Raw genomic sequence first — 57,671 nt, 5'->3', positions numbered from 1 at the left:
TCCGAAGCTGGTGACGCTGAGCCAGGTAACGCCTGATAGGAGTCTCCTTTGTTCTTTGAGCGCCACGGTGGTGGTGAGCGAGTAATCCTCGTTCACTTGGATGGACAGGACCCTGAGGCGCGCGAAGATCCGCAGGAGTTTCAGGAACTGGCTAATTCGGCGGGTGCCGAGACCGTCGCGTTTTTTAACGTGCCACGTCATCGGCCCACCGCCAAGACACTGATTGGCAGTGGCAAGGTCGAGGAACTGCGCGACCTGGTCAAAGCCGAACAGGCCGATCTGGTGATTTTCAATCACATTCTCACACCCAGTCAGGAGCGTAACCTCGAACGTGTTTTCGAGTGTCGCGTGATCGACCGTACCGGCCTGATTCTCGATATTTTCGCCCAGCGCGCCCGTACCCATGAAGGCAAGCTCCAGGTCGAACTGGCCCAGCTTGACCACATGAGCACCCGGCTGGTTCGTGGATGGACTCACCTTGAGCGCCAAGGTGGCGGTATCGGTATGCGTGGCCCAGGTGAAACCCAGCTGGAAACCGACCGCCGTTTGCTGCGGGTTCGCCTGCGGCAGATCAAGGGTCGGCTGGAGAAAGTACGCAGCCAGCGAGAACAGTCGCGCCGTGGCCGATCGCGTGCGGATATTCCTACCGTGTCCCTGGTGGGGTACACCAACGCCGGTAAATCCACGCTCTTCAATAACGTGACGAAATCCGACGTCTACGCAGCTGACCAATTGTTTGCCACGCTGGACCCGACCCTGCGCCGTCTGGATATAGACGATCTGGGGCCGATTGTCCTGGCGGACACTGTGGGTTTCATTCGCCACTTGCCCCACAAGCTGGTCGAAGCATTTCGGTCTACCCTCGAAGAGTCGAGTAACTCCGATCTGTTGTTGCACGTGATCGATGCGGCCGAACCGGATCGCATGTTGCAGATCGAGCAGGTAATGGTGGTGCTGGGCGAGATTGGTGCTCAGGACTTGCCGATCCTCGAGGTCTATAACAAACTCGATTTGCTTGAAGGCGTTGAGCCACAAATCCAGCGCGACGAAAACGGCAAGCCCCAACGGGTCTGGCTGTCGGCGCGTGATGGCAGTGGTCTGGAATTGCTTGAGCAAGCCATTGCCGAGTTACTGGGCAGTGATTTGTTTGTCGGTACCTTGCGCTTGCCGCAACGATTCGCTCGACTGCGTGCACAGTTCTTCGAGCTCGGTGCGGTGCAGAAAGAAGAACACGACGAAGAAGGCATCAGTTTGCTGGCCGTTCGTTTGCCCCGGGTCGAGTTGAATCGACTGGTAAGCCGCGAGGGATTGCAGCCGATGGAATTCATCGAGCAACACACTTTGCAATAAAAGCCTGAGAAAGCGGTTGTGCCGCGGTGACAGGCATTCTGTAGCATTGGTCGGCGCGCCGTGGGTGCGTCTTTGCTTTATCAGATGGAGAGCGCTATGGCTTGGAATGAGCCGGGTGGCAACTCGAATAATCAGGATCCTTGGGGTGGCAAGCGTCGTAACAACGGCGACCGCAAGGGACCACCGGATCTCGACGAGGCCTTCCGAAAGCTGCAGGAAAGCCTGAACGGTTTGTTCGGTGGCGGTAAGAAACGTGGTAGCGACGACGGCGGTGGTCCGGGCAAGAGTGGCGGCTTTGGCGGCCTGCTCGGCATCGGTCTGGTCGTGCTGGCCGCCGTTTGGCTGTACAGCGCGGTTTATGTCGTCGACGAGCAGGAGCAGGCCGTAGTGCTGCGCTTCGGCAAGTACTACGAAACCGTAGGTCCGGGCCTGAATATCTACTTCCCGCCGATCGACAGGAAGTACCTGGAAAACGTCACGCGTGAGCGTGCCTATACCAAGCAGGGCCAGATGCTGACTGAAGACGAGAACATCGTCGAAGTGCCGCTGACCGTGCAGTACAAGATCAGCAACCTGCAGGACTTCGTGCTGAGCGTCGATCAGCCGGAAATCAGCCTGCAGCACGCGACCGACAGCGCCTTGCGTCATGTGGTGGGTTCTACTGCGATGGACCAGGTGCTGACCGAAGGTCGTGAATTGATGGCCAGCGAAATCAAGGAGCGTCTGCAACGCTTCATGGATACCTACCGCACCGGTATCACCGTTACCCAGGTCAACGTACAGAGCGCAGCAGCACCGCGTGAAGTGCAGGAAGCCTTCGATGACGTGATCCGTGCCCGTGAAGACGAGCAGCGTTCGCGCAACCAGGCTGAAACCTATGCCAACGGCGTCGTGCCGGAGGCCCGTGGTCAGGCCCAGCGCATCCTTGAAGATGCCAATGGCTACCGTGACGAAACCGTCTCGCGCGCCAAGGGTGAGGCCGATCGCTTCACCAAGCTGGTCGCCGAGTACCGCAAGGCCCCTGAAGTCACCCGCCAGCGTCTGTACCTGGACACCATGCAGGAAGTCTTCAGCAACACCAGCAAGGTTCTCGTGACCGGCAACAAGAACGGCCAGAACAACCTGCTGTACCTGCCGCTGGACAAGATGGTCGAAAGTGGACGCAACACCAGCACTCCGATGAGCGGTGCGGCAGCCACCAGCAATGAAGCGAATACGCGTGCGGCAGCTGATCTGCAGCAACAGCAAGCTCGTACCAGGGAGAGTCGCTGATGAGCAATAAATCGCTGATCGCCCTTATTGTCGGCGTCGTCGTGGCGATCGCTGCCTGGAACTGCTTCTACATCGTGGCTCAGACCGAGCGTGCGGTGTTGCTGCAGTTCGGTCGCGTGGTCCAGACCGATGTTCAGCCAGGCCTGCATGTGAAAGTGCCTTACGTCAACCAGGTGCGTAAATTCGACGCACGCCTGATGACGCTGGACGCACCGACACAACGCTTCCTGACGCTGGAAAAGAAAGCCGTGATGGTCGATGCCTTCGCCAAGTGGCGCGTGAAGGACGCAGAGCGTTACTACACCGCGACTTCCGGCCTCAAGCAGATCGCCGACGAGCGTCTGTCTCGCCGTCTGGAATCGGGCCTGCGTGACCAGTTCGGTAAGCGCACCTTGCACGAGGTGGTGTCGGGTGAACGTGATGCGCTGATGGCGGATATCACGGCTTCGCTGAACAAGATGGCTGAAAAGGAACTGGGCATCGAAGTTGTCGATGTTCGGGTCAAGACCATCGACCTGCCGAAAGAAGTGAACCGCAGCGTGTTCGAGCGTATGAGCACCGAGCGTGAGCGTGAAGCTCGTGAGCATCGTGCCAAGGGTAACGAGCTGGCCGAAGGCATTCGAGCCGACGCCGATCGTCAGCGCCGCGTGCTGCTGGCTGAGGCCTATCGTGAATCCGAGGAGGTTCGCGGTGACGGTGATGCCCAGGCCGCTGCGATCTATTCCAAGGCCTACGGTCAGGATCAGGAGTTCTACGCGTTCTATCGTAGCCTGCGCGCCTACCGTGAAAGCTTCGCGAACAAATCCGACGTCATGGTCCTCGACCCAAGCAGCGACTTCTTCCACTACCTGGAAAAAGCCAAGCCTTGATACGACGTTGACCTGAATCCTCCCGCCGGGCGGCTAAAACCTCTGGCGGGGTGATCCTTTGGGAAAACGTGTGTATGATGCGGCAGCCGGGAAATTCCCGGCTTTTTTGCGTCTGCATGTTTGATTGCTGTTTTTAAGCAGATGCCGGGCCGATGGGCTCGACAGTTTTTCGAGGAAAGTGGTCAGCGAAGCCGGTAGAAGGGCTTTTCGCTCCGTCGCTCATGCGCGTGGTTTGCGCACAAGCTGATCATTTTCTGCTTCACTCAAGGATCGCCGACAGGTTGGTCGCCCGGATATAGGGGAAGGCGTAATGGCAACGGTAGACCGCTGGCTTCTGCCAGATGGCATCGAAGAAGTACTGCCACCGGAAGCTGCGCGCATTGAAGTCGCGCGTCGTCAGGTGTTGGATCTGTTCCAGGGCTGGGGTTACGAGTTTGTCGTGACTCCCCATATCGAGTACCTGGAATCCCTGCTGACCGGCGCGGGCCAGGACCTGGATCTGCGCACTTTCAAGGTCATCGACCCGCAATCGGGCCGTCAGATGGGTTTCCGTGCCGACATCACGCCGCAAGTGGCGCGCATCGATGCGCATACCCTGCGTCGTGAAGGCCCAAGCCGCCTGTGCTATGCCGGTAGTGTCCTGCACGCCCAGCCTCGCGCCTTGTCGTCCTCGCGCAGCCCGATTCAACTGGGTGCCGAGTTGTACGGCGACGGCAGTCCGAGCAGCGACGTCGAAGTCATCAGCCTGATGCTGGCCATGCTGCAACTGGCCGATGTGTCGGATGTGCACATGGACCTCGGCCATGTCGGTATCTACCGTGGCCTGGCCCGCGCTGCCGGTTTGTCCGGTGAAGTCGAGCAACAGTTGTTCGATGCTTTGCAACGCAAGGCCATCGATGAGGTCATTACCTTGACCGAGGGCTTGCCTGCCGATCTGTCGGGCATGCTGCGCGCGTTGGTCGATCTGTGTGGCGGCCGTGAAGTGCTGGCTGCGGCCCGCGAGCGTCTGGCCAAGGCGCCTGCACCTGTTCTGACCGCGCTGGACGACTTGCTGGCGATTGCCGAGCGGCTGTCCGTGCGTTTCCCTGAGCTGCCGCTGTATTTCGACCTGGGCGAGCTGCGTGGCTACCACTACCACACCGGTGTAGTGTTCGCCGTGTTCGTGCCGGGTGTTGGCCAGTCCATTGCCCAGGGCGGTCGCTACGACGACATCGGCGCCGACTTCGGTCGCGCGCGTCCGGCAACCGGTTTCTCTACTGATTTGAAAACCCTGGTGACCCTGGGGCGTGCTGAGATCGAGCTACCGTCTGGCGGTATCTGGATGCCTGACAGTACGGATGCAGCACTCTGGCAGCAGGTTTGCCAGTTGCGCAGTGAGGGTCAGCGTGTCGTTCAGGCTTTGCCTGGACAACCTTTGGCCGCCGCCCGTGAAGCGGACTGCGACCGGCAATTGATTCAGCAGAACGGGCTTTGGCAAGTTTCGCCACTGGCTTCTTGAGTTTTCCTGCCGGCCGCCGCCGGCACCAAGTTTGCGCGAATGAGGACAAGTGTTATGGGTAAGAATGTCGTAGTCCTGGGCACCCAATGGGGTGATGAGGGCAAAGGCAAGATCGTTGATCTGCTGACCGAACATGCTGCCGCCGTAGTGCGTTACCAAGGTGGCCACAACGCTGGCCACACTCTGGTGATCGACGGCGAGAAGACCGTCTTGCACCTGATCCCGTCGGGCGTGCTGCGCGAAGGCGTGCAGTGCCTGATCGGCAACGGCGTGGTGGTTGCACCTGACGCCCTGCTGCGCGAGATCACCAAGCTGGAAGAAAAAGGTGTGCCGGTGCGCGAGCGCCTGCGTATCAGCCCGTCCTGCCCGCTGATCCTGTCCTTCCACGTAGCGCTGGATCAGGCTCGTGAAAAGGCCCGTGGCGAGCTGAAGATCGGTACCACCGGTCGCGGCATCGGCCCGGCCTATGAAGACAAGGTTGCACGTCGTGGCCTGCGTGTGGGCGACCTGCTCAACATGCCGCGCTTTGAAGACAAGCTGCGTGAACTGGTGGATTACCACAACTTCATGCTGGTGGGTTACTACAAAGAGCCAGCCATCGAATTCGACAAGACCCTGGCCGAATGCAAAGAATACGCTGAGCTGCTCAAGCCGCTGATGCTGGACGTGACTGCCGAGTTGCACGACCTGCGTCGCGCTGGCAAGGACATCATGTTCGAAGGCGCCCAGGGTTCGTTGCTGGACATCGACCACGGCACCTACCCGTACGTGACCAGCTCTAACACCACCGCTGGCGGCGTTGCTACCGGTTCGGGTGTTGGCCCCATGTTCCTGGACTACATCCTGGGCATCACCAAGGCTTACACCACGCGTGTAGGTTCGGGTCCATTCCCGACGGAGCTGTTCGACGAAGTCGGCGCGCACCTGGCTAAACAAGGTCACGAGTTCGGCGCGACTACCGGCCGTGCTCGTCGTTGTGGCTGGTTCGACGCTGTTATCCTGCGTCGCGCTATCGATGTGAACAGCATCTCGGGCATCTGCCTGACCAAGCTGGACGTGCTCGACGGTCTGGAAACCATCAACATCTGCGTCGGCTACAAAGATGCAGAAGGCAAGGCCGTTGCCCCGACTGATGCTGACAGCTACGTGGGCCTGCAGCCTGTGTACGAAGAAGTGCCGGGCTGGACCGAATCGACCGTGGGCGCCAAAACCCTGGAAGAGCTGCCAGCTAACGCCCGTGCTTACATCAAGCGCGTCGAAGAGCTGATCGGCGCGCCGATCGACATTATTTCGACGGGCCCGGACCGCAACGAAACCATCGTCCTGCGCCATCCGTTTGCTTGATAAGTTGTTGATGTAAAACACAAAGGCCCCTTAATTGGGGCCTTTGTCGTTTATGTCTGTTGGACGGCATGACCTTTGCTATTAGCTTTGCCTAAAACGTCACTTTTGGCGTGCCATCAATTTAATGGCGCTTTTGCAGAGGGATATCAAGTGTCGGCCGTTCTCTCATTGTTACAAAGCCGTTTGTTGCGGCCCGTGTTCGTTACCCTTGGTATCGCCCTTTTGGTGCAGGTGCTGGTAGCTGTCGCTCTGACCCGGAGCACGGTGACCGCGCTGGAGGCCGATCTGGGCATGCGCCTGGGTGCAGACAGCCAAAAGCTTTCCGCTGAGCTTGAGCAGGCGGGGCGCGAAGTCACGTCGAGCCTCGACAGTCTCTCCACCAGTACCCGCCAGCGCCTGACAGCCGGTTTGTCCTCGCGACTGAAGGATGAGCAGGCGCAGTTGCGCGCAACGCTGGAAAAAGACCTGAAGGACTCCGCTAGCGACATGGCGCAGCTTCTGGCTTCCGTCGCGCCCCGCGCCATGTGGGACAACGACGTCCCGACGCTTTCCGAATTCGCCCGCCGGGCCCAGCGCAATCCCAATGTGCTGTTCGTGGTGTATGACGACGCTACCGGCCAGCACCTGACACGCTACCTCAACCGGGAAAACCCGATCAACAAGGCGCTGCTGGAAAAAGGCCAGGGCGAGCGGGCGCTCGACAAGGTGCTGGATGCGGCGAAGAACGATCCTTCGGTCTTCTACACCGAGGCTTCGATCAATCCCAATGGCGTGGAAATCGGCAAGGTCCTGATGGGAGTCTCGACCGCTTCGGTGGAGACCGATCTCACGGCCCTGGACAAGCGTTTCTCGGCCTTGATCGCCGGCAGCGATCAACTGGTGGGTGACAGTCTGAAAGGCGCGGCGGCTGACAGCGCAACGGCCATGCGCTCGCGCCTGCAGTCGGCGCAGTCCACGGCGGCTGAAATGAAGGCCAACACTACCGGCACCGTGCAGGAAGCTGCTGCGACATTGCGCTGGCGCATTGGCGTATGCCTGGCGGTGGTGGGTTTTGGTGTCCTGCTGTTGTTGGCGGTGGTCCTCGGTCGCCGAGTGGTCAATCGCCTGAAAATGCTGATCGTAGCCATGGATGACCTGGCGGCGGGTGAGGGCGATCTGACCAAGCGCGTGCAGATCAACAGCAAGGATGAAATCGGCGACATGGCCTCGGCGGTCAATCGCTTTGTGGACAAGTTACAGCCGATCGTGCGCGAGGCGGGCGATGTAGCCCAGCGTACCGGTGTGGAAATCGGTGCCATGACCTTGCGCAATGCCGGTGCGGATGCGGCGGCTGGCATGCAGCGCGACGAGGTGGCGGAGAGTTTGCGCGCACTGTCGCAAATGGCTGATGAGGCGCAGTCGGAAAGCCACGCCATGCAGGCGGCGCTCAAGCAAGTCGTGGACATTCGCCAGGCCACCGATGAAAACACCCGCACCTCGGCGAAAGTCGGCAGCCTGATCGAGGAGCTGGCGGGTCAGGTCAATACCGGGGCTCAAGTCATCGAGCGCCTGGCGCAGCAAAGTGAGCAGATTGAGGTGGTGCTGACGGTGATCCACGGCATCGCCGAGCAGACCAACCTGCTGGCGCTGAACGCGGCCATCGAAGCGGCGCGTGCCGGCGAGACCGGGCGCGGGTTTGCGGTGGTGGCTGACGAGGTGCGGGCGCTGGCGAGCAAGACGCAGAGCTCCACCGGCGATATTCAGGCGCACATCGTGGCGTTGCAGCAAGGTGCGCGTGAGGCGGTGGCGGCGATCGGTCAGGCCGGGCGCCAGGCCAGTGAGGGTTTGCTGGTGTTGCGTGACAGTGCTCGGTTGCAGCAGTCGGTGCAGGCGTCCGTCGAGCAGGTTCATGCGGCGATCGGTTTGGCCACCCAGGCCGCGGCGCATCAGGCTCAGGGCGCACAGGCGGTGCGGGGGAGGGTCCAGACTATTCACGCCCAGGCCGAGAAGGCGGCGCAAGCTGTCGTGGAGACCACGGCGAGCGGTAAGGTGCTGGATGGCCTGGCGGCGCAATTGAAGGCGAGCCTGGGGCAGTTCAGGGCTTAATGCTTTGTCAGGGATGGCCTCATCGCGAGCAAGCTCGCACAATGATGGTTGGCGGGCACGAAAATTGTGGGCGCCTCAGATCAAATGAGGGAGCGAGCTTGCTCCGGGCGGCGATCCGACGATGGCGGTCTCAACGGCTCAGATACATTCGGGTCGTCAGCAGATAGACCGGCAACCCCGACACCAGAATCAACAACGCCGCATAAGGCGCCGCCGCCGCAAATTCCACATTCGCCGTATGCGCCCAGACTTCCGTCGCCAACGTGTTCAGCCCGGTCGGGCTCAGCAGCAGGGTCGCCGTCAGCTCTTTCATTGCATCCAGGAATACCAGCGCAAATGCCGCACCCAAGGCCGGGAAAATAATCGGCAACGTCACCCGGCAAAACGCGCTGAGCGATGACGCGCCCAGTGTGCGTGCCGCCTCCTCAAGTTGCGGCGCCGCCTTGTTCAAGGCGGTGCGGATCGGTGCCTGGGCCAGCGGTAGAAACAGCAGGGCATAGGCGATCAGCAGCAATGCCGAAGTCTGGTAAAGCATCGGCACGTAGTGCAGGGCGAAATACACCAGGGCCAGGGCAATGACCAGCCCCGGCAGGGCGTGCAGCAGATATGGCAGGCGCTCGGCCCAGATCGCCAGTTGGCCTTTGTAGCGCACGACCAGCAGACCGACCGGCACCGCCAGCACCAGGCACAGTGCAGCGCCACCCAGCGACAGTGCGAGGGATGACATCAATGCCTCGCCGATTGCCGCCACGGGAAAGGCGGCCGATGATCCCACCGCCAACCAGTAGGCCAGCATGCCCAGCGGAATTCCGCTGCCAATGATTGCCAACAGCAGGCAATACAGCTGTCCCGCCACGGCCCAGGGGCCCAGTTGAACCTGTTCCGCGCGTCGCGCCGCACCTTGGCCGGTGCGTACGTGTCGACCCTTGCCGCGCACGCGCAGCTCCAGCCACAGCAGCGCCAGGCACAACATCAGCAGTACGGCGGAGAGCATCGCGGCGTTGGCATTGCTGAACTCCAGTTCGAACTGCTGATAGATCGCCGTGGTGAAGGTTTGCAGGCCGATGATCGACAAGGCGCCGAACTCCACCAGCATGTGCAGTGCAATCAGCAACGAACCCGCCAGCAGCGAAGGCCAGAGCAGGGGTAGGGTGACCTTGAAAAATACGCCCCAGCGATTTTGCCCCAGCGTGCGCGCGGACTCTTCGAGGGATGGGTCAAGGTTGCGCAGCGTTGCCGCCACGGGCAGGAAAATCAGCGGGTACTTGGACAGGCTCATCACCAGGATAGCCCCGCCAAGTCCCTCGAAATGAGCGCTGAGCGAAACCCAGGTGAAGCTGCTGACAAATGCCGGAACGGCGAACGGCAGGCAGAGGATCACGCCCCACAATCGTCGGCCCGGCAAATTACTGCGTTCCAGCAACCAGGCCAGCGACAAGCCGATTACCCCGCAAACAGCGGTGACCCCAATCATCAGTGCGAGTGTGTTGCGCAGCAAGCCGAATACATAAGGTCGCCATAGCAAATGCAGTGCTTCTGCCCAGCCCGCCTGCCAGGCTTTCAGGCCGACATACAGCAGAGGCAGGAGGCTGAGCGCCACCAACAGCAACACGGGCAGTATCAGCCAGATAGACGGCCGCTTGCGCCGTGGCGCGTACGCGTGATGCGCGGACAGTGAGGCACCCATCAATTCAGGCCAACGTCACGTTCCAGGTCCAGCGCTTCTTCGGCGTTGCCGAGGTCGGCAGGCGTGACTTTGGGTGCTTCCAGTTCGCTGAACGGCTTGAGCCCGCGATCAGATTCCATGCCTTTGTGCAGAGGGTACTCGGCGGTGGTCTGGGTGATCACACGCTGGCCTTCCTCGCTGGCCATGTAGGCGAGCAATTGCTGTGCTTCTTTGGGGTGTTTGCTGGATTTGAGGACTGCGGCGCTGGAAACTGTGATCAGTCCGCCGACATCGCCGCCGGTGAAGTAATGCAGTTTCGAATCGAGCTGGCCTTTTTCGCGCTGCAGGGCGAACCAGTAGTAGTTGTTCACCAGCACGGTGGCGACTTCGCCATTTTCCACCGCTTTCAATGCAACCATGTTATTGCTGTAGGTCTTGCCGAATGCGCGCAGTCCGGTCAGCCATTCTTCGGCAGCATCCATGCCGTGAACTTTGATGATCGCGACGGCTTGTTCCTGAAAGGCACCACTGGTGGGCACGAAGCCGACCTTGCCTTGCCATTTTGGATTGGCGAACTCCATCACCGACTTCGGCAGGTCTTTTTCATCGACCAGTTTCGGGTTGTAGGCCACAACGCGTACCCGGGCGGTCACGCCAATCCAGGTGCCATTGCCGGCGACGTATTCCTTGGGCAGAACGGCCAGCGTGGCGTCATCCGCCTTGGCCAGCAGGCCTTGTTCGCCGAGTTTGTTCAGTGGCGGCGACTCTTCGGTGTAGATCACATCGGCGGGAGAGCGATCGCCTTCTTCGACGATCTGGCTGGCGAGCTGGTTGCTGCTGCCTTTGCGCACATTGACGTGGATCCCGGTCTTGGCTTCGAAAGCTTTGGCAACCGCGTCGCCGACTTCTTTGTGTTGGCCGTTGTAGAGGGTCAGGGCAACCGGGTCGGCGGCTTGGGTGAGGGGAGTGGCGAGCGCCAGGCCGAGCAGGGTAATGGTCAGGCCACGGCGCAGGGTATTTCGAAACATCATTCGCAGGGTTCCTCACTGTCGCATTGCAAAAACTTGCAACAATGATAAACGATATTGTTTCTCAAATGCGCCGATAAATCCCGTAGGAGCGAGCTTGCTCGCGATGGGCGTGAACGAAGACGCGTTCTGTCTGCTAACAAGTGTCACCCTTGAGTGCATCGTCGGAACGCCGCCCGGAGCAAGCTCGCTCCTACAGAGGGGGCGTGTTGCTTTTCAGAAGGCAGAAACGCAAAAACCCGCTTTCGCGGGTTTTTGTGAAATCCAAGGTCGTAACCTTGAATTTGAATTGGTGCCCAGAAGAAGACTCGAACTTCCACGACCTTGCGGTCACCAGCACCTGAAGCTGGCGTGTCTACCAATTTCACCATCTGGGCATTCATCTTCAGCGTTGCCGCTGTTGATGTGGCGCACTATACGGAGAGCTATTTGATCTGTAAACCCCTGATTTCAAATTAATAAACCAATGGTCAAAAATGCAAAAACCCGCTTTCGCGGGTTTTTGTGTGAGCCTTGAAATTGAACTAATCTCAAGCTCGAAATTGGTGCCCAGAAGAAGACTCGAACTTCCACGACCTTGCGGTCACCAGCACCTGAAGCTGGCGTGTCTACCAATTTCACCATCTGGGCAGTATCGGCAACGTTGTCCGTCGTCGATGGCGCGCACTATACGGAGCGTCTTTTTAACTGTAAACCCCCGGGATCAAAAAAACCTGGAAAATTTCGCCAGCGGCCTTCAAAACAGCTTTGCGATGTCGATACAGGGCTTTAGATGGGTCGTCTTAGCCTGAAATTTCCCGTTTCATTACGCCTATGCCAAACTAACCCGCATATAGACAAGGTGAAAACTCTCTAATGGCCGATTGGCAGTCCCTCGATCCCGAGGCCGCTCGTGAAGCGGAAAAATACGAAAACCCTATTCCTAGCCGTGAACTGATCCTTCAGCACCTTGCTGATAGAGGTTCGCCTGCTAACCGCGAGCAACTGGTCGAAGAGTTTGGTCTGACCACGGAAGACCAGATCGAAGCCCTGCGCCGCCGCCTGCGCGCCATGGAGCGCGATGCTCAACTCATCTACACCCGACGCGGCACTTATGCGCCGGTGGACAAGCTCGACCTGATCCTGGGTCGCATCAGCGGTCACCGTGATGGCTTCGGCTTCCTGGTGCCGGACGACGGCAGTGACGACCTGTTCATGAGCCCGGCGCAGATGCGCCTGGTGTTTGACGGTGACCGTGCCCTGGCGCGGGTTTCCGGCCTGGATCGTCGCGGTCGCCGTGAAGGCATGATCGTTGAAGTGGTGTCCCGGGCTCACGAGAGCATCGTCGGCCGCTACTTTGAAGAGGGTGGCATCGGTTTCGTGGTTGCCGACAACCCGAAAATCCAGCAGGAAGTGCTGGTCACGCCGGGTCGTAACGCCAACGCGCAGATCGGTCAGTTCGTCGAAGTGAAGATCACTCACTGGCCGACGCCACGCTTCCAGCCGCAAGGCGACGTGGTTGAGGTCGTGGGCAACTACATGGCGCCGGGCATGGAGATCGATGTCGCCCTGCGTACCTACGACATTCCTCACGTCTGGCCCGATGCTGTGCTCAAGGAAGCCGGCAAGCTCAAGCCGGAAGTCGAAGAAAAGGACAAAGAGAAGCGCATCGACCTGCGCCATCTGCCGTTCGTCACCATCGACGGCGAAGATGCCCGCGACTTCGACGATGCGGTCTACTGTGAAGCCCGTCCGGGCAAGCTGCGCCTGTTCTCGGGCGGCTGGAAGCTGTACGTGGCGATTGCCGACGTATCCAGCTACGTGAAGCTCGGTTCGGCGCTGGATGCCGAAGCGCAGGTTCGCGGCAACTCGGTGTACTTCCCTGAACGCGTGATCCCGATGCTGCCTGAGCAGCTGTCCAACGGTTTGTGCTCGTTGAACCCGCAAGTCGATCGCCTGGCCATGGTTTGCGAGATGACCATCTCCAAATCCGGCGAAATGACCGACTACTGCTTCTACGAAGCGGTGATCCACTCCCATGCCCGCCTGACCTACAACAAGGTCAGCGCCATGCTGGAAACGCCGAAAGCCACCGAAGCTCGCAAGCTGCGCGGCGAATACACCGACGTGGTGCCGCACCTCAAGCAGCTCTACTCGCTGTACAAGGTGTTGCTGGCGGCTCGTCATGTGCGTGGCGCGATCGATTTCGAAACCCAGGAAACCCGGATCATCTTCGGTACCGAGCGCAAGATTGCCGAAATCCGTCCGACCGTGCGCAATGACGCTCACAAGCTGATCGAGGAATGCATGCTGGCGGCCAACGTGGCTACCGCGGAATTCCTGAAAAAGCACGAAATCCCGGCGCTGTACCGCGTTCACGATGGTCCGCCACCGGAGCGACTGGAAAAGCTGCGCGCCTTCCTTGGCGAGCTCGGCCTGTCCCTGCACAAAGGCAAGGATGGTCCGTCGCCGAAGGATTACCAGGCACTGCTGGCCGGTATCAAGGATCGTCCGGATTTCCACCTGATCCAGACCGTCATGCTGCGCTCGTTGAGCCAGGCGGTGTACAGCGCCGATAACCAGGGCCACTTCGGCCTGAATTACGAAGCCTATACCCACTTCACCTCGCCGATCCGCCGTTACCCGGACTTGCTCACGCACCGGGCGATTCGCAGCGTGATCCATTCGAAGCAGAACACCCCGCACGTTCGTCGTGCTGGTGCGATGACCATTCCGAAGGCGCGCATCTATCCGTATGACGAGGCGGCCCTGGAGCAGCTCGGCGAGCAGTGCTCGATGAGCGAGCGCCGTGCCGATGAAGCGACTCGCGACGTGGTGAACTGGCTCAAGTGCGAGTTCATGAAAGACCGCGTGGGCGAATCGTTCCCGGGTGTGATCACCGCAGTGACCGGTTTTGGTCTGTTCGTCGAGTTGACCGATATCTACGTCGAAGGCCTGGTGCACGTCACCGCGCTGCCGGGCGATTACTACCACTTCGATCCTGTGCACCATCGCCTGGCCGGTGAGCGTACCGGTCGCAGTTTCCGCCTGGGTGACACCGTGGAAGTGCGGGTCATGCGCGTCGACCTCGACGAACGCAAGATCGACTTCGAGATGGCCGAGAAAACCATCAGTGCGCCGATCGGTCGCAAAAAACGTGGTACCGAAACGGCGGCACCTGCGGCGCCTTCTACTAAAACAGTCGCAGAACCGGCCCCGGCGAAAACCGGTCGTCGTCCTGCCAAGGAAAAAGCGGTCGAGGCCTATCGCCCGAGCGATGCGGCGGCGAAAAACGCCGAAGTGCGCAAAAGCCGTGAAATGAAACAGGCGTTGCTGGCCGGTGCGAAAAGCGGCGGTAAAGCGGCGTCTGGGGGAAAGACCAGTCGGTCGGCGCCTGACAAGGCTGTCGGCGGCAAGCCAGCCAAACCGAGCAAACATCGTAAAGGCCCGCCAAAAGCGGGCTCGGCTCCAGCCAAGAGTGGCGGGGCGCGTAAACCTAAGGCCAAGCCATGAGTCAGTTGGAAAAGATCTACGGCGTACATGCTGTAGAAGCGTTGTTGCGTCACCACCCGAAACGCGTGAAGCAGATCTGGCTGGCCGAAGGTCGCAATGACCCTCGGGTCCAGACGCTGATTGAGCTGGCGAACGAAAACCGGGTCCAGGTCGGCCAGGCCGAGCGCCGCGAAATGGACGCCTGGGTCGAAGGTGTACACCAGGGTGTGGTCGCGGACGTGAGTCCGAGCCAGGTCTGGGGCGAGGCGATGCTCGACGAGCTGCTCGATCGCACCGACGGCGCGCCGTTGTTGCTGGTGCTCGACGGCGTGACCGATCCGCACAACCTCGGCGCCTGCCTGCGTTCGGCCGATGCGGCGGGTGCGCTGGCAGTGATCGTGCCGAAGGACAAGTCAGCGACCCTGACTCCGGTTGTACGAAAAATCGCCTGCGGCGCGGCGGAAGTGATTCCGCTGGTTGCCGTGACCAACCTGGCGCGCACCCTGGAAAAGCTCCAGCAGCGCGGCTTGTGGGTTGTCGGTACGGCGGGGGAGGCCGAAGTCAGTCTTTATGACCAAGACCTCACTGGCCCGACCATCCTGATCATGGGTGCCGAAGGCAAGGGCATGCGTCGCCTGACCCGCGAACATTGCGACTACCTGGTGAATCTGCCGATGGCCGGTAGTGTCAGCAGTCTCAACGTTTCCGTGGCGACGGGGGTCTGTCTGTTCGAAGCGCAGCGCCAGCGCGCCGTCAAAGCCAAGGCTGCCGTCAAGAAGTCCTGACCTGCTGCAAATCTCCTGTGGGAGCGAGCTTGCTCGCGATGGCGGTGTCACATTCAGCATCAATGTTGAATGTGGTGCCCTCATCGCGAGCAAGCTCGCTCCCACAGGGGTTTGTAGTGAGGCAAAAATTGTGGTGTGAACGAGCTGTTCAAATAATCACCAATTACCTTGCGCCTCCCTCGCCCCTTCTCTACAATTGCGCCCCTTGCTGTGATGGCAGGCACCAACGTGTCTAGCGTCCGCAAGTCCATAAGTGTCATTCACTCCTTGTCTGACCGCTTTTGAGCGGCAGGCTACAACCCGTAAGGAGCATTCATGCGTCATTACGAAATCATCTTTTTGGTCCACCCGGATCAAAGCGAGCAAGTCGGCGGCATGGTTGAGCGTTACACCAAGCTGATCGAAGAAGACGGCGGCAAAATCCACCGTCTGGAAGATTGGGGCCGTCGTCAACTGGCCTACGCAATCAACAATGTTCACRAGGCTCACTACGTGATGCTGAACGTTGAGTGCACTGGCAAGGCCCTGGCCGAGCTGGAAGACAACTTCCGCTACAACGATGCAGTGATCCGTAACCTGGTCATCCGTCGCGACGAAGCCGTTACCGGCCAGTCCGAGATGCTCAAGGCTGAAGAAAACCGCAGTGAGCGCCGTGAGCGTCGCGACCGTCCTGAGCACGAAGGCGCTGAAAGCGTTGACAGTGATGACAGCGACAACAGCGATAACGCTGACGAGTAATCCACGGACCTTTTAAGGAGCCTATCAAATGGCACGTTTCTTCCGTCGTCGTAAATTCTGCCGCTTCACCGCTGAAGACGTGAAAGAGATCGATTACAAAGATCTCAACACTCTGAAAGCCTACGTATCCGAGACCGGCAAAATTGTTCCAAGCCGCATCACCGGTACCAAAGCTCGTTATCAGCGTCAGCTGGCCACCGCTATCAAGCGCGCCCGCTTCCTGGCCCTGCTGGCCTACACCGACAGCCACGGCCGCTGAGACCGGGCAGTCGACACGTAGCAAAGGATTGAATGCATGCGGGCCATAGCTGAGTTCATCATGCGCGGCCGTATGCAGGCCACTCTCGTAGTGGCTGGATGCGCGGCGATGCCGTTGTTGTATTGGTTGGGTGCTGCCGCCGGATGCCTTGTGCTCCTGCGGCGCGGATTGAGGGACGCCTTGGGCGTTCTTGCTCTGGGACTGCTGCCGGCATTGGCCTGGTGGCTTTACTCCGATGACCCACGGGCACTTCTGGTGCTGCTGGGGTCTGCGAGCCTTGCGTTGGTTTTGCGCGCAAGCGAGTCCTGGAACCGCGTGCTGCTGGTCAGCATAGCGATGGGAGTGGTGTTTTCAGTGGTGTTGGGGACAGCTTTTGCTCCCCAGATCGAGATGCTGGCGCAGGCTTTGATCAAGGTCATGCCGTCGCTACTCGGTGACGTCTACCAGAAGTTGTCGGTAGACGAACAAGCGCGTTTCGCGTCCCTGATTGCACCGGTCCTGACCGGCCTGATTGCGGCGTTGTTGCAAATCGTCAGCTTGCTGAGCCTGCTTGTCGGGCGCTACTGGCAGGCGTTGTTGTACAACCCGGGCGGTTTTGGTCGCGAGTTTCGCGCCATCCGCTTCCCGCTGTTGCCGGCGATGTTGCTGCTGGCGTGCATGCTTCTGGGGCCGAACATCGGTCCGCAGATGGCCATGTTGACGCCGTTGTGCAGCGTACCGCTGGTGTTCGCCGGGCTGGCCCTGATTCACGGGCTGGTGGCGCAGAAGCGACTGGCCAGGTTCTGGCTGGTGGGGTTGTACGTGACGCTGTTGCTGTTCATGCAACTGATCTATCCGTTGCTGGTGGTCCTGGCCATCGTCGACAGCCTGATTGATTTTCGCGGTCGTTCGGCACCGAAAGATGCCGATAACGCGAACGGTGAAGGTTAAAAGTTAAGAGGATTTTCACATGCAACTGATCCTTCTGGAAAAAGTCACCAACCTGGGCAACCTGGGTGACAAAGTGAACGTTAAGGCTGGTTACGGTCGTAACTACCTGCTGCCTTACGGCAAAGCTACCGCTGCGACCCCAGCCAACCTGGCTGCGTTCGAAGAGCGTCGTGCCGAGCTGGAAAAAGCTGCAGCAGATCGTAAATCGTCGGCTGAAAGCCGCGCTGCCCAACTGGCCGAGCTGGAAGTGACCATCACTGCCACCGCTGGCGACGAAGGCAAGCTGTTCGGTTCGATCGGTACTCACGACATCGCTGACGCACTGACCGCCTCTGGCGTTGAAGTGCAGAAGAGCGAAGTTCGTCTGCCGAACGGCACCATCCGCAACGTAGGCGAATTCGACGTAGCCGTGCACCTGCACGCCGAAGTTGAAGCCACCGTACGCGTTGTCGTGGTAGCAGCTTAAGCAGCACTTGTCGGCTGGCACCCTCGGGTGCTTGCCGGTAACATCGGGCACGATCCTGTTTACAGGTCGTGCCCTTTGTCTTTCTGGTAGCTCCTGTTTTTCAACCCCTGCTTTTTCTAAACAACCAAGTGGCCATGAACGATATCTCCGCTCCTGAGCAATACGATCTGCAAACCGCCGCGCTAAAAGTGCCGCCGCATTCCATCGAAGCCGAACAGGCTGTACTCGGTGGTCTGATGCTGGACAACAACGCCTGGGAACGCGTGCTCGATCAAGTCTCCGACGGCGATTTCTATCGACATGACCACCGTCTGATTTTCCGTGCGATCGCCAAGCTGGCCGATCAGAACATGCCGATTGACGTCGTGACCCTGTCCGAACAGCTGGACAAGGAAGGTCAGACTTCACAGGTCGGCGGTCTCGGTTACTTGGGCGAATTGGCGAAAAACACCCCGTCCGTCGCCAACATCAAGGCCTATGCGCAGATCGTTCGCGCGCGGGCGACTTTGCGCCAGTTGATCGGCATTGCTACGGAAATCGCCGACAGTGCGTTCAATCCGGAAGGGCGCACTGCTGAAGAGATTCTCGATGAAGCTGAACGGCAGATCTTCCAGATCGCTGAAGCCCGGCCGAAAACGGGTGGTCCGGTCAGCGTCAACGACCTGCTGACCAAGGCCATCGACCGTATCGACACCTTGTTCAATACCGACAACGCCATCACCGGCCTGTCCACCGGCTATACCGACCTCGACGAAAAAACCAGCGGCCTGCAGCCGGCCGACCTGATCATCGTCGCGGGTCGTCCGTCCATGGGTAAAACCACCTTTGCGATGAACCTGGTGGAAAACGCCGTGTTGCGCAGCGATAAGTGCGTGCTGGTTTACTCGCTGGAAATGCCAGGCGAATCGCTGATCATGCGTATGTTGTCGTCCCTTGGCCGCATCGACCAGACCAAGGTCCGTGCGGGTCGCCTTGACGACGATGACTGGCCGCGCCTGACTTCAGCGGTCAATCTGCTTAACGATCGCAAGCTGTTCATCGACGATACCGCCGGTATCAGCCCCTCGGAAATGCGTGCCCGGACCCGGCGCCTGGTGCGTGAGCACGGCGACGTGGCGCTGATCATGATCGACTACCTGCAATTGATGCAGATTCCGGGTTCCGGTGGTGATAACCGGACCAACGAGATTTCCGAAATCTCCCGTTCCCTGAAAGCCCTGGCCAAGGAATTCAACTGCCCGGTAGTGGCGCTGTCCCAGCTCAACCGTTCCCTGGAGCAACGACCGAACAAACGCCCGATCAACTCCGACTTGCGCGAATCCGGAGCGATCGAGCAGGACGCCGACGTCATCATGTTCGTGTACCGGGATGAGGTTTATCACCCGGAAACCGAGCACAAGGGTATCGCCGAAATCATTATCGGCAAGCAGCGGAACGGTCCGATCGGCACGTCACGGCTGGCGTTCATCGGCAAATACACCCGATTCGAAAATCTCGCGCCAGGCAGTTACAACTTCGACGACGAATGACAGCCGGCCGAAACGATTCGGCCAGCTGCATCGATACTTGAACGACGTTCTCACTGCGTGGGCGGGAGCTCATCTCCAGACGTGTTGCTGGCGAGATGACCATCGATAGTCGAAGGTAGTTGAAGTTCTTGCCGCGTCACGGCCTGGATCAACGTCGCTTCTGTAATCGCAAGCTGTGCCTGCACATCATCGGACTGGGCATTGTATTCAGACTCAGCCAGCTGCCCTTGGAACTTCTGGTTGTCCAGTATCGCCTGCCGATCCTGAAACGGCTGACGATTCGCGTCGAATTGCGACTGATATTTGTGAGTGATGAAGTCCTGCCAGAAATCCATGGACACCAGTGCCTGAAACTCTTCGGGCGAACCGTCCAGCGCAACGACTTTTCGATAGGCCGCATCGAGCATTGTCGGGTGCACGTTGGCCATTCCGATGTAGCTGAGTGTTTCCGGCTGAAACGGCAATTGCAACCGGTCCTTGAGGCCAAAGCGATAGGCCATCGTCATTTCATGGGGATCGTGTATTCGATTGAGATGGAATCTTCTCTGCTCTGCGGATGTCGTCGGATCGCTGGCCATTGCCCTGCTGGACTCCAGGTCAGCCGCCGCGATGTCGTCGACCTGTCTCAGCCGAAACAGCCCTTTGGATAAATCCACCAGTGGTGTCCCGTTCAAATCGAGTTTGGCCTGGATACGCGCCTTGTGACTGATTGCCAGGATTTGCAGATCGGTGAAGGTGGCAGCTGCAAGGTCAGTGCATCCCGCTTCGCACGCGCGATCGAACAGCTCCCTGCGCAAGGCTCGCGACTGTGGATTGTTTTCGGTAATGACATCGATCACTTCCCAGGCTTGTCGCCGAAAATCAGGATGGCCGATGCGACTGCGAATGATGTTGAAGAAGCCGTCCGAGCCCTGCTGCTCACGCAACATGCGCCATTGCTCCCTTCTGGCTGAGACCTGGTCGGCGGACAATCCTGTGATCCACGCCGGGTGCATCTCTACCGCGCTCGTCGCGGGCTCGGGCTGCCTCGTATGGACGGAAGACGTTGTGAGCAGGTTGGGTTCGCGGATCAGCGGTGTTCCGGCAGCGGTCAGTCGCTCACTGTATGTTGCCAACTGCACGTGGGTGGCATCAGACAGCGGATTGTTGGTTATCAGCGTGCCGCTATTGACCTGTACCGAATGCGCCAGCCGATCCGCGGTCGGTGCGGTGACGAAGTCGGGAATCGTTGTGATCTGATTGTTGCTCAGATCGATATCGGTCAGGCGGGGTTGGTCAAACAGACCGGTCGGCCAGGCATTGATACCTGTATTCGCCAGGCTGGCCGTGCGTATATCCGATATCAGACTGAAGTCGGGGAGTACACCTAATTGGGGGTTGTCATGCAGCCATAACAATCTGAGTGTTGTTCGGCTGAAAAGGATCCGCGCGGTCTCGGTGTTCAGTTGCAGTTGGTTTTTTTGCAGGAACAGGCGCGTCATTGCATGCATTTCTCCCACTGCGGGGGGTAAGTCCCTGAGCCGGTTGTGCGACATATCCAGCCAGCGTAAGTGACGAAAGCGGGTCAGGAAACCTTCAGGGGAAGCCGTCAGGTTCATGTTGTTCAATCTGAGTGATCCAACGTGGCTGAAGTCGACGCTCAGATCCGGCAGGGTCGGCAATATCAGTCTTCCGAGATTCAGTTCCCAGCCGATCGGCGTTCCGTCGGCGGCGAGTTTTTGATTGCCTTCCCGTCGCCAGCAACTGATGATTCGATCCCGGGCCTTGGTTCGGTGACTGCGGGTCTGGGCGTTGATCTGTAACTGATTGGCACGAATGTAACCTTGGCGATTGCCTCCACCCGAGTACACCCAGGCGTCAAGCTGGCTTGTCAATACGCTGAACTCTTGCTCCAACCCGTTCAATTTGCGTGAGAAAACTCCTTTCTCATGGCTCCATATGTATTCCCTGCATTCCTTGATACCTTTTTGCGGATACAGTTCGCGGTAACGCTGTGCCCAAGAGTTTTCGCTATCAAATGCTTTGGAATAGGCAGGGGCCATCAGTTCCGGGTGAGCCTCGTTCAGCCGTCGCCAGTAGCCGTCGAATTTTCTCCAATACTGGGAAGGGAATTCGTTGCCCTCGAGCCGCGTGACAGCATTGATCCGGGCGACTGTTTCCAGATGTTCAGGAGCGGGGTTGAGGTTGGCCTGGGGCACTTCACGTAACCGATTGTTGCTCAAATCGATGCCCGTCAACGCGGTCTTGTCCAGTAATCCTGTCGGCCATTGACCAATCTGCGTGTTCTGCAGATTGACGGAGTTCAACTCGGACATGGCACTAAAGTCGGGTGCTATCTGCAGCGGGTTATTGGAAAGATCGACTACCTTGAGTTGGCTCAGGGCGCTCAGTGTCGAAGCGCTTTGCGCATCCAGTGTCATGTTGCTGGAGGTCAGGCTCAGGTAGCTCAGCTTTTTCATTTCGCCAATGCTGGGGGGAAGCCTCTCGACCTGGGAGTGGGCAATGCTCAACGATTCCAGGTTGGGAAAATTCGACAGGAAGGTATTGGAAGCGTCCGACCAGTTGACTGAATCCATACTGAGCATTTTGACGTGACTGAAATCCGCTGTCAGAGCCGGAAGTGCTCCGTTTACGGATGGCAGCCTTAATGTTGTCTCCGAACCTTCAAGCCAGCAGCCCTTGATTATTCTGGCGAGACGTTTCACCTGGATTTTTTCTGCGTTGGCGGTGCTGGATGAACCGGGTTGACTGTCGGCTATGTAGCGCTCCAGCTGTGTTTCCAATAAATCGAATGCCTGAATGCGTCGGGCGATCTGCGCTTCAGCGCCATCACCCAGGCCGATCAGATACTCCCTGGCAGCTCCTTCGTTCTTATCAGGGTACATCCGCTGCACTATCGCGACCTCGGGGATATCGCCGTCGATCCTGAACGCACCGGGTCGGGTGGTGGTGCTCAGGTCGGGATATTCGGCCGCCACGCGTTGCCAATACAGTTCAAAGGATTTCCAGTAACCGACAGGGAATCGATTGCCTTCAAGTAGCGTAACTCCGTTGATTCGGGCGATGGTTTCGAGTTGATCGGCCGTCGGGTTCAGGTTTGCCTGAGGAACTTCGCGCAGCTGGTTGTTGCGCAAGTCGACGATTTCCAGCTTGGCCTGATGTTGCAGGCCCGTGGGCCACTGATCCAGTTGCGTGTTGCTCAGGTTAAGAGCCTTGAGTTCGGACATGGCGCTGAAATCAGGCATTGTCCCAAGGGGATTGCTCGACAGATCGATGTTTTCCAGCTTGCTGAGCGCGCTCAGCTTTGCGCTTGTTTGCTCATTGAGCTGAATACGGTTCGAACTTAGATTCAACGTGCTCAGATCGGACATTTCAGCCACGGCGGCAGGCAGTTTATCCAGGGTGGAGCGGGTCACCGTCAGATGTTCAAGGCGGGAAAAGCCAGTGAGGAATGTGTCGACCGTGTCCGACCAGGTGATGTCTTTCAGATCCAGCGTCCGGACATGGCTGAAATCAGCGTTCAACGCTGGAAGGGTTCCATTCCCAGGCTGCAGCTTGAGCGTTGTCCCGGTCTGCTGACGCCAGCAGCGCTTTATCTCTTGGGCGACTTGTTCCGCCCAGCGTTTTGTTGGTTCTGGCGTCGATGAGGCGGACGACTGTGTGATCCAGGATTTCAGTTGGTCCTTGAGCGTTTTGTACTCGGTTTTGCGGCGGGCCAAACCGCCATCGACGTCGTCTCCCAGCGATCGGACAAGTGCTTTGATCTGCTCCGTGTCGAGGGATGGGTACAAGTCTGCGGCACGAGATTCCGGGCTGCGCAGTCGGTCGAAAGCCGATAACAGTCTGTCTTTCAGGCCTTGACGAGCAGGGCGATCAGGTTCGCTACGCATCATCCCGCCCGCGCCGGGCACCTTGGTTCCCACCCAGCCGTCCAGTACATCGTAAACCACGGGCTCCGACCTTCCCGGGCGTGTCGCGACATACAGGTTGCGGTTGTCCAGGGCGACGGGATCCTCTGTGCGGACGACGCGCATCACCGCAGCCTGCGGCGAGGAAGCCTCAAGATCATGCAGGACTTGATAGGCGCGGTCTTCAATGACCACGTAGAGTTTGCCATCGTGTCGATAGAGCCCGTCGCTGCCCGGTTCGGAGCCGGTGAAGTCCAGGCTTGTGCGAAAGGCTTCCAGGCGGGTATTGGTCAGCGGGTAGGTCGTTGGCTCAACGTCATCCAGCGAATACCAGAGCGTGCTCTCGGGATCGCGCACGAGCACCGGGCCTGATGCTTGCAGTTCGCTCGGCAGCTTGGCCCGGTACAGGCCGGTGTCCGGATCCGCAGTGATATGCACGATGCCGCCGCGCGGCACATCGACATACTGGCGTCCCTTGAACGTCCTGAAACCCAGGGCGTCGGGTGCGGGAAGCTGAGCCGCCGAGGCGAGCCAATAATGCTCCAGCGGACGCGGTGTCGACGGGAGGGCAGGCACTGGAGCGGAAGGTAACTCGCTGGCCGTTACGGGCGGTGCTGGCGTGATGGCATCGAGGTCGACATTTCCCGGTGTCCCGGTCCCCTTGGGAGGGATTCGTGGATTCGTCGTGACTGGCAAGCCGAAATCGATACGCGGCAGGGTGTCGGGCAACGGGGTGTGTCCGTCCGAGGGCAGCTTGGGATGGGGGTGGACATCGACGGTGACTGTGCCTTTGGGTGGCGGTTTGGGTGACATGGGTTTTCATCCTTGAGTGATTGCCGCATCGGCCTCCATAAATGGGATGCTGAAGGGGCATTCGGCGTCATTGCCGGTTTTTTGATTGACGGTTTCGTGGAGCCTCTATTGGTTCGCGATTTTTTTAGCAGGAAAATCACGGCGAAGAGCGGTACATATATATTCAACAGCGATCGGCCGGCGCGCACCGCCGGCCAATTGCAATGGCCTTACGCGGTCAGGTCAAAAATCCGCTGCGCCGTCCGGCCATCAATCGTATGGCGCCAGATGGCGATGTGCTCTCGACCGGCCTGTTCGTCCCGGCGCTGGGCTGAAATACCTGTTCCGCTCTGCTCGAGGGTTTTGAGATGACCGCCCTTGTCCATGAAGTTCAACGCAAGGCTGTCGTTCTTTTCGTAGTGGAAATGGGCATGCCACAACGGCTCTCCGGTGTGGCTGTCATTGAGTGAGTAAATGTCGAGAAAGTGTTTTTCCTTACCTTTGCCACGCGCCACTCGGTTATGGGTTTTCACCGCGCTGATGTGCCCCGCGCTGATCAAGTACGCCAGTCGGTCCGCACTCAGAAAGGTTTTGTCCTTGTAGAGCCGGATGCGGATGTCCTCGCCTTCCGCGCGTAGACGCTGACTGTCGTGCCTCAGGCGCTGGACGAGGCCGTCGATAGTCTCCCCGGTCGGATTTGGAGCGTGTTCGAGCTGTCGGGCCAGATCGTCGAGCGTTTCGGCCTTGCCGCCGAGAAATTCGACGATATTGGTGGCGTTGCGTTTGGCCCGTTCATCCCGCCTGGCTTTGCTCAGGTGCACCTCGAACCGGTCCAGCCGCCGGGTGGCTCGTGCCATCAGCTCGGGCAGCGCTCTGGTTTGTTCGGAGCGTATTCGATGCCATTCTCCCTCCCGCTTTTCGTAGGTTCGCAAAACCTGCGCCGAGTTGTTGGGATCGATCACGTCGATCAGCTCTTCGCCCGTCACGGTGCGACGCGGTTGACCGACACTGATCTTGTAGACACCGTGGTGTTTGGCGCGAAACATTCGTCTGGGCTTGGGAGCGGGCCCGGTCCTGTTTTGTGGCGGGATGAAGTCGAAATCAATCGACTCATCCTGTGCCGATCGCGCCGAGGTATTTTTCCGGTCTCGGTGTTCGCGCGCTATTTGATGTTCGACGGCATTTTCGAAGGCCTGGATGGCTTCTGTAATTTCTCGCCGAGAGTTGGCTTGTGGGGAGTCTGGCGGCAGGTCGAGATGCTCATACGAATCCCTGGTTGCCGCGCTTTGGTCGAGCAGACCGGTCAGCGCCGCAATGCGAGCATCAGCGGGAATGCTCTCGATCCCGCGGAATGCGGTCGCGACCTCGATAAAAGAGTGCGCCAATTGCACCGCTTCGAAGTCACTGTTATTTGGGTCGTCCGTCAGCAATCGGCTTCGGGCTTCGACCCAGCTGGCGGTTACTTCGTGAATCTCCTTCGCGTCATAACCCAGGGCAGTCAACTCGAGCTCCGAGGAGCGCGACTTTTTCTGAATCTCATGCGCAATTTTCTCGCTCTTTTCCAGGAGGTTGCGTTTATTCATCAGGTAGTCGGCGGTGGCCCGATAGGTAGTCGGGTCATTGGCTGGCCGAATTTCCAGGGATCTGCGCACATCCATGGCAGCAATGAGCCGGTCGTAAGCTGCAAGGTTAAGCTCCCGAAGTTCATGCAGTTCGTTTCTATAGACGCCGTTTGCTTTAACAAGAATCAGCCAATCGTGTTCGTCGACGTACTTGGTGACCATATTTTCCAATAAAGCGAGTTCTCGGCGAATTTGCACTTCCAAAAGTATCAGAGCCGTTCTTTCACCTTCCGTGCCGACAGTTCTATCCCAGCTAGACGTCAGTTGAAGTCTCTTCTGTCTGGCCGTCTCAAGTATGGCGGCCTCTGTATACAATTGCGCTATTCCCGCGGCAAACTTGTTTTGCACGGTATTTTCTCTTCCCGCCCGCATTCCGCCCGCGCCAAAGACAGCGATTCCCACCCAGCCGTTCTGCCTGTCGAAAACAATCGGCTCTGACCTCCCGGGGCGCGTCGCGACATACAGGTTGTGGTCGTCCAGGGCGATGGGATCCTCTGCCCGGATGATGCGCATCACCGGAGCCTGCGGCGAGGAGGCCTCAAGGTCATGCAGGACCTGGTAGGCGCGGTTCTGGATGACCGCGTAGAGTTTGCCATTGTGCCGATAGAGCCCGTCGCTGCCCGGTTCGACGCCGGTGAAGTCCAGACTCGTGCGAAAGGCTTCCAGGCGGGTATTGGTCAACGGGTAGGTCGTTGGCTCAACGTCATCCAGCGAATACCAGAGCGTGCTCTCGGGATCGCGCACGAGCACCGGGCCTGACGCTTGCAGTTCGCTCGGCAGTTTGGCCCGGTACAGGCCGGTGTCCGGATCCGCAGTGATATGTACGATGCCACCACCCGGCACATCGACATACTGGCGTCCCTTGAACGTTCTGAAACCCAGGGCGTCGGGTGCGGGAAGCTGAGCCGCCGAGGCGAGCCAATAATGCTCCAGCGGACGCGGTGTCGACGGGAGGGCAGGCACTGGAGCGGAAGGTAACTCGCTGGCCGTTACGGGCGGTGCTGGCGTGATGGCATCGAGGTCGACATTTCCCGGTGTCCCGGTCCCCTTGGGAGGGATTCGTGGATTCATCGTGACTGGCAAGCCGAAATCGATACGCGGCAGGGTGTCGGGCAACGGGGTGTGTCCGTCCGAGGGCAGCTTGGGATGGGGGTGGACATCGACGGTGACTATGCTTTTGGGTGGCGGTTTGGGTGACATGGGTTTTCATCCTTGAGCGGTTGCCGCATCAGCTTCCATGAACGGGATGATGATGGGGGCAGTTGGCGTCATTGCCGTTTTTGCGCTTCACGGAGCTGTAAAGCGCGTATCGTCCGGGTCAGGTGTGCGGGAGCGTTGGATCGAAGAGAAACCGACCATTGTTGTCGGAATTGGTCAAATTTTGTGCTATATTCCGCGCCCGCGATTTTTCATCTCAACACCGGTCATCGACATGCAAGCAGCCAAGCCGTTATTTGACTATCCAAAATATTGGGCCGAATGTTTCGGGCCAGCGCCGTTCCTGCCCATGAGCAGGGAGGAGATGGATCAGCTCGGCTGGGATTCCTGCGACATCATCATCGTTACCGGTGATGCCTACGTCGATCACCCGTCGTTCGGCATGGCGATTATCGGCCGGCTGCTGGAGTCCCAGGGCTTCCGCGTCGGGATCATTGCCCAGCCGAACTGGCAGTCCAAAGACGACTTCATGAAGCTCGGTGAGCCGAACCTGTTCTTCGGTGTTGCGGCCGGCAACATGGACTCGATGATCAACCGCTACACCGCGGACAAGAAGATCCGTTCCGACGACGCCTACACGCCGGGTGGCCTGGCGGGCAAGCGTCCTGACCGCGCCAGCCTGGTCTACAGCCAGCGCTGCAAGGAAGCCTACAAACACGTGCCGATCGTGCTCGGCGGCATCGAAGCTTCCCTGCGCCGTATCGCCCACTACGACTACTGGCAGGACCGTGTGCGCAACTCGATCCTGATCGATGCCAGCGCCGACATCCTGCTTTACGGCAACGCCGAGCGAGCCATCGTCGAAGTCGCCCAGCGTTTGTCCTATGGTCACAAGATCGAAGACATCACCGACGTGCGCGGTACCGCGTTCATCCGTCGTGACACGCCACAAGGCTGGTACGAAGTCGATTCCACGCGCATCGACCGTCCGGGCAAGATCGACAAGATCATCAACCCGTACGTCAACACCCAGGACACCCAGGCCTGTGCCATCGAGCAGGAAAAAGGTCCGGTCGAGGATCCGCAGGAAGCCAAGGTCGTGCAGATCCTGGCCAGCCCGCGCATGACCCGCGACAAGACCGTGATACGTCTGCCGTCGGTGGAAAAAGTCCGCAACGATGCGGTGCTCTACGCACACGCCAACCGCGTGCTGCACCTGGAAACCAACCCGGGCAACGCCCGCGCCCTGGTGCAGAAGCACGGTGAAGTGGACGTCTGGTTCAACCCGCCACCGATTCCGATGACCACCGAAGAAATGGACTACGTGTTCGGTATGCCTTACGCGCGCATTCCGCACCCGGCGTACGGCAAGGAGAAAATCCCGGCCTACGACATGATCCGTTTCTCGGTGAACATCATGCGTGGCTGCTTCGGCGGCTGCACCTTCTGTTCGATCACCGAGCACGAAGGCCGAATCATTCAGAACCGTTCCCACGAGTCGATCATTCGAGAAATCGAAGAGATTCGTGACAAGGTCCCGGGTTTTACCGGCGTGATCTCCGACCTTGGCGGGCCGACCGCGAACATGTACCGCATTGCCTGCAAGAGCCCGGAAATCGAATCCGCGTGCCGCAAGCCATCGTGCGTGTTCCCAGGCATCTGCCCGAACCTGAACACCGACCACTCGGCACTGATCCAGTTGTACCGCAGTGCGCGCGAGTTGCCGGGTGTGAAGAAGATCCTGATCGCTTCCGGCCTGCGTTATGACCTGGCGGTCGAATCGCCGGAATACGTCAAGGAGCTGGTGACCCACCACGTCGGTGGTTACCTGAAGATCGCCCCGGAACACACCGAGGAAGGCCCGCTCAACCAGATGATGAAACCGGGCATCGGCAGCTATGACAAGTTCAAGCGCATGTTCGAGAAGTACTCCAAGGAAGCGGGCAAGGAGCAGTACCTGATTCCGTACTTCATCGCCGCCCACCCGGGCACCACCGATGAAGACATGATGAACCTGGCCCTGTGGCTCAAGGGCAATGGCTTCCGTGCCGACCAGGTACAGGCGTTCTACCCGTCGCCGATGGCCACCGCCACCGCGATGTACCACTCGGGCAAGAACCCGCTGCGCAAGGTCACCTACAAGAGTGACGCAGTGACCATCGTCAAGAGCGAAGAGCAGCGTCGTCTGCACAAGGCGTTCTTGCGTTATCACGACCCGAAAGGCTGGCCAATGCTGCGTGAAGCGTTGACCCGCATGGGTCGTGCCGACCTGATCGGGCCGGGCAAGAACCAGTTGATCCCGCTGCACCAGCCGTCCACCGACAGCTACCAGAGCGCCCGTCGCAAGAACTCGACGCCAGCTGGCAGCCACAAGGTTGCAGGGGAAAAGACCACCAAGATCCTCACCCAGCACACCGGCCTGCCACCACGCGCCAGCGATGGCGGTAATCCGTGGGACAAGCGTGAACAGGCCAAGGCGGCGGCATTCGCCCGCAACCAGCAGGCGGCCAAGGAGCGCAAGGACGCGGCCAAGGGCAAGGGCCCCAAACCGACCCGCAAGCCGGTCGTACCGCGCTAAGCCTCGCTTGAGCTGAACAGAACGCCAACCTTCGGGTTGGCGTTTTGCATTCAGGGCCTGGACGAGCCTTTGTAGGAGCGGGCTTGCCCGCGAAGAGGCCGGAACTGCCAACCAATTTCTGTCTGATCGCCACATTTATGTGCACCTGCGTCAAACCATTTTCCTGCATCGCCCGATTTTGGTGCTGTACTGCCTCAGGCAACCGAAGAAAGCGCCAGCATTGCTGGATGGCATAAGTCTTGCCCGCTTTCCCATACGCTCAAGGCTCGCAGGAGGCACGCCGTGTCGATTCATGTCGCATTGCACCACGTCACGCATTACCGCTATGACCGCGCTGTTGAGCTCGGCCCGCAGATCGTTCGCCTGCGTCCCGCCGCTCACAGCCGCACGCGGATTCTGTCCTATGCGTTGAAAGTCTCGCCCGAGCAGCATTTCATCAACTGGCAGCAGGACCCTCAGGGCAATTACCTAGCGCGGCTGGTGTTCCCGGAGAAAACCGAGGAATTGCGAATCGAGGTCGATCTGCTGGCAGAAATGGCGATCTTCAATCCGTTCGATTTCTTCCTCGAGCCCTATGCGGAAAAGATCCCCTTCGCCTATGCCGCGGATGAGCGCAAGGAACTGGCGCCGTACCTGGAAACCTTGCCCCTGACGCCGAAGTTCAAGGCTTATCTGGACGGCATCGACCGCACACCGTTGCCCGCCGTGGATTTTCTCGTCGCACTCAACCAGCGCCTGAGCGAAGACATCGACTACCTGATCCGCATGGAGCCCGGTGTACAAACACCTGAGCACACCCTCGACCAAGCCTCCGGTTCGTGCCGCGACTCCGCTTGGTTGCTGGTGCAACTGCTGCGCAACCTGGGGCTGGCGGCGCGTTTCGTATCGGGTTACCTGATCCAGCTGACCGCCGACGTCAAAAGTCTCGACGGTCCGTCCGGCACCGACGTGGATTTCACCGACCTGCATGCCTGGTGCGAGGTGTACTTGCCTGGTGCCGGCTGGATCGGCCTGGATGCGACTTCCGGGCTGTTTGCCGGTGAAGGGCATATTCCGTTGGCCTGTAGTCCCGATCCGTCTTCTGCGGCCCCGATCAGTGGCCTGGTGGAACCCTGCGAGTGCGAATTCAGCCACGAAATGTCCGTGGAGCGGATTTGGGAAGCACCGCGGGTCACCAAGCCCTACACCGACGACCAGTGGCTGGCGATTCAAGCCTTGGGCCGGCAGATCGATGCCGACCTGCTGGAAGGCGATGTGCGCCTGACCATGGGCGGCGAGCCGACCTTTGTGTCCATCGATGATCCGGACGGCGCCGAGTGGAATACCGCGGCACTGGGGCCGGATAAACGGCGGTTGTCCGCCGAACTGTTCCAGCGCATGCGTAAACACTACGCGCCCAAGGGGCTGGTGCATTTCGGGCAGGGCAAGTGGTACCCCGGCGAGCAACTGCCGCGCTGGTCGCTCAATTGCTATTGGCGCCGTGACGGCGTGCCGATCTGGCACAACAGCGCGCTGATCGCCGATGAGCAGGAAGACTACGGCGCGGATGGCGCACTGGCCGGGCGTTTTCTGGCGAGCGTCGCCGAACGCCTGAAGATTCCGACACGCTTTGTGTTTGCGGCCTACGAAGATAATTTCTATTACCTCTGGCGCGAAGGGATGTTGCCGCAAAACGTCAGCGCTGAAGACTCGCGTCTGGAGGAACCGCTGGAGCGGGCCCGCCTGCGCAAAGTGTTCAGCCAAGGGCTGGACAAGGTCATCGGCCAGGTTCTGCCGCTGGCGCGCACCGCCAAGGGCGACCAGTGGCAGAGCGGGCGCTGGTATCTGCGCGACGAGCACTGCCGTCTGGTGCCGGGGGACTCGCCGCTGGGTTATCGCTTGCCGCTGGGGTCGCAGCCGTGGGTGACAGCGGCGGAATATCCGTTCATCCATCCGCAAGACCCGAATCAAGACTTCCCGTCGTTGCCCGATACCGCGCAACTGCAAAATCAAAGTGAAGCTGCCGAGGTGCAAGAGCGCGCGCCGAAGCTCGATGAATCCGCCGACTGGCTGACCCGCACCGCCTTCTGTGCCGAGGCGCGGGAAGGCCGGTTGTACTTGTTCATGCCGCCGCTGGAGCGGGTCGAGGATTACCTCGAACTGGTCGCTGCCATCGAAGCCACAGCCGAAGAGCTGATGTGCCCGGTGTTGCTGGAGGGCTACGAGCCGCCGAGCGACCCACGCCTGAGCAACTTTCGCATCACCCCGGATCCGGGGGTGATCGAGGTCAATGTGCAGCCGTCTGCGACCTGGGATGAATTGGTCGAGCGCACCGAATTTCTCTACGAAGAAGCGCGCCAGACCCGACTGACCACCGAGAAATTCATGATCGACGGCCGGCATACCGGTACGGGTGGCGGTAACCATTTCGTGCTGGGTGGCGCGACCCCGGGGGACTCACCGTTTCTGCGTCGCCCGGATCTGCTGCGCAGCCTGATCAGCTACTGGCACAACCATCCGTCGCTGTCCTACCTGTTTTCCGGATTGTTCATCGGCCCGACGTCCCAGGCGCCGCGCGTCGATGAAGCACGCAACGATGCCTTGTACGAACTGGAAATTGCTTTCGCACAAATGCCTGAAGCGGGTGAGGAATGCCCGCCATGGCTGGTGGATCGATTGCTGCGTAATCTGCTGATCGATGTGACGGGCAACACTCATCGCGCCGAGTTCTGCATCGACAAACTCTATTCGCCGGACGGTGCCACCGGGCGCCTCGGATTGCTGGAACTGCGTGCGTTCGAGATGCCGCCCCATGCCCGCATGAGCCTGGCGCAACAATTGTTGCTGCGGGCGCTGGTCGCGCGGTTCTGGCGCGAGCCCTATGCGCCGCCGAAGCTGGCGCGCTGGGGCACGGAGCTGCACGATCGCTTTCTGTTGCCGCACTTTATCGAGCAAGATTTCGCCGATGTCATCGTTGACCTCAGCGCCGCCGGTTATCCGGTGCGGGCCGAATGGTTCGCCGCGCATCTGGAGTTCCGATTTCCCAAGGTTGGCGACTACGCCGTCAGTGGCATTGCACTGGAGTTGCGCCAGGCGCTCGAGCCTTGGCACGTGTTGGGCGAAGAGGGCGCCATGGGCGGCACGGTGCGTTACGTGGATTCGTCACTGGAGCGTTTGCAGGTCAAGCTCAGCGGCTTGCCGCCCCAGCGTTATCTGCTGACCTGCAACGGCATTCCGGTGCCATTGCAGCCCACCGGGCGTGTAGGCGAATTCGTCGCGGGGGTGAGATTTCGTGCCTGGCAACCGGCCAACTGTCTGCAACCGACCATCCCGGTCCACGCGCCGCTGGTGTTCGACCTGCTCGACACCTGGATGCAGCGCTCGCTGGGCGGTTGCCAGTATCACGTCGCCCATCCGGGCGGGCGCAACTACGACAGCTTGCCGGTGAACGCCAATGAAGCGGAGAGCCGGCGAATGGCGCGCTTCTTCCGCATCGGACACACGCCAGGGAAACTTCCTATACCCAATCTGGAAATCAGCGACGAGTTGCCGATGACGCTCGATTTGCGACGTTTCTGAACCGTACGCGACGCTCGGATTTTTCGTATATCCGGGCGTCACGAGCCTGCGTTAGTCTGCCCCTTCATTGCTGTCTGCCGAGCTTTCCATGCCTGACCTGCTAGACCGCTACCCGCTGATGGCGGGCACCTATCACGAACTGCTCGACGACAGTGGCGCCGTGCGCCCGCACTGGCGCCGACTGTTCGAGCAGTTGCAACGCAGCACGCCAACGCAGTTGGTGCAGCGTCAGGCCCTGCTGACCCGGCAGATTCAGGAAAACGGCGTTACCTATAACGTTTATGCCGATCCCAAAGGCGCGGACCGGCCGTGGGAACTGGACCTGCTGCCCCATGTCATCGCGGCTGATGAGTGGCAACAGTTATCGGCCGGCATCGCTCAGCGGGCGCGATTGCTCAATGCCGTGCTGGCTGATCTTTACGGTCCGCAACGGCTGATTGCCGAAGGTCTTTTGCCCGCCGAGCTGGTGTTCGGCCACAACAACTTCCTTTGGCCCTGTCAGGGCATCTGCCCGCCTGACGGAGCCTTTCTGCATCTGTATGCCGTGGATCTGGCGCGCACACCCGATGGCCGCTGGTGGGTGACGGCGGATCGTACCCAGGCGCCTTCGGGAGCCGGGTATGCGCTGGAAAACCGCACGATTGTGTCCCGGGCCTTTCCCGAGCTGTACCGCGACCTGAAAGTGCAGCACCTGGCCGGGTTCTTTCGCACCTTGCAGGAAACCCTCGCTCGTCAGGCCCCGAACGACGGGGACGCACCGTTGGTGGTGCTGCTGACGCCAGGGCGTTTCAACGAAAGCTATTTTGAACATTTGTACCTCGCTCGCCAGCTCGGCTACCCACTGGTGGAGGGCGGCGACCTCACGGTGCGCGATGCGACGGTCTACCTGAAGACCCTGAGTGGTCTGCGCCGGGTTCACGCGATCATGCGCCGGCTCGACGATGATTTCTGCGACCCGCTGGAGCTGCGCACCGACTCAGCCCTCGGCGTGCCGGGCCTGCTGGAAGCGGTGCGGCAGGGGCGGGTGCTGGTGGCCAACGCCCTGGGCAGTGGTGTGCTGGAATCGCCGGGGTTGTTGGGGTTTCTGCCGAAGATCAATCAATTCCTGTTCGGCGAAGAGCTGATCCTGCCGTCCATCGCCACTTGGTGGTGCGGCGAAGCGTCGGTATTGGCCCAGGCCCTGGAAAAACTGCCGGAGTTGCTGATCAAACCGGCGTTTCCGTCCCAAAGCTTTGCACCGGTATTTGGCCGTGATTTGGGTGAAAAACAGCGCCAGGAACTCGCCGAGCGTATGCAGGCACGGCCTTACGCTTATGTGGCGCAAGAACTTGCGCAATTGTCCCAGGCGCCGATCTGGCAAGCCGAAGACGGTCAACTGCAGCCCCGTGCCATCGGCATGCGCATGTATGCGGTGGCCAGCCGCGAGGGCTACCGGGTGCTGCCCGGTGGCTTGACCCGGGTCGCCGCGCAAGCCGATGCCGAAGTGGTGTCGATGCAGCGCGGCGGCGCCAGTAAAGACACCTGGGTGCTGGGCGATCGTGCGCCCAGCGGCGAACAATGGAAGGCCCAGCGCAATATTGGCGTGCATGACCTGGTGCGGCGCGATCCATACCTGCCGTCGCGTGTGGTAGAAAACCTGTTCTGGTTTGGCCGTTACTGCGAGCGTTGCGACGACAGCGCCCGTTTGCTGCGCATCATGCTGGCGCGCTATGTCGATGGCGACGACCCGCAAGCCCTGCAGGCAGCGGTGGACCTCGGCGAACGACTGATGCTGTTGCCCGAGGAGGGCGAATTGCCGGAGCGCCTGTTGGCGGCGCTGCTCGGCGATGACTGGCCGTTCAGCCTGCGTTCCAACCTGCAACGCTTGCAGTGGGCTGCTTCACAGGTGCGCGGTAAACTCTCGCGGGAAAACTGGCAGGCATTGGTGGAGTTGCAGCGTGAAGCCATGGAGCTGGAGACCGAAGAGCCGGATTTCGGTGAGTTGCTGGATTTCCTCAACCGTCTGGTGATGTCCCTGGCGGCGCTGTCCGGCTTTGCCCTGGACGACATGACCCGGGACGAAGGCTGGCGTTTCCTGATGATTGGCCGGCGGATCGAGCGCCTGCAATTTCTCAGCGGCAGCCTGGCGGCGTTCCTTCGGGGCGCCGGGGCTTTCGACCAGGCCGGGCTGGAATGGCTGCTGGAACTGGGCAACAGCAGCATCACCTACCGTTCTCGATACCTGGCGGTGGCGCAGCTGCTCCCGGTGCTCGACCTGTTGTTGCTCGACGAGCAGAACCCTCACGCCGTGTTGTTCCAGTTGAAACTGGTGACCCGCACCCTCAAACGGCTCAATGATGACTTTGGCGTACCGCGTGAAGCAGCGCTGCCGCAATTGGTAGAGCGTCTGGCGCGATTCGATCTGGGCTGCCTGGAAAACCCGCTGTTCGGCGACGCGAGTGTTCGCGCCGCCATCGAGGGGCTGGCCGCGCTGTTGCAGGAGATCGCCGACGCCAGCGGGCAAGTTTCCGATCGCCTGGCACTGCGGCATTTCGCCCATGTCGACGATGTCAGCCAGCGCACGGTGTCCGTCTGATGAGTGCTCACTACCAGATTTCCCACGACACCCATTATCACTATGACAGCCCGGTGTCCCTGGCCCAGCAACTGGCGCATTTGTGGCCGCGACCTTGTGCCTGGCAGCGCTGTACCGACCGGCAATTGCAGATCAGTCCGCAGCCGACCTCGCGTCGCGATGAGTTGGATGTGTTCGGCAATCCGCTGACCCGGCTGGCGTTCGAGCGTCCCCACGATGAGTTGCTGGTCAACGCCAGCCTCACGATCGAAGTGTTGCCCCGGCCTGTGCTGGACCTCAATCGGTCTGCGGCGTGGGAAGACACACGAAGCGCGCTGACCTACAGCAGCCAACCGCTGTCGCCCGAGCTGCTCGAAGCCTGCCGATACCGGTTTGAATCGCCGTATGTGCATTTGAAGAAAAACTTCGTCGAGTTCTCGCAAAGCTGTTTTCCACCCGGTCGACCGTTACTGCTCGGCGTGCAGGCGCTGATGGAGAAAATGTTCAGCGAGTTCACCTTCGATGCCGAGGCAACCCAGGTGGCGACGCCGCTGGTGGAGGTGCTGGAGCGCCGACGCGGGGTCTGCCAGGACTTTGCTCACCTGATGCTCGCTTGCGTGCGTTCCCGAGGGTTGGCGGCGCGCTACGTCAGCGGCTACCTGCTGACCCAGCCACCGCCGGGTCAGCCACGGTTGATTGGTGCTGATGCATCCCACGCCTGGGTTTCGGTGTTTTGCCCGGTGCTGGGGTGGGTGGATTTCGATCCGACCAACAATGTGCAACCGGCACTGGAGCACATCACCCTGGCCTGGGGCCGGGATTTTTCCGATGTGTCGCCGTTGCGGGGGGTGATTCTGGGTGGGGGTAATCACGATCCGGAAGTTCGGGTAACGGTGATGCCACTGGAGTAACAGGGATCAAAATGTGGGAGCGAGCTTGCTCGCGATAACGGACTGGCAGTCAAAGAAATGTTGGATGCAGGGACGCTATCGCGAGCAAGCTCGCTCCCACAGGGAATTGCGGTGTTTTGGAGTCATTCGACTGGCCTGTGAGGGTCGGCAGCAAAGCTGCCAACCCTGGACACAGATCCTGTGGGCCTGATCAGATCAACCGGCCCGGAGGTTCTCAGGCGTCGGGCGCCGAGTCTTTCGGTGCATCAACATCGTCTTCTGCCGCCACTTCACCCTCAGGGTTCAGTGCCGCTTCTTCAGCTGTAGCTTTCTTGCGCTGAAGCTTTTCCTCTTTCTTCTGCTCCTTGGCCAAGTCTCTCTGACGTTTGGCGAAGGAATAATTGGGTTTGGCCATGGGCGATCCTCTGGGGTCGAAGGTGAGGTTGAGCGGCGCATATTCTGCCTTGTATCGGTGCCAAGCCGTTAGCTGGGTTTTTGCTCGGCCCATTTTGGCGCTATGGACGGTTGCCAGGCATCCAGGGCATCGAGCAGGGTTTGCGGTGATTCGCTCACTTGCAGCATGTCACGGTGCTGCTCGCGAACGAAGCCTTCGCCGACGATGTGATCGAGAAAAGACGTCAATTTGCTGTAGAAACCGTTCACTTCCAGCAAACCCAGCGGTTTGCCGTGGTAGCCGAGCTGGCCCCAGGTCCAGACTTCGAACAGCTCTTCCAGGGTGCCAAGGCCACCGGGCAGTGCGATAAAGGCATCGCTGAGCTCGGCCATCCGCGCCTTGCGCGCGTGCATGCCATCGACGACTTCCAGGCGAGTCAGGCCGCTGTGGCCGATTTCCTTGTCCTTGAGGCTTTGCGGGATGATGCCGATCACTTCACCACCGGCCGCCAGGGCCGCATCAGCGACGATGCCCATCAAGCCCACGGCGCCGCCGCCATAAACGAGGGTCAGCTTGCGTTCGGCCAACGCCCGGCCAAGGGCCACGGCCGCTTCGCGGTAAGCCGGGTTGGTGCCGGTGCTGGCACCACAAAATACACAAACGGATGTTAAAGACATGCCTTGCTCCATGTTCGCTCAGGGCCACAGAGTAAAGGCAGGCGCACGGTACTCCAAGGGCTAGACTTGGTTTTCCGGGGTTTCGTACGTACCGCTGGCGCCGCAAGCGTAGGCGGCGAGCAAACTGCACAACAGGCTGTTGATCGACATGACAGACGTTCCATTTGAAGGGGACGGCCTGATGATAGGCCCGGACCAGACACTTGGTCGGTAGATAGTTTGCATCGGTGTCATAGTCCGAAAGTTGTATACAATTTTTGATTCAAGTCATATGAACTTGCGAAGTTTTCAGGCAGTCTTCTGTTCATTCGCGATTTCGTTAACCCTGCCTTGGAGATTCACCATGTTTGCCAAACTTGTTGCGGTATCCCTGTTGACACTGGCCAGCAGCCAATTGATGGCTGCAGAGTGCAAAGTCACTGTCGACTCCACCGACCAGATGTCTTTCGACACGAAGGCCATTGAAATCGACAAGAGCTGCAAGACGTTTACCGTGGAACTCAAGCACTCCGGCAGCTTGCCGAAGAACGTCATGGGCCATAACTGGGTGCTGAGTAAAGAAGCCGACATGCAGCCGATCGCCACCGACGGCCTGAGCGCCGGTATCGACAAGAACTACCTGAAAGAAGGCGACGCTCGCATCATCGCTCACACCAAGATCATCGGCGCTGGAGAGACAGACTCGGTGACCTTCGATGTGTCCAAGCTGAATGCCGCTGAAAAGTATGGTTTCTTCTGCTCGTTCCCGGGCCACATCTCGATGATGAAAGGCACCGTGACCCTGAAGTAAGACTGTCCACTGCGTTATCGTTCATCGCGAGCAGGCTCGCTCCTACAGGTACTGCGCTGTCCTTGTAGGAGTGAGCCTGCTCGCGAATGGGCCATCTGCATCAATAAATGTGTTGGCCAAAGAAAAAGCCCGCTGAGGATCACTCCTCAGCGGGCTTTTTCATTCACTCACGCCTCAAGGCGCAAACGGCATCACCCGCTTGTGATGGGTCTTGTTGTAGGTATCGACAATGATCTTGAACGCCTCTTCACGCACCGGGTTGCCATGCAGGAAGGCGTCGATCTCGGCGTAGGTCACGCCGTGGGAAGCTTCGTCCGGTTTGCCGGGCGACAGGTCCTCAAGGTCGGCGGTCGGGACTTTCTCCACCAGCGACTCCGGCGCACCGAAGCTGCGGGCAATCGCCCGCACCTGGTTCTTCACCAGGCCGCTGAGCGGTGCCAGGTCGCAGGCGCCGTCACCGAACTTGGTGAAGAAGCCCATCACCGCTTCCGCCGCGTGATCGGTGCCGATCACCAGGCCATGGGTTGCGCCGGCGATGGTGTACTGGGCGACCATGCGCATGCGCGCCTTGGTGTTGCCGAGCACGAAGTCCACCGACACCGCATGTTTGCCTTCGAAGGCCGCCACTTCATTGGCCAGGGCTTTGACCGCCGGGCCGATGTTCACGGTGTGGCGTTCGTCCGGCTTGATGAAATCCACCGAAGCCTGGGCGTCGTGCTCATCGAACTGGGTTTCGTAGGGCAGGCGCACGGCGATGAATTTGTAGGCGGCATCACCGCTGCGCTGGCGCAGTTCACGGACGGCCTGTTGGGCCAACAGACCGGCGGTCAGGGAGTCGACCCCGCCACTGATGCCCAGCACCAGGGTCTTGAGCCCGGAATTGACCAGGCAGTCCTGAATGAAGGTCACCCGCCGGGCGACTTCGGCCTCAAGGGCGGCTTCGTCGGCGAATGGCGGCTGGACCTTGAGCTGTTCAGCAATCTCACGCTGTACGGCTTGCATGAATTCACTCCTTGCTTGATGTACTTGAAAGGGCGGCAGGAACCTGGAAAACGTGTCGCAGGTAAGCGACGAAATTCGGGTCTTTGCAGTGTGTCTTGCCTGGCTCGTCGGAGATCTTCGCCACCGGCTGGCCGTTGCAGGCGGCCATTTTAAGCACGATGCTCATCGGTTCGACACCCGGAATATCACAGGTCAGGTTGGTGCCGATGCCGAAGCTGACATTGATCCGACCGCGCAGCGCCCGGAATATCTCCAGGGACTTGGGCAGGGTCAGACTGTCGGAGAACGTCAGTGTCTTGCTCATCGGGTCGATGCCGAGCTTGTGATAGTGGGCGATGGCTTTTTCCGCCCAAACCACCGGATCGCCCGAGTCGTGGCGTAAACCGTCGAAAAGCTTGGCGAAAAACAGATCGAAATCGCCTAGGAAGGCATCAATGGTGATGCAGTCGGTCAGGGCAATCCCCAGCAGGCCACGGTATTCGCGGACCCAGCAATCGAGTGCGGCGATCTGGCTGTCGATCAGCCGCGGGCCGAGTTGCTGGTGCGCCATGATCCACTCGTGGGCCATGGTGCCCAGCGGTTTCATGTCCAGCTCCCGGGACAGGTGCACGTTGCTGGTGCCGACGAAGCGTCCGGGGAAATCGTGCTTGAGCACATTCACCACTTCTTCCTGCACCCGATACGAGAAGCGACGGCGCGTGCCGAAATCGGCCACCTGCAATTCGGACAATTCATCACTGCTGGCGTTGGCACTCAGCCAGTCGAACTTGCGGTAGAGCTGCTCGCGGGCCTGCTCCAGTACGATTTCGCGGTAGCGATAGCGGTTGCGCACCTCGCTGACCAGCGCCAGCAGCGGCACTTCGAACAGGATCACATGCAGCCAGGGGCCCCGCAGGCGGATAAACAGTTCGCCGTTTTCGAGGCCAGTGTGGATGTAGCGCAGGTTGAAGCGGAACAACCCGAGAAAACGCAGGAAATCCGGCTTCAGGAAGCTGATGCGTTCCAGGAAGCTCAATTGATCGGCACTCAGGCTCAGTTCGGCCAGGCGCTCGATCTGGAAACGGATTTCCGCCAGGTACGGGCGCAAGTCCTCACCATTACGGCAACGAAACTCCCATTCGACTTCGACGTTCGGGTAGTTGTGCAGCACCGCCTGCATCATCGTCAGTTTGTAGAAGTCGGTGTCGAGCAGGTTCTGCACGATGCGATCGGCAAACACACTCTCGCTCATAACGGGAATCTCCAGCGTTGCAGCGGTATTGATCAATGGCGCTAGTGGCGCATATCAGTAGCAAGGAATGCCAGCGATTTCTTGGAACGCGGCGGATCCCTGTGGGAGCGAGCTTGCTCGCGATAGCGGACTGACAGTCAATTGAAGCATTGAATGTGATGACGCCATCGCGAGCAAGCTCGCTCCCACAGGGATTGTGCAGGGGGCCTAATGTTGCACCGCATCCGGGCTATCGATCTGCTCCAGCATCCACTTCACAAAGTCCCGCACCTTGGGCACTTCCGCCGAGTGCTCCGGGTACGCAAGGTAATAGGCATCGGTGCTGGGCATTGCATGCTGCCAGGGAATGACCAGCTTGCCGTCAGCCAGTTCCTCTTCCACCAGAAACCGTGGTAACAACGCCACGCCGCAGCCAACCTGGGCGGCGCGGATGCACATGTAAAAGGTTTCGAAACGCGGGCCGTGGTAGCTGTGCTCGGTGTGGTAGCCCTGATGCTCGAACCAGTCGTGCCAGGCCTGGGGGCGGGAGGCGTTTTGCAGCAGTACCAGATCGGACAGTTGCGTCGGATCGGTGAACGGTTGGGCAGGCAAGCTGCCCGGGGCACATACAGGAACAAGCTCTTCGCCGAACAGCTTCAGGCATTCGGTGCCCGGTCGTGAACCCTGGCCGAAATAGAACGCCAGATCGCTGCGACCTTGCAACAGGTCGTCGGCTTCCTGTTCGCTGCACAGGTCCAGGTGGATCGACGGGTGCCGCAGGCGCCAGCCTTTCAGGCGCGGCACCAGCCAGCGCGCGCCGAAGGTGGGAGGCGTCGAAACCCGCAGGACTTCTGTTTCGCCGCCGTAGGAGCGCAGGTAATGGGTCGACATCTCGACCTGCGTGAGGATTTTTCGCACCTCAACCAGGTACAGATCGCCCGCCGGCGTCATCTGCAGGCGTCGGCGCACCCGGCGAAACAGCAGGTGCTGCAACAGCTCTTCGAGTTGCGCGACCTGTTTGCTCACGGCGCTTTGGGTCAGGTTCAATTCTTCGGCGGCCCGGGTGAAGCTCAGATGCCGGGTGACGGCCTCGAAGCACTGCAACGCAGCGATCGATGGCAAGTAGCGTTTATTCAGCATGGGCGGTCCTTGGTTCTTGTTTCTTATTGCCAGCAATGCACAGCATGAATAAACGGAATGATATCTCTCTTAAAGGTCGTTTGTTGAGTAACCTCCGGGCAGCTAAAACTACAGGTCTGATCAGCCGTGAATTTCCGGCTGCACGTGTTCTGTCTTTTGCTTGAGGAGTGACCCATGGTTGCCGCATTGCTTGATCGTCTAGGTGTGAACCCGGCCCTGTACCAGAACGGCAAAGTGCCGGTGCACTCGCCGATCGATGGCAGCAGGATCGCTGCCGTGAACTGGGAAGGCGCTGCTGAAGTCGAGCAGCACATCAGTCGCGCAGATCATGCGTTCGAACTGTGGCGCAAGGTTCCGGCGCCGCGCCGTGGCGAGCTGGTGCGGCAACTGGGTGACATCCTGCGTGAATACAAGGCCGACCTCGGCGAGCTGGTGTCCTGGGAGGCCGGCAAGATCACCCAGGAAGGCCTGGGTGAAGTTCAGGAAATGATCGACATCTGCGACTTCGCCGTCGGCCTGTCCCGTCAGTTGTACGGTTTGACCATCGCCTCCGAGCGTCCTGGCCACCACATGCGCGAAACCTGGCATCCGCTGGGCGTCGTCGGCGTGATCAGCGCATTCAACTTCCCGGTCGCAGTCTGGGCCTGGAACGCCACGCTGGCGCTGGTCTGCGGCAACCCGGTGATCTGGAAACCGTCGGAAAAGACTCCACTGACCGCATTGGCCTGCCAGGCGCTGTTCGATCGCGTACTGAAGAATTTCAGCGACGCGCCACCGCACCTGAGCCAGGTGATTATTGGCGGTCGCGATGCCGGCGAAGCCCTGGTCGATGATCCGCGTGTCGCGCTGGTCAGCGCCACCGGCAGCACCCGCATGGGCCGCGAAGTGGCGCCGAAAATCGCCGCACGTTTCGCCCGCAGCATTCTGGAACTGGGCGGCAACAACGCAATGATCCTCGGCCCGAGCGCCGACCTGGACATGGCCGTTCGCGCGATCCTGTTCAGCGCTGTCGGCACCGCCGGTCAGCGCTGCACCACCCTGCGTCGATTGATCGCCCATGAGTCGGTGAAAGAAGAAATCGTCACCCGCCTGAAAGCCGCGTACTCGAAAGTGCGTATCGGCCATCCGCTGGAAGGCAATCTGGTCGGCCCGTTGATTGACAAACAAAGCTTCGAAAACATGCAGGACGCGCTGGAGCAGGCCTTGAGTGAAGGCGGCCGGGTGTTTGGCGGTGAGCGTCAGTTGGAAGACAAGTTCCCGAATGCCTACTACGTGTCGCCAGCCATCGTCGAAATGCCGGAGCAGAGCGATGTGGTCTGCCACGAAACCTTCGCCCCGATCCTGTACGTGGTCGGTTACAGCGATTTCCAGGAAGCCCTGCGCCTGAACAACGCTGTGCCACAAGGCCTGTCCTCGTGCATCTTCACCACCGACGTGCGTGAAGCCGAGCAGTTCATGTCGGCGGTGGGCAGCGACTGTGGCATCGCCAACGTCAATATCGGCCCGAGCGGCGCTGAAATCGGTGGTGCATTTGGTGGCGAGAAAGAAACCGGCGGCGGTCGTGAGTCCGGCTCCGATGCATGGCGCGGCTACATGCGCCGCCAGACCAACACCGTGAACTATTCGCTGGAGTTGCCGTTGGCGCAGGGTATTACATTTGACTAAATCTCACGTCGAACGGTGATCCCCCTGTAGGAGCGAGCCGGCTCCGGGCGGCGTTCCGACGATAGCGGTTTGTCAGTCACATCATTGTTGAATGTGCTGGTGCTATCGCGAGCAGGCTCACTCCTACATTTTGAACTGTGTGTTTGTTGGGTTTCTGTTGGAGTCTGGCAATGCCGTTACGCGAAGAGTGTCTGTGGGAAAAACTGACGCCGCAAAGGCCGGACAATTCGGCCCTCAAGGGTGAGGTCACGGTGGATGTCTGCGTCATCGGCGCCGGATTTACCGGATTGTCGGCGGCGGTGCATCTGCTGGAGCAAGGCAAGACCGTTTGTGTGCTGGAGGCCCATCGCGCCGGCCATGGTGGTTCGGGGCGTAACGTCGGGCTGGTCAACGCCGGGATGTGGATTCCGCCGGACGAGATCGAAGCCGGGTTCGGCAAGGAGGTCGGCAGCCAGCTCAACTGCATGCTGGGGGCGGCGCCATCCCTGGTGTTCAGCCTTGTGGACAAGTACAACATCGATTGCCAGTTGCGTCGCGAAGGCACGCTGCACATGGCGCACAACGCCCGTGGCGAAGCCGATTTGCGCAGTCGTGAAGAACAATGGAAACGCCGCGGGGCGCCGGTGGAGTTGTTGACCGGTCAGGCCTGCGAGCAAGCCACTGGTACGAAAAAGATCGCCGCCGCGCTGCTCGATCGCCGCGCCGGCACGCTCAACCCGATGGCCTACACCACGGGGCTGGCCAAAGCGGCCATCGGTCTCGGTGGGCAGTTGTTCGATCATTCCCCGGTCACCCGCCTCGAACGTCAGGGTCAGCGCTGGTCTGTGCAAACCGCCCAGGGCTCGGTCATGGCCGAGAAAGTGGTGATTGCCTCCAATGCCTACACCGAAGGCGACTGGACGGAACTGCGGCGCAATTTCTTCCCCGGTTACTACTATCAGGTGGCCTCGGTGCCGCTGACCGAGGAAGCAGCCCGGCAAATTCTGCCCGGGGGCCAGGGTTCCTGGGACACCCGCCAAGTGCTGAGCAGCATCCGTCGGGATAAAGACGGTCGCCTGCTGCTTGGCAGTCTGGGTAATGGCAATCAGAAACCGGCCTGGTTCCTCAAGGCCTGGGCCGATCGCGTGCAGCAACATTACTTCCCTTACCTGAAACCGGTGGAATGGGAGTGCACCTGGACCGGTTGCATCGCTTTCACCCCCGATCATTTGATGCGCCTGTTCGAGCCGGCGCCCGGTTTGGTGGCAGTCACCGGCTACAACGGCCGGGGCGTGACCACGGGTACGGTGGTCGGCAAGGCCTTCGCCGATTACCTGTGTAACGGAAATCCTCAATCGCTACCGATTCCTTTCGCGCCCATGCAGCCATTGGCCGGGGTGGGGTTGCGCAGCTGTCTGTATGAGGCGGGATTCTCGCTGTATCACGCAGGCCAGTGCCTGCGGATCGTGATCTGAAGGTTGATTTTTGCAGTGGGAAGCGGCGCTTTTTCGATCTGCGGCTAGCCTGTAGTGGTGCGGGTTGTAGCAGTCCCGCACCAGCAGTGTGCACTTCGGTGACGCACGTTGTTACAGGCTGGTTGCACGTCGTTTAAAGCCGCGGTTGCAATGATGGCGCAGGCGGGTTGCGCCTCAAAAAAATAATGGTTCTACCTTCCGCGGTTTAGACGGTTGCACGCCCAATGAAAATGGGCCCGAAACAGTCGAAATAACAAGAAAGCAGCGACTTTTTTCAGAATAAAAAACCGATGGCACGGCCCTTGCTCTGAGCATTCATTGAAGTCGCAGTGCCAATTAAAAAAACCATGGAGCACCACCTCATGTCCCAGACGTTTTACAAGAAAGGCTTTCTGGCCCTCGCAGTGGCAACTGCGCTGGGTGTTTCTGCGTTTGCTCAGGCTGACATCAAGATCGGCGTAGCGGGACCAATGACGGGCGCCAACGCGGCATTTGGCGAACAGTACATGAAGGGTGCACAGGCGGCGGCCGATGCGGTCAACGCAGCGGGCGGCGTGAACGGGGAAAAAATCGTACTGGTCAAGGGCGATGACGCCTGCGAACCGAAGCAGGCTGTGACAGTCGCCAAGGACCTGACCGAAAAGAAAGTCGTTGGTGTGGTAGGTCACTTCTGCTCCTCGTCGACCATCCCTGCCTCCGAGATCTACGACGAAGCCGGCATCATCACGATCACCCCGGGTTCCACCAACCCCAAGGTGACCGAGCGCGGCCTGAGTGCCATGTTCCGCATGTGCGGGCGTGACGACCAGCAAGGTATCGTGGCTGGCGACTATGTCGTCGACGTGCTCAAGGGCAAGAAAGTCGCCGTACTGCACGACAAGGACACCTACGGTCAGGGCCTGGCGGATGCGACCAAGGCTCAGCTGGAAAAACGCGGCGTGAAACCGGTGCTGTACGAGGGTCTGACCCGCGGCGAGAAAGACTTCAGCGCCGTCGTCACCAAGATCCGTGCGGCCGGTGCCGACGTGGTCTACTTCGGCGGCTTGCACCCGGAAGCCGGTCCACTGGTTCGGCAACTGCGTGAACAGGGCCTCAAAGACGTCAAGTTCATGTCCGATGACGGCATCGTGACTGACGAACTGGTGACCACCGCCGGTGGCCCGCAGAACGTTGATGGCGTACTGATGACCTTCGGCGCCGACCCACGTCTGCTGCCAGACAGCAAGACTGTGGTAGATGCTTTCCGCAAGGCCGGCACCGAACCTGAAGGCTACACCCTGTACGCCTACGCTTCGGTCCAGACCCTGGCCGCAGCCTTCAATGGCGCCAAGTCCAACAAGGGCGAAGACGCTGCTGCCTGGCTGAAGAAAAACCCGGTCAAGACCGTCATGGGCGAGAAGACCTGGGACAGCAAGGGCGACCTGAAAATCTCCGACTACGTGGTTTACCAGTGGGACAAGGATGGCAAATACCACCAGCTGGAAAAACAGAAGTAAGGGCTGACTCAATTGGGTGAACCCCACGGGCCCCCTGTGGGAGCGAGCTTGCTCGCGATGACGGACTGGCAGACGACAACTTTGTTGAATGTTCAACGGCTATCGCAGGCAAGCCAGCTCCCACAGGGGCCGTGGTGGCCCGCCTGATCGTGGCTGACATTGCTCCGACGTAAATCTGTATTTTCCTTAGAAGAACCGCACAGCCACATGTGCAGGTTCTCATTGCGTGAGATTGCGTTATGGATGGTATTTTCCTGCAGCAACTGGTCAACGGCCTGACCCTCGGGTCGGTCTATGGCCTGATCGCCATCGGCTACACAATGGTCTATGGCATCATCGGCATGATCAACTTCGCCCACGGCGAGGTTTACATGATTTCCGCTTACCTCGCGGCAATCAGTCTGGCTCTGCTGGCATACTTCGGTATTGAATCCTTCCCTCTGTTGATGCTCGGCACCCTGATCTTCACCATCGTCGTCACGGCGGTGTATGGCTGGGTCATCGAGCGTGTTGCCTACAAACCCCTGCGTAACTCCACCCGACTGGCACCGCTGATCAGCGCCATCGGGATCTCGCTGATCCTGCAAAACTATGCACAGATCGCCCAGGGTGCCCGCCAACAAGGCGTTCCGACACTGTTGACTGGTGCATTGCGAGTAGAAGTCGGGACCGGCTTCGTCCAGCTCACTTACACCAAGATCTTCATTCTGGTCGCAGCGTTTGTCGGGATGGGCCTGCTGACCTATGTCATCAAGTACACCAAGCTCGGCCGCATGTGCCGCGCAACCCAGCAAGACCGCAAGATGGCCTCGATCCTGGGGATCAACACCGACCGCATCATTTCCTACGTGTTCATCATTGGTGCAGCGATGGCGGCCCTGGCCGGCGTGCTGATCACCATGAACTACGGCACGTTCGACTTCTACGCAGGCTTCGTCATCGGCATCAAGGCGTTCACCGCCGCGGTGCTCGGCGGGATTGGCTCGCTGCCCGGTGCCATGCTTGGCGGGATCATCCTCGGCATCTCCGAGTCGCTGTTCTCCGGTCTGGTCAACTCGGACTACAAAGACGTCTTCAGCTTCTCGCTGCTGGTTCTCGTTCTGGTCTTTCGGCCCCAAGGCCTGCTCGGCCGTCCTCTTGTGTCGAAGGTGTAAGCGATGTCTTCAACCACTAAAAAAACCATTGATATCAAAAGAAGTCTGGTTGACGCGATTCTTGCCGGCCTCGTGGCCCTGATTGTGTTCGGCCCGATTGTCGGCATCGTCCTCGACGGCTACGGCTTCAACTTGCAGCCCACTCGCGTGGCGTGGATTGTCGCAATTGTCATGTCCGGTCGTTTTGCCTTGAGCCTGTTCCTGCAAACCCCAAAGGGCCTGAGAATTCTTGAAGGCTTTGAAACGACAGGTTCCGGGGTGCATGTACTGGCGCCTGATTACAAATCCCGGTTGCGCTGGATCATCCCGCTGTTGATTGTCATCGCCGTGGTGTTCCCGTTTTTCTCCAACTCCTACCTGCTGGGTGTGGTCATCCTCGGGCTGATCTACGTATTGCTGGGGCTGGGTTTGAACATTGTGGTCGGCCTGGCCGGCCTGCTCGACCTGGGTTACGTGGCGTTCTACGCCATCGGCGCCTACGGCCTAGCGCTCGGTTATCAGTACCTGGGGCTGGGTTTCTGGACGGTGTTGCCGCTGGCGGCGATCACCGCCGGTCTGGCCGGTTGCATCCTCGGTTTCCCGGTGCTGCGCCTGCACGGCGACTACCTGGCGATCGTGACCCTGGGCTTCGGTGAAATCATTCGGTTGATCCTCAATAACTGGCTGTCCCTGACCGGCGGCCCGAATGGCATGGCAGCGCCGTTGCCAACCTTCTTCGGCATCGAGTTCGGAAAAAGGGCGAAAGAAGGCGGGGTGCCGTTCCATGAGTTCTTCGGTATTGCCTACAACCCTGACGTGAAGTACTACTTCATCTACGCCGTGTTGTTCCTGGTGGTCCTGGCCGTGCTGCACATCAAGCATCGCCTGACCCGCATGCCTGTCGGCCGCGCCTGGGAAGCCCTGCGCGAAGACGAAATTGCCTGCCGCTCCATGGGTCTGAACCACGTACTGGTCAAGCTTTCGGCATTCACCATCGGTGCTTCGACTGCCGGGCTGGCCGGAGTGTTCTTCGCCACTTACCAGGGCTTCGTCAATCCGACGTCGTTCACTTTCTTTGAGTCGGCACTGATCCTTGCCATCGTGGTACTCGGCGGCATGGGCTCGACCATAGGTGTCGTCATCGCGGCATTCGTGCTGACCGTGGCCCCGGAACTGCTGCGTGGCTTCGCCGAATACCGCGTGCTGCTGTTCGGCATCCTGATGGTATTGATGATGATCTGGCGACCCCGCGGCCTGATTCGGATCAGCCGTACCGGTGTGACCCCGCGTAAAGGAGTAGCGCCATGAGCGAAGTCGTACTCAGTGTCGAAAAGCTGATGATGCACTTCGGCGGCATCAAGGCGTTGAACGATGTCAGCCTGAAAGTCCACCGCAATTCGATCTTCGCCCTGATCGGGCCCAACGGCGCCGGCAAAACCACGGTGTTCAACTGCCTGACCGGGTTCTACAAGGCCTCCGGCGGCAAGATCGAACTCAACATTCGTGGGCAACAGACCAACGTCATCAAATTGCTGGGCGAATCGTTCAAGCCGACCGATTTCGTGTCGCCTAAATCGTTCGCCAGTCGGCTGTTCTACAAGGCATTCGGCGGCACCCACCTGGTGAACCGCGCCGGACTGGCGCGTACCTTCCAGAACATTCGCCTGTTCAAGGAAATGTCGGTGCTGGAAAACCTGCTGGTGGCCCAGCACATGTGGGTCAACCGCAGCATGCTGGCCGGCATCCTCAATACCAAGGGCTACCGCAAGGCCGAAAGCGATGCGCTGGACCACGCGTTCTACTGGCTGGAGGTGGTGGATCTGGTGGATTGCGCCAACCGCCTGGCCGGTGAACTGTCCTACGGCCAGCAACGCCGCCTGGAAATCGCCCGTGCCATGTGCACCCGTCCGCAGATCATCTGCCTCGACGAGCCGGCCGCCGGCCTCAACCCCCAGGAAACCGAAGCGCTGAGCGCGATGATCCGGCTGCTGCGCGACGAGCACGATCTGACCGTGGTGCTGATCGAACACGACATGGGCATGGTAATGAGCATTTCCGATCACATCGTGGTGCTGGACCACGGCATCGTCATCGCCGAGGGCGGCCCCGATGCGATTCGTAACGACCCGAAAGTGATTGCGGCCTACCTGGGCGCCGATGAAGAGGAAGTGGTGCTATGAGCAAACCCATCCTCGAACTCAAGGAGCTGGATGTGTTTTACGGGCCGATCCAGGCTCTGAAGAAAGTCTCGCTGCACATCAAGGAAGGGGAAACCGTCAGCCTGATCGGCTCCAACGGTGCCGGCAAGTCGACCCTGCTGATGTCGATCTTCGGCCAGCCGCGGGCGGCGGACGGGCAGATCCTCTATCAGGGCGTGGACATCACCCACAAGTCGTCCCACTACATCGCCTCCAACGGCATCGCGCAATCGCCGGAAGGGCGGCGGGTGTTTCCCGACATGACCGTCGAGGAGAACCTGCTGATGGGCACCATCCCTATCGGTGACAAGTACGCCAAGGAGGACATGCAACGCATGTTCGAGCTGTTCCCGCGGCTCGAAGAGCGGCGTACCCAGCGGGCGATGACCATGTCTGGCGGCGAGCAGCAAATGCTCGCCATCGCCCGGGCCCTGATGAGCCGGCCCAAGTTGTTGCTGCTGGATGAGCCGAGCCTGGGCCTGGCGCCGATTGTGGTGAAACAGATCTTCGCGACACTGCGGGAACTGGCCAAGACCGGCATGACCATCTTTCTGGTGGAGCAGAACGCCAACCACGCCCTGCGGTTGTCGGACCGGGCGTACGTGATGGTCAACGGCGAAATCCGCATGACGGGTACCGGCAAGGAGTTGCTGGTCAACGAGGACGTGCGTAACGCCTATCTCGGCGGGCACTGAGTTTTAGTGGTTATGCACAAGCCCCGGCGCGCAATCGCCGGGGCTTTTTTATATCTCCAATACCCCACTAATCCCTGTGGGAGCGAGCTTGCTCGCGATAGCGGTGAGTCAGTCGCCACGATGCAAGCTGTGCCCCGGTCATCGCGAGCAAGCTCGCTCCCACAGGGTTTTTGGCATGCCTCCGGGAAATTGTGGAAAACAATATTCCCAAGCTCGCAAAGCGCGACATAAAGCCGCTGCAAATAGTTGTTTTGTCACAGTTTTGACTTGTCCCCGTTTGCTGTGGAACCGGCTGTGAATAACGTGGGAGTAGCTGGCTGTGGGCCTTTTAAACCGTGGCTTGCAGAGGTGTGGTTGTTTTTTGATCATGAGTTTTTGCGCAGCTTGAAGACCGCTTTGTCAACCTTTTTGTTCGTGATGAAAGTGCACGGAATCACCGTGGACAAGCCTGTGGATAAGTCTGTGACTAAACTCTGGAAAGACCCGCCTGAAGGCCGTGGTTACTGGCTTGGCGCCATCGCGGGTTTGACCCGTCAGTCATGAAAATGGCCAATGGCTACACAGCAGGCGGTTGAGGGTCAAGCAAAAAAGTTTTAAAACCCCGCGCAAAGCCTTGTGGATAGAGGCTTGCAGCTTTTCCACTTGCCCCCAAAGACTGTGGACCGGCCTGTGGATAACGTGCGCGCACATGGCTGCAGGCCACGCTGGTCGAGGGTTTGCCGGTATTGAGTGTTTTTTGAACAGCTTGAACGGTGGTTGCCGCTGTGAAAAAGGCCGGGCATGCTGCCTGCTGATTTTCTATTCCAATGGCTGGCGATCAGCCGAAGCAAGGAGAACACGATGTCCAACACCCTGTTTATTACCGGCGCGACTTCCGGTTTTGGTGAAGCCTGTGCCCGTCGTTTTGCCGAGGCCGGCTGGAAACTGGTGCTGACTGGCCGTCGTGAAGAGCGCCTCAATGCGCTGTGCGCCGAACTGTCGAAACAGACCGAAGTCCATGGCCTGGTGCTCGATGTGCGTGATCGCAAGGCCATGGAGGAGGCGATTGCCAATCTGCCGCCATCCTTCGCCAAACTGCGCGGGTTGATCAACAACGCCGGCCTGGCCCTGGGCGTCGATCCGGCGCCCAAGTGCGACCTGGACGATTGGGACACCATGGTCGATACCAACGTCAAAGGCCTGATGTATAGCACCCGTCTGCTGTTGCCACGCCTGATCGCCCACGGTCGTGGTGCCGGCATCGTCAACCTGGGGTCCATCGCCGGCAACTATCCGTACCCGGGCAGCCACGTGTATGGCGCGACCAAGGCGTTCGTCAAACAGTTCTCCCTGAACCTGCGCTGCGACCTGCAAGGCACGGGCGTACGGGTCAGCAACATCGAGCCGGGCCTGTGCGAGAGTGAGTTCTCGCTGGTGCGTTTTGCCGGGGACCAGGAGCGTTACAACGCCACTTACGCCGGCGCCGAGGCGATCCAGCCGCAAGACATCGCCGAGACCATTTTCTGGGTGCTCAATGCGCCTGCGCACATCAACATCAACAGCCTGGAGCTGATGCCGGTGAGCCAGACCTGGGCCGGGTTTGCTATCGAGCGTAAGTCTTAAGATCGAGTCACGGCCAATCGCGAGCAGGCTCGCTCCTACAAGGGATCTGCTGACACCAGAAAACCAGTGTAGGAGCGAGCCTGCTCGCGATGGGGACGGGCCAGACAAAACCGGACATCAGCTAGACTCCTCCCTCAAGCAGCTCGCCACACCCGGCGGTCTAGAGGTTTTAGAGGAGATCAAGTGAGCAATCGAGGCGAGCAGTCGCTGCTCAAGCAATCGACCTTCCTGATGCTCGCCGTGACATTCGCCGGGATCATCACCGGTTTTGTGTCAGGCGCCCAATCCATCCTGTTCGATGGCTTCTTTTCGTTAATCGCGGCCTTCATCAAGGTGCTGATGCTGATCACCGCCAGGCTGATCGCGAAGGAAAGCAACCAGCGCTTCCAGTTCGGTTACTGGCATCTGGAACCCATGGTGCTGGTGATCGAAGGCAGCTTCCTGTTCCTGGTTGCCATTTATGCCTTTCTCAATGGCGTGTTTGGCATCATCAGTGGTGGCCGCGAGGTCGAACTCGGTCTGGTGATTCTCTACGCGGCGGTGTTCACCGTCGTTGAACTGATTTACTTCTTCTACGTCCGCCATCGCAATCGCACACGCAAGTCATCGCTGATCCAGTTCGACAACATCAGTTGGCTGGTGGATGCGATGCTGTCGGCGGGACTGCTGGTGAGTTTCCTGATCGCGCTGCTGCTCAAGACTCAGGGTTACGACAAGTGGGCGGTGTATGTCGACCCGATGATTCTGATTCTGCTGGCCCTGGGCATGCTTCCTCCAGCGTTCAAAATCCTCGGGCCGGCATTGCGCGATGTGTTGGGGATCGTCCCGGATCAACTGGATGACAAGGTGCGTCAGGTGATGGAGGTGGCGAAGGTCGAGCATGGTTTCGACGACTACATTTCCTACGTGCAGAAACACGGCAGGGCCTGTTTTATCGAGATTCACATTGTATTGCCGAAGGATTACTGGCTGGACGGAATAGGGCAGCTGGACAGTTTGCGCGAGGAAATTTCCGCGAAACTCGGTAAGCCGGATGCCGCGCGATGGCTGACCATCAGCTTTACCGGGGATCGCAAGTGGACTGAGTGATTGGATTTCACCTTGTGGCGAGATATTCCGCCAACCCGCGATAACAAGTCGCAAGGTGATAGGGCGTTGTCGATGGCATGTCGCGGCGGCTGACTTCACCGTGCTCGTCACGGCATTCGTACCAGCCGCCGGCATGCAGCGAGCGCTGCTGCAACGCCTGCAACTGGCGCAGTACATCTGCTTCGCTGTGCGGTCGCAGCGTCAACGCGCGCAGGTACTCGGCCTGCGCCCAGATACGCTGCGTGGCGTCCCGGACGCCGTGATCCGCTGCGAAGTCGAGCATCGCCCGCACCGCGCCAGTCTGCTGATCGACGCCCATTTGCTCGGTAAAGGCGAAGGCCCGCTCCAGATTGGCATGCAGCGCCGAGTGGCGTAACAGCGCCGAGGATTCCAGCAGGAAATACCACTCGAACTGATGCCCCGGTTCAAACCAGTTATCCACAGACCCCAGCGGTTTTTCCATCAACACGCCGTGCTGCGGATCGATAAATCGTGCGTGCATGGCTGTGCATAACTCGACGAGCGCCTGTTGCACGTCGAGGTCTTCACGCACCGAGAGGGTGGCGAGGAATGCTTCGGCCAGGTGCATCAGCGGATTTTGCAAAGGGCCGCTGTCCAGCGACGCCCAGTCGCGGTCGAGCGTGGCTTCGTACAGACCGTCGTCCGTGGCGAAACGCTGCGCAATCACTTCCAGCGAGGCATTGAGCACCGACTCCACCAGCGGCTCGCGGACCTTGTTCCAGTAATGGGCGCAGGCGAACAGGATGAAGGCGTGGGTATAGAGGTCTTTACGCTGATCCAGCGGCGCACCTTGTGCATCGACGCTGTAGAACCAGCCGCCGTGCTCGGCATCGTGGAAGTGCCGCTGCAACGAGCGAAACAACGCGGCGGCACGCTCTTCGGCGCCCGACACCTGACCGATCAGGCTGGCAAACAGATACAACTGCCGTGCACAGGCCATGGCCCGGTAGCGTTGCGGTGGCAGCGGTTGGCGTTCGGCATCCAGCGCCTCGTAGGGCAACGCCATATCGGCGTTCCAGCCCGGACCTTGCCAGAGCGGCACGATGACGTTCAGGAAGTGCTGTTGCACCGAGGCGAACAGGGCGGTCAATTCAGGATGAGAGGCGGAGCGGGAAACAGGCGGCATTGGCTGGCGTCGTCACGGCAGGGGCGATTGCGCGACATGTTAGCAGAGAGGCAGACCTGAGAGAGGCTGTGTCTGTCAGGCCGCCATCGCGGGCAAGCCCGCTCCCACAGTAGTTTGTTGTGTGGCATGGATTTCATTCACACCAGAAACCTTGTGGGAGCGGGCTTGCCCGCGAAGAGGCCAGTTCAGGCACTAGAGAGTTAGCCCGCCAGCAACCACACCCCGGTCGCCGCCGAAGCCGCACCCGCCAGTCGAACCAGTGGCGCAGCTGCTTGCGGTAACACCCGCACGACCGCATAACCCGCTGCATGCAACACCGCTGTCGCCACCACAAACCCGGCGGCATAAGCCCAAGGGCTCGACATGTCCGGCAGTTCCAGCCCATGCGCGACACCATGAAACAGTGCAAACAACGCCGTCGCACCCACCGCCATCACCAACGGTGGACGCACTGCCAGGGCAACCGCCAGCCCCAAAGCCAACACGGAAGCGGCAATCCCGCTTTCCAGTGCTGGCAGGTTCAGCCCTTCAAAACCCAGTATCCCGCCGATCAACAGGGTGCCGACGAAGGTGCACGGCAGCGCCCAACGCGCTGCACCTTGTTGCTGTGCGGCCCAAAGACCGACCGCCAGCATCGCCAGCAAGTGATCGAGACCGCCAAGCGGATGGCTGATGCCGGCGATCAAGCCGTTGTCGCCGTGCCCCGGGTGGGCGAAGGCGAGGGGCGGGGTCAGCAGCAGGGCCAGGGCGCCGAGAATGCGTTTGAGTATCATGGATAAGCTTCCTTGTTGAAGTCGTGATCAGGCCGCGGTCAGCAAGCCCTGGCGTTCGATGAAGGCGATGATCTGTTCCAGACCCTGGCCGGTTTTCTGATTGCTGAAGACGAACGGCTTACCGTTGCGCATGCGCTGGGTGTCGCTGTTCATCATCTCCAGCGAGGCACCGACCAGCGGCGCGAGGTCGATCTTGTTGATCACCAGCAGGTCGGATTTGCAGATCCCCGGTCCACCCTTGCGCGGCAGCTTGTCGCCGGCCGAGACGTCGATCACGTAGATCGTCAGATCGGACAGTTCCGGGCTGAAGGTCGCGGAAAGGTTGTCGCCCCCGGACTCCACGAGAATCAGGTCCAGCCCCGGAAAGCGGCGGTTCAGTTGGTCCACGGCTTCGAGGTTGATCGAGGCGTCTTCGCGGATGGCCGTGTGCGGGCAGCCACCGGTTTCCACGCCGATGATGCGTTCCGGCGCCAGGGCTTCGTTGCGCACCAGAAAGTCGGCGTCTTCGCGGGTGTAGATGTCGTTGGTCACCACGGCCAGGTTGTAGCGCTCGCGCAGGGCCAGGCAAAGGGCCAGGGTCAGGGCGGTTTTGCCGGAGCCGACCGGGCCGCCGATGCCGACACGCAGGGGTTGTGTGTTCATGTGATTCTCCAAAATAACAGGCCCTAGGAACGGAACAGACGGCTGTACTGGCGCTCGTGGGCCATACACGCCAAGGACAGGCCGAAAGCGGCACTGCCGTAATGATCGGGATCGATTCGGGTGGCGTTCTGTTGGGCTTGTTGAAGCAGCGGCAACAGTTCGCTGGTCAGGCGCTGGGCGGCTTGCTGACCCAATGGCAAGGTCTTCATCAATACTGCCAACTGGTTTTCCAGCCAGCTCCACAGCCATGCGGCCAATGCATCTTGCGGGCTGATCTGCCAGGCGCGCGCGGCCAAGGCCCAACACAGGGCCAGATGTGGCTCGCTGCGTTGTTCGAGGAAGATGCGGGCAGGCGCGTCGAGTTCCGGCAAGCCATTGAGCAATTGCTGCAACGAGTAGCCCATCTGCCGGCTCTCCTGATGCAACTCGCGGGTTTCGCGACTGGCGCGATGCTCTTCGCAGCTCTGCAGCAATTCGTCCCAGTTTTCCTCGCAGGCGGCCACGCAATGGGCGAGCAACAAAGGCGCTTCGAAGCGTGCCAGATTCAGCAGCAACTGATCGCTGATCCAGCGTCGTGCACTGTCGGGGTCGTGAACCCGGCCGTTATCCACCGCCATTTCCAGCCCTTGGGAGTAGCTGTAGCCGCCAATCGGCAATTGCGGACTGGCCAGGCGCAACAGCGCCCAGGCCGGGTTCATGGGCGGACGCCGAACTGGTGCAGTTTCGGCGCGTAGTTGAAGTCTTCATCGCCGTGGCGCGAATGATGATGGCCTCCGCCATAGGCGCCGTGTTCCGGCTGGAACGGCGCCTCGATGTTCTCGGCATTGGCGCCGAGTTGTTTGAGCATGGCCTTGAGCACGTAATCGTCGAGCAGGCGCAACCAGCCGTCGCCGACTTGCAGGGCGACATGGCGATTGCCCAGGTGATAGGCCGCGCGGGTCAGTTCAAAGGCATTGGCGCAGGTGACGTGGAGCAATTGTTCGGGGCGGGCGCAGACACGCACGATACGCCCGTCTTCGGCTTGCAGGCATTCGCCGTCATGCAACGGCGGCTGGCCGCGCTCCAAAAACAATCCGACGTCTTCGCCCTCGGCACTGAAACAGCGCAAACGGCTTTTGCTGCGGGCTTCGAACGTCAGGTGCAGTTCGGCGGCCCAAACGGGTTGAGGGTCGATTCTGCGATGAATCACCAGCATCGGAAGGCTTCCAGCAATGGACAATGCTCAGGCTAGAGCAAGGGGCTTGCCAATCGACATGATGCGTAGGAAATGGCTGAAGGAGACGTGGGACTGGTATCGATGGAGTGAGTTTTTTGGTTGAAGTTGGTGCGTTGATTTTGATCTGCGCACCAAGTTGAAGCGACGCGGGGCCGTGTGGGAGCGAGCTTGCTCGCGATGAGGGCATGACATCCACCATCTATGTGACAGTTCCACCGCCATCGCGAGCAAGCTCGCTCCCACAGGGATTTCACGCACAGAAAGTTACTCGGTGCTGCCAAGCCCTTGCCAATGCTTGAGGCCGATAAAGATAAACCGCAGTTGCTGGGTGATTTTCGCCTGGGGCGTCAGGTGCTCGGGCAAGGCTTCGGCTGGCGGATCGATGATGTCCGGCAGGGTGGCGAACACGCTTTTGACGATCAGATCCGCCATGACACTCAGGTCGGCGATGTCCAGATGCTGCAGCTTCGGCATCAGTGACAAGTCCGCCGCCAGGTCCGAACTGATGTCTTCACGCAAACGGCCGATGGCCTGGCGCACCGGCAGCGAACCGCCGTATTGCTCACGGGCGAGAAACAGGAACTGCGAGCGGTTGGCGCTGACCACGTCGAGAAAGATCCGCACCGAGGCATCGATGATGCCGCCCATCACGAATTCGTTGTGTCGTACCAGGCGAATGGTTTCGCGGAATGTCTGGCCGACTTCGCTGACCAGCACCAGGCCCAGTTCATCCATATCGGCAAAATGGCGGTAGAAACCGGTCGGTACGATGCCGGCGGTTTTCGCTACTTCACGCAGGCTCAGGCTGCCGAATCCTCGGCCTCCATCCATCAGATGCCGGGCAGCATCCATCAGAGCGTTACGGGTTTGTTGTTTCTGTTCGGCGCGGGGCAGCATCGCAAGGGTGTTTTCTGGACAGGGACGCGGCGCACTCTAGCAAATCAGCTTTGCCGGCGTCGAACGACTGTGGAGGGATCAAGCAAGGAAGTGTGGCATCT

General features: G+C 59.8%; 44 protein-coding genes and 2 tRNA genes (1 of these 46 only partly in view). 29 read left to right on the top strand and 17 right to left on the bottom strand.

Annotated features, from left to right (window positions below; all coding sequences use genetic code 11):
* From hfq to AC1DRN_RS04580, 7 genes are all read left to right on the top strand, one after another.
* Window positions 1–36, top strand: partial view of an RNA chaperone Hfq gene (gene hfq, locus AC1DRN_RS04610; protein WP_007902656.1) — the 3' end only. It extends 225 nt beyond the left edge of the window; 36 of the gene's 261 nt are visible here — the last part of the coding sequence; its start codon lies off the left edge, out of view; it ends in the stop codon at window positions 34–36.
* A gap of 12 nt (window positions 37–48) precedes the next feature.
* Window positions 49–1,350, top strand: coding sequence for a ribosome rescue GTPase HflX (gene hflX, locus AC1DRN_RS04605; protein ID WP_008048071.1), 1,302 nt, complete (start codon window positions 49–51; stop codon window positions 1,348–1,350).
* A 96-nt stretch (window positions 1,351–1,446) separates the two neighbouring features.
* On the top strand, window positions 1,447–2,622 hold the full coding sequence (gene hflK / locus AC1DRN_RS04600) for an FtsH protease activity modulator HflK (protein ID WP_223462523.1): 1,176 nt from the start codon (window positions 1,447–1,449) through the stop codon (window positions 2,620–2,622).
* Window positions 2,622–3,491 (top strand): protease modulator HflC, encoded by an 870-nt coding sequence (gene hflC / locus AC1DRN_RS04595; RefSeq protein ID WP_057712239.1) that lies wholly within the window; start codon window positions 2,622–2,624, stop codon window positions 3,489–3,491. The genes hflK and hflC overlap by 1 nt, the downstream gene beginning before the upstream one ends.
* 310 nt (window positions 3,492–3,801) lie before the next feature.
* Window positions 3,802–4,989 carry an ATP phosphoribosyltransferase regulatory subunit gene (locus tag AC1DRN_RS04590; RefSeq protein ID WP_223462524.1) on the top strand — a complete coding sequence of 396 codons (1,188 nt, stop codon included), beginning with the start codon at window positions 3,802–3,804 and terminating at the stop codon, window positions 4,987–4,989.
* A 54-nt stretch (window positions 4,990–5,043) separates the two neighbouring features.
* Window positions 5,044–6,333: an adenylosuccinate synthase gene (locus AC1DRN_RS04585; RefSeq protein ID WP_046039830.1), complete on the top strand. Its 1,290-nt coding sequence runs from the start codon at window positions 5,044–5,046 to the stop codon at window positions 6,331–6,333.
* 150 nt (window positions 6,334–6,483) lie between these two features.
* Window positions 6,484–8,418 carry a methyl-accepting chemotaxis protein gene (locus AC1DRN_RS04580; RefSeq protein WP_223462525.1) on the top strand — a complete coding sequence of 645 codons (1,935 nt, stop codon included), beginning with the start codon at window positions 6,484–6,486 and terminating at the stop codon, window positions 8,416–8,418.
* Window positions 8,419–8,548: 130 nt separating this feature from the next.
* Here AC1DRN_RS04580 and AC1DRN_RS04575 read toward each other — a convergent pair whose 3' ends face one another.
* The 4 genes from AC1DRN_RS04575 to AC1DRN_RS04560 all read right to left on the bottom strand — a co-directional run bounded on the left by AC1DRN_RS04575 (window position 8,549) and on the right by AC1DRN_RS04560 (window position 11,742).
* The gene (locus AC1DRN_RS04575) at window positions 8,549–10,105 is read right to left on the bottom strand and encodes an ABC transporter permease (RefSeq protein ID WP_223462526.1); all 1,557 of its coding nucleotides are present in this window, start codon (window positions 10,103–10,105) and stop codon (window positions 8,549–8,551) included.
* Window positions 10,105–11,115, bottom strand: a complete 1,011-nt coding sequence (locus AC1DRN_RS04570; RefSeq protein ID WP_223462527.1) for an extracellular solute-binding protein — start codon at window positions 11,113–11,115, stop codon at window positions 10,105–10,107. The genes AC1DRN_RS04575 and AC1DRN_RS04570 overlap by 1 nt, the downstream gene beginning before the upstream one ends.
* Window positions 11,116–11,402: 287 nt before the next feature.
* Window positions 11,403–11,489 (bottom strand) — tRNA-Leu (locus AC1DRN_RS04565).
* A gap of 166 nt (window positions 11,490–11,655) precedes the next feature.
* Window positions 11,656–11,742 (bottom strand) — tRNA-Leu (locus AC1DRN_RS04560).
* A 225-nt stretch (window positions 11,743–11,967) separates the two neighbouring features.
* Between AC1DRN_RS04560 and rnr the strand changes: the two genes are divergently transcribed.
* The 7 genes from rnr to dnaB all read left to right on the top strand — a co-directional run bounded on the left by rnr (window position 11,968) and on the right by dnaB (window position 19,290).
* Window positions 11,968–14,604 (top strand): ribonuclease R, encoded by a 2,637-nt coding sequence (rnr, locus tag AC1DRN_RS04555; protein ID WP_223462528.1) that lies wholly within the window; start codon window positions 11,968–11,970, stop codon window positions 14,602–14,604.
* Window positions 14,601–15,368 (top strand): 23S rRNA (guanosine(2251)-2'-O)-methyltransferase RlmB, encoded by a 768-nt coding sequence (gene rlmB, locus AC1DRN_RS04550; protein ID WP_223462529.1) that lies wholly within the window; start codon window positions 14,601–14,603, stop codon window positions 15,366–15,368. The genes rnr and rlmB overlap by 4 nt, the downstream gene beginning before the upstream one ends.
* 315 nt (window positions 15,369–15,683) lie before the next feature.
* On the top strand, window positions 15,684–16,106 hold the full coding sequence (gene rpsF, locus AC1DRN_RS04545; RefSeq protein WP_477786640.1) for a 30S ribosomal protein S6: 423 nt from the start codon (window positions 15,684–15,686) through the stop codon (window positions 16,104–16,106).
* A 28-nt stretch (window positions 16,107–16,134) separates the two neighbouring features.
* Window positions 16,135–16,365 (top strand): 30S ribosomal protein S18, encoded by a 231-nt coding sequence (gene rpsR / locus AC1DRN_RS04540; protein WP_002551829.1) that lies wholly within the window; start codon window positions 16,135–16,137, stop codon window positions 16,363–16,365.
* A gap of 36 nt (window positions 16,366–16,401) precedes the next feature.
* Complete coding sequence (locus AC1DRN_RS04535) at window positions 16,402–17,295, top strand: YybS family protein (RefSeq protein WP_223462530.1); 894 nt, start codon at window positions 16,402–16,404, stop codon at window positions 17,293–17,295.
* A 19-nt stretch (window positions 17,296–17,314) separates the two neighbouring features.
* Window positions 17,315–17,761, top strand: a complete 447-nt coding sequence (gene rplI / locus AC1DRN_RS04530) for a 50S ribosomal protein L9 (protein WP_034149636.1) — start codon at window positions 17,315–17,317, stop codon at window positions 17,759–17,761.
* Between the two features lie 134 nt (window positions 17,762–17,895).
* A complete protein-coding gene (gene dnaB, locus AC1DRN_RS04525) occupies window positions 17,896–19,290 on the top strand; it encodes a replicative DNA helicase (protein WP_223462531.1) in 1,395 nt (464 codons plus the stop codon).
* A 50-nt stretch (window positions 19,291–19,340) separates the two neighbouring features.
* Here dnaB and AC1DRN_RS04520 read toward each other — a convergent pair whose 3' ends face one another.
* Window positions 19,341–24,011, bottom strand: coding sequence for an NEL-type E3 ubiquitin ligase domain-containing protein (locus AC1DRN_RS04520; RefSeq protein WP_223462532.1), 4,671 nt, complete (start codon window positions 24,009–24,011; stop codon window positions 19,341–19,343).
* A gap of 209 nt (window positions 24,012–24,220) precedes the next feature.
* Entirely contained in the window at window positions 24,221–26,812 is a 2,592-nt protein-coding gene (locus tag AC1DRN_RS04515; RefSeq protein ID WP_223462533.1) for a hypothetical protein, read from the bottom strand.
* A 232-nt stretch (window positions 26,813–27,044) separates the two neighbouring features.
* Here AC1DRN_RS04515 and AC1DRN_RS04510 point away from each other — a divergent pair, with 232 nt between their 5' ends.
* The 4 genes from AC1DRN_RS04510 (at window position 27,045) to AC1DRN_RS04495 (ending at window position 36,371) form a co-directional block, all read left to right on the top strand.
* Window positions 27,045–29,348: a YgiQ family radical SAM protein gene (locus AC1DRN_RS04510; RefSeq protein ID WP_007994999.1), complete on the top strand. Its 2,304-nt coding sequence runs from the start codon at window positions 27,045–27,047 to the stop codon at window positions 29,346–29,348.
* Window positions 29,349–29,630: 282 nt separating this feature from the next.
* Window positions 29,631–32,906, top strand: coding sequence for a transglutaminase family protein (locus tag AC1DRN_RS04505; RefSeq protein WP_223462534.1), 3,276 nt, complete (start codon window positions 29,631–29,633; stop codon window positions 32,904–32,906).
* An 88-nt stretch (window positions 32,907–32,994) separates the two neighbouring features.
* Window positions 32,995–35,481: a circularly permuted type 2 ATP-grasp protein gene (locus AC1DRN_RS04500; protein ID WP_223462535.1), complete on the top strand. Its 2,487-nt coding sequence runs from the start codon at window positions 32,995–32,997 to the stop codon at window positions 35,479–35,481.
* On the top strand, window positions 35,481–36,371 hold the full coding sequence (locus AC1DRN_RS04495) for a transglutaminase family protein (protein ID WP_223462536.1): 891 nt from the start codon (window positions 35,481–35,483) through the stop codon (window positions 36,369–36,371). The genes AC1DRN_RS04500 and AC1DRN_RS04495 overlap by 1 nt, the downstream gene beginning before the upstream one ends.
* 214 nt (window positions 36,372–36,585) lie before the next feature.
* On the opposite strand, the gene AC1DRN_RS04490 is transcribed toward AC1DRN_RS04495, so the two are convergent.
* Together AC1DRN_RS04490 and AC1DRN_RS04485 are read right to left on the bottom strand one after the other, a co-directional pair.
* On the bottom strand, window positions 36,586–36,765 hold the full coding sequence (locus AC1DRN_RS04490) for a hypothetical protein (protein ID WP_007973286.1): 180 nt from the start codon (window positions 36,763–36,765) through the stop codon (window positions 36,586–36,588).
* A 68-nt stretch (window positions 36,766–36,833) separates the two neighbouring features.
* Window positions 36,834–37,421 carry an LOG family protein gene (locus AC1DRN_RS04485; RefSeq protein WP_057712229.1) on the bottom strand — a complete coding sequence of 196 codons (588 nt, stop codon included), beginning with the start codon at window positions 37,419–37,421 and terminating at the stop codon, window positions 36,834–36,836.
* 343 nt (window positions 37,422–37,764) lie between these two features.
* On the opposite strand from AC1DRN_RS04485, the gene azu reads away from it, so the two are divergent.
* Window positions 37,765–38,211, top strand: a complete 447-nt coding sequence (gene azu / locus AC1DRN_RS04480) for an azurin (RefSeq protein ID WP_223462537.1) — start codon at window positions 37,765–37,767, stop codon at window positions 38,209–38,211.
* A 174-nt stretch (window positions 38,212–38,385) separates the two neighbouring features.
* On the opposite strand, the gene nadE is transcribed toward azu, so the two are convergent.
* The 3 genes from nadE to AC1DRN_RS04465 form a co-directional block, all read right to left on the bottom strand.
* Window positions 38,386–39,213, bottom strand: a complete 828-nt coding sequence (gene nadE, locus AC1DRN_RS04475) for an ammonia-dependent NAD(+) synthetase (RefSeq protein ID WP_223462538.1) — start codon at window positions 39,211–39,213, stop codon at window positions 38,386–38,388.
* Window positions 39,214–39,217: 4 nt separating this feature from the next.
* Window positions 39,218–40,444, bottom strand: a complete 1,227-nt coding sequence (gene pncB / locus AC1DRN_RS04470) for a nicotinate phosphoribosyltransferase (RefSeq protein ID WP_223462539.1) — start codon at window positions 40,442–40,444, stop codon at window positions 39,218–39,220.
* Between the two features lie 207 nt (window positions 40,445–40,651).
* Window positions 40,652–41,563: a LysR family transcriptional regulator gene (locus AC1DRN_RS04465; protein WP_223462540.1), complete on the bottom strand. Its 912-nt coding sequence runs from the start codon at window positions 41,561–41,563 to the stop codon at window positions 40,652–40,654.
* 174 nt (window positions 41,564–41,737) lie between these two features.
* Between AC1DRN_RS04465 and amaB the strand changes: the two genes are divergently transcribed.
* The 10 genes from amaB to AC1DRN_RS04415 all read left to right on the top strand — a co-directional run bounded on the left by amaB (window position 41,738) and on the right by AC1DRN_RS04415 (window position 52,895).
* The gene (gene amaB, locus AC1DRN_RS04460; protein ID WP_223462541.1) at window positions 41,738–43,228 is read left to right on the top strand and encodes an L-piperidine-6-carboxylate dehydrogenase; all 1,491 of its coding nucleotides are present in this window, start codon (window positions 41,738–41,740) and stop codon (window positions 43,226–43,228) included.
* 170 nt (window positions 43,229–43,398) lie between these two features.
* Complete coding sequence (amaA, locus tag AC1DRN_RS04455) at window positions 43,399–44,682, top strand: L-pipecolate oxidase (RefSeq protein ID WP_223462542.1); 1,284 nt, start codon at window positions 43,399–43,401, stop codon at window positions 44,680–44,682.
* Window positions 44,683–45,044: 362 nt separating this feature from the next.
* Complete coding sequence (locus tag AC1DRN_RS04450; RefSeq protein WP_223462543.1) at window positions 45,045–46,178, top strand: branched-chain amino acid ABC transporter substrate-binding protein; 1,134 nt, start codon at window positions 45,045–45,047, stop codon at window positions 46,176–46,178.
* A gap of 239 nt (window positions 46,179–46,417) precedes the next feature.
* The gene (locus AC1DRN_RS04445; RefSeq protein WP_223462544.1) at window positions 46,418–47,332 is read left to right on the top strand and encodes an ABC transporter permease subunit; all 915 of its coding nucleotides are present in this window, start codon (window positions 46,418–46,420) and stop codon (window positions 47,330–47,332) included.
* Between the two features lie 3 nt (window positions 47,333–47,335).
* Complete coding sequence (gene livM / locus AC1DRN_RS04440) at window positions 47,336–48,619, top strand: high-affinity branched-chain amino acid ABC transporter permease LivM (protein WP_223462545.1); 1,284 nt, start codon at window positions 47,336–47,338, stop codon at window positions 48,617–48,619.
* Window positions 48,616–49,491 carry an ABC transporter ATP-binding protein gene (locus AC1DRN_RS04435; protein WP_223462546.1) on the top strand — a complete coding sequence of 292 codons (876 nt, stop codon included), beginning with the start codon at window positions 48,616–48,618 and terminating at the stop codon, window positions 49,489–49,491. Before livM ends, AC1DRN_RS04435 begins: the two co-directional genes overlap by 4 nt.
* Entirely contained in the window at window positions 49,488–50,204 is a 717-nt protein-coding gene (locus AC1DRN_RS04430) for an ABC transporter ATP-binding protein (RefSeq protein WP_007991194.1), read from the top strand. Before AC1DRN_RS04435 ends, AC1DRN_RS04430 begins: the two co-directional genes overlap by 4 nt.
* 294 nt (window positions 50,205–50,498) lie before the next feature.
* Entirely contained in the window at window positions 50,499–50,747 is a 249-nt protein-coding gene (locus AC1DRN_RS04425) for a hypothetical protein (protein WP_223462547.1), read from the top strand.
* Between the two features lie 297 nt (window positions 50,748–51,044).
* Entirely contained in the window at window positions 51,045–51,806 is a 762-nt protein-coding gene (locus tag AC1DRN_RS04420; RefSeq protein WP_223462548.1) for an SDR family oxidoreductase, read from the top strand.
* 183 nt (window positions 51,807–51,989) lie between these two features.
* Window positions 51,990–52,895: a cation diffusion facilitator family transporter gene (locus tag AC1DRN_RS04415; protein ID WP_223462549.1), complete on the top strand. Its 906-nt coding sequence runs from the start codon at window positions 51,990–51,992 to the stop codon at window positions 52,893–52,895.
* A 7-nt stretch (window positions 52,896–52,902) separates the two neighbouring features.
* On the opposite strand, the gene AC1DRN_RS04410 is transcribed toward AC1DRN_RS04415, so the two are convergent.
* From AC1DRN_RS04410 to AC1DRN_RS04385, 6 genes are all read right to left on the bottom strand, one after another.
* On the bottom strand, window positions 52,903–54,042 hold the full coding sequence (locus AC1DRN_RS04410; RefSeq protein WP_223462550.1) for an AGE family epimerase/isomerase: 1,140 nt from the start codon (window positions 54,040–54,042) through the stop codon (window positions 52,903–52,905).
* Window positions 54,043–54,242: 200 nt separating this feature from the next.
* Window positions 54,243–54,815 (bottom strand): HupE/UreJ family protein, encoded by a 573-nt coding sequence (locus AC1DRN_RS04405; protein WP_223462551.1) that lies wholly within the window; start codon window positions 54,813–54,815, stop codon window positions 54,243–54,245.
* A gap of 27 nt (window positions 54,816–54,842) precedes the next feature.
* The gene (gene ureG, locus AC1DRN_RS04400; RefSeq protein ID WP_007979691.1) at window positions 54,843–55,457 is read right to left on the bottom strand and encodes an urease accessory protein UreG; all 615 of its coding nucleotides are present in this window, start codon (window positions 55,455–55,457) and stop codon (window positions 54,843–54,845) included.
* 23 nt (window positions 55,458–55,480) lie between these two features.
* A complete protein-coding gene (locus AC1DRN_RS04395) occupies window positions 55,481–56,155 on the bottom strand; it encodes an urease accessory protein UreF (RefSeq protein ID WP_223462552.1) in 675 nt (224 codons plus the stop codon).
* Window positions 56,152–56,652 (bottom strand): urease accessory protein UreE, encoded by a 501-nt coding sequence (gene ureE / locus AC1DRN_RS04390; protein WP_223462553.1) that lies wholly within the window; start codon window positions 56,650–56,652, stop codon window positions 56,152–56,154. The genes AC1DRN_RS04395 and ureE overlap by 4 nt, the downstream gene beginning before the upstream one ends.
* Window positions 56,653–56,937: 285 nt before the next feature.
* The gene (locus tag AC1DRN_RS04385) at window positions 56,938–57,570 is read right to left on the bottom strand and encodes a TetR family transcriptional regulator (protein ID WP_223462554.1); all 633 of its coding nucleotides are present in this window, start codon (window positions 57,568–57,570) and stop codon (window positions 56,938–56,940) included.
* Window positions 57,571–57,671 lie beyond the last annotated feature (101 nt).

Source organism: Pseudomonas sp. P5_B3 (assembly GCF_056400405.1).
Note: the sequence above shows the minus strand (reverse complement) of the source record. Positions and strands in the feature narration are given on the sequence as shown.

Excerpts from the sequence above, each read along its gene's own strand:
- hflK (WP_223462523.1), top strand. The coding sequence starts at position 1,447 with ATGGCTTGGAATGAGCCGGGTGGCAACTCGAATAATCAGGATCCTTGG.
- hflC (WP_057712239.1), top strand. The coding sequence starts at position 2,622 with ATGAGCAATAAATCGCTGATCGCCCTTATTGTCGGCGTCGTCGTGGCG.
- AC1DRN_RS04590 (WP_223462524.1), top strand. The coding sequence starts at position 3,802 with ATGGCAACGGTAGACCGCTGGCTTCTGCCAGATGGCATCGAAGAAGTA.
- AC1DRN_RS04585 (WP_046039830.1), top strand. The coding sequence starts at position 5,044 with ATGGGTAAGAATGTCGTAGTCCTGGGCACCCAATGGGGTGATGAGGGC.
- AC1DRN_RS04575 (WP_223462526.1), bottom strand. The coding sequence starts at position 10,105 with ATGGGTGCCTCACTGTCCGCGCATCACGCGTACGCGCCACGGCGCAAG.
- AC1DRN_RS04570 (WP_223462527.1), bottom strand. The coding sequence starts at position 11,115 with ATGATGTTTCGAAATACCCTGCGCCGTGGCCTGACCATTACCCTGCTC.
- rnr (WP_223462528.1), top strand. The coding sequence starts at position 11,968 with ATGGCCGATTGGCAGTCCCTCGATCCCGAGGCCGCTCGTGAAGCGGAA.
- rlmB (WP_223462529.1), top strand. The coding sequence starts at position 14,601 with ATGAGTCAGTTGGAAAAGATCTACGGCGTACATGCTGTAGAAGCGTTG.
- rpsR (WP_002551829.1), top strand. The coding sequence starts at position 16,135 with ATGGCACGTTTCTTCCGTCGTCGTAAATTCTGCCGCTTCACCGCTGAA.
- AC1DRN_RS04535 (WP_223462530.1), top strand. The coding sequence starts at position 16,402 with ATGCGGGCCATAGCTGAGTTCATCATGCGCGGCCGTATGCAGGCCACT.
- rplI (WP_034149636.1), top strand. The coding sequence starts at position 17,315 with ATGCAACTGATCCTTCTGGAAAAAGTCACCAACCTGGGCAACCTGGGT.
- dnaB (WP_223462531.1), top strand. The coding sequence starts at position 17,896 with ATGAACGATATCTCCGCTCCTGAGCAATACGATCTGCAAACCGCCGCG.
- AC1DRN_RS04520 (WP_223462532.1), bottom strand. The coding sequence starts at position 24,011 with ATGTCACCCAAACCGCCACCCAAAGGCACAGTCACCGTCGATGTCCAC.
- AC1DRN_RS04515 (WP_223462533.1), bottom strand. The coding sequence starts at position 26,812 with ATGTCACCCAAACCGCCACCCAAAAGCATAGTCACCGTCGATGTCCAC.
- AC1DRN_RS04510 (WP_007994999.1), top strand. The coding sequence starts at position 27,045 with ATGCAAGCAGCCAAGCCGTTATTTGACTATCCAAAATATTGGGCCGAA.
- AC1DRN_RS04500 (WP_223462535.1), top strand. The coding sequence starts at position 32,995 with ATGCCTGACCTGCTAGACCGCTACCCGCTGATGGCGGGCACCTATCAC.
- AC1DRN_RS04495 (WP_223462536.1), top strand. The coding sequence starts at position 35,481 with ATGAGTGCTCACTACCAGATTTCCCACGACACCCATTATCACTATGAC.
- AC1DRN_RS04490 (WP_007973286.1), bottom strand. The coding sequence starts at position 36,765 with ATGGCCAAACCCAATTATTCCTTCGCCAAACGTCAGAGAGACTTGGCC.
- AC1DRN_RS04485 (WP_057712229.1), bottom strand. The coding sequence starts at position 37,421 with ATGTCTTTAACATCCGTTTGTGTATTTTGTGGTGCCAGCACCGGCACC.
- azu (WP_223462537.1), top strand. The coding sequence starts at position 37,765 with ATGTTTGCCAAACTTGTTGCGGTATCCCTGTTGACACTGGCCAGCAGC.
- nadE (WP_223462538.1), bottom strand. The coding sequence starts at position 39,213 with ATGCAAGCCGTACAGCGTGAGATTGCTGAACAGCTCAAGGTCCAGCCG.
- pncB (WP_223462539.1), bottom strand. The coding sequence starts at position 40,444 with ATGAGCGAGAGTGTGTTTGCCGATCGCATCGTGCAGAACCTGCTCGAC.
- AC1DRN_RS04465 (WP_223462540.1), bottom strand. The coding sequence starts at position 41,563 with ATGCTGAATAAACGCTACTTGCCATCGATCGCTGCGTTGCAGTGCTTC.
- amaB (WP_223462541.1), top strand. The coding sequence starts at position 41,738 with ATGGTTGCCGCATTGCTTGATCGTCTAGGTGTGAACCCGGCCCTGTAC.
- amaA (WP_223462542.1), top strand. The coding sequence starts at position 43,399 with ATGCCGTTACGCGAAGAGTGTCTGTGGGAAAAACTGACGCCGCAAAGG.
- AC1DRN_RS04450 (WP_223462543.1), top strand. The coding sequence starts at position 45,045 with ATGTCCCAGACGTTTTACAAGAAAGGCTTTCTGGCCCTCGCAGTGGCA.
- AC1DRN_RS04445 (WP_223462544.1), top strand. The coding sequence starts at position 46,418 with ATGGATGGTATTTTCCTGCAGCAACTGGTCAACGGCCTGACCCTCGGG.
- livM (WP_223462545.1), top strand. The coding sequence starts at position 47,336 with ATGTCTTCAACCACTAAAAAAACCATTGATATCAAAAGAAGTCTGGTT.
- AC1DRN_RS04435 (WP_223462546.1), top strand. The coding sequence starts at position 48,616 with ATGAGCGAAGTCGTACTCAGTGTCGAAAAGCTGATGATGCACTTCGGC.
- AC1DRN_RS04430 (WP_007991194.1), top strand. The coding sequence starts at position 49,488 with ATGAGCAAACCCATCCTCGAACTCAAGGAGCTGGATGTGTTTTACGGG.
- AC1DRN_RS04420 (WP_223462548.1), top strand. The coding sequence starts at position 51,045 with ATGTCCAACACCCTGTTTATTACCGGCGCGACTTCCGGTTTTGGTGAA.
- AC1DRN_RS04410 (WP_223462550.1), bottom strand. The coding sequence starts at position 54,042 with ATGCCGCCTGTTTCCCGCTCCGCCTCTCATCCTGAATTGACCGCCCTG.
- AC1DRN_RS04405 (WP_223462551.1), bottom strand. The coding sequence starts at position 54,815 with ATGATACTCAAACGCATTCTCGGCGCCCTGGCCCTGCTGCTGACCCCG.
- ureG (WP_007979691.1), bottom strand. The coding sequence starts at position 55,457 with ATGAACACACAACCCCTGCGTGTCGGCATCGGCGGCCCGGTCGGCTCC.
- AC1DRN_RS04395 (WP_223462552.1), bottom strand. The coding sequence starts at position 56,155 with ATGAACCCGGCCTGGGCGCTGTTGCGCCTGGCCAGTCCGCAATTGCCG.
- ureE (WP_223462553.1), bottom strand. The coding sequence starts at position 56,652 with ATGCTGGTGATTCATCGCAGAATCGACCCTCAACCCGTTTGGGCCGCC.
- AC1DRN_RS04385 (WP_223462554.1), bottom strand. The coding sequence starts at position 57,570 with ATGCTGCCCCGCGCCGAACAGAAACAACAAACCCGTAACGCTCTGATG.